This window comes from Citrobacter telavivensis, assembly GCF_041807075.1.
Taxonomy (GTDB): Bacteria; Pseudomonadota; Gammaproteobacteria; order Enterobacterales; family Enterobacteriaceae; genus Citrobacter_A; species Citrobacter_A telavivensis.
The window spans coordinates 57672-114243 of record NZ_JBGUBF010000003.1; the positions used below are offsets into that span (position 1 = coordinate 57672).

56 protein-coding genes, 1 pseudogene and 1 other annotated feature (2 of these 58 only partly in view) are annotated in these 56572 nt (G+C 54.5%); of the genes and pseudogenes, 40 read left to right on the forward strand and 17 right to left on the reverse strand.

Features of this window, described 5'->3' with window-relative positions; all coding sequences use genetic code 11:
• The 6 genes from yidA to ACERJC_RS15035 form a co-directional block, all read left to right on the forward strand.
• A protein-coding gene (yidA, locus tag ACERJC_RS15010) for a sugar-phosphatase (RefSeq protein ID WP_152400806.1) crosses the window boundary here: on the forward strand, positions 1-369 show its end. It extends 444 nt beyond the left edge of the window; the window shows 369 of its 813 coding nt (coding positions 445-813); its start codon lies beyond the left edge, outside the window; it ends in the stop codon at positions 367-369.
• A gap of 248 nt (positions 370-617) precedes the next feature.
• Entirely contained in the window at positions 618-1307 is a 690-nt protein-coding gene (dgoR, locus tag ACERJC_RS15015; protein WP_042323516.1) for a D-galactonate utilization transcriptional regulator DgoR, read from the forward strand.
• Positions 1304-2182, forward strand: coding sequence for a 2-dehydro-3-deoxygalactonokinase (locus ACERJC_RS15020; protein ID WP_373671987.1), 879 nt, complete (start codon positions 1304-1306; stop codon positions 2180-2182). The genes dgoR and ACERJC_RS15020 overlap by 4 nt, the downstream gene beginning before the upstream one ends.
• Complete coding sequence (locus tag ACERJC_RS15025) at positions 2166-2783, forward strand: 2-dehydro-3-deoxy-6-phosphogalactonate aldolase (protein WP_373671988.1); 618 nt, start codon at positions 2166-2168, stop codon at positions 2781-2783. Before ACERJC_RS15020 ends, ACERJC_RS15025 begins: the two co-directional genes overlap by 17 nt.
• A complete protein-coding gene (gene dgoD / locus ACERJC_RS15030) occupies positions 2780-3928 on the forward strand; it encodes a galactonate dehydratase (RefSeq protein ID WP_152400801.1) in 1149 nt (382 codons plus the stop codon). Before ACERJC_RS15025 ends, dgoD begins: the two co-directional genes overlap by 4 nt.
• Before the next feature lie 167 nt (positions 3929-4095).
• Positions 4096-5433, forward strand: a complete 1338-nt coding sequence (locus ACERJC_RS15035) for an MFS transporter (RefSeq protein ID WP_373671989.1) — start codon at positions 4096-4098, stop codon at positions 5431-5433.
• Here ACERJC_RS15035 and cbrA read toward each other — a convergent pair.
• Complete coding sequence (gene cbrA / locus ACERJC_RS15040; RefSeq protein WP_371895448.1) at positions 5430-6536, reverse strand: colicin M resistance lipid reductase CbrA; 1107 nt, start codon at positions 6534-6536, stop codon at positions 5430-5432. The genes ACERJC_RS15035 and cbrA overlap by 4 nt on opposite strands.
• 99 nt (positions 6537-6635) lie before the next feature.
• On the opposite strand from cbrA, the gene ACERJC_RS15045 reads away from it, so the two are divergent.
• On the forward strand, positions 6636-7862 hold the full coding sequence (locus ACERJC_RS15045; protein WP_373671990.1) for a YidR family protein: 1227 nt from the start codon (positions 6636-6638) through the stop codon (positions 7860-7862).
• On the opposite strand, the gene ACERJC_RS15050 is transcribed toward ACERJC_RS15045, so the two are convergent.
• The gene (locus ACERJC_RS15050; protein ID WP_152400793.1) at positions 7863-8195 is read right to left on the reverse strand and encodes a YceK/YidQ family lipoprotein; all 333 of its coding nucleotides are present in this window, start codon (positions 8193-8195) and stop codon (positions 7863-7865) included.
• A 241-nt stretch (positions 8196-8436) separates the two neighbouring features.
• Positions 8437-8511 (forward strand) — a sequence feature (ROSE (Repression Of Heat Shock gene Expression) occurs in the 5'-region of heat shock genes and acts as an RNA thermometer to modulate expression.).
• Here ACERJC_RS15050 and ibpA point away from each other — a divergent pair.
• The 3 genes from ibpA (at position 8505) to ACERJC_RS15065 (ending at position 11382) form a co-directional block, all read left to right on the forward strand.
• Positions 8505-8918, forward strand: coding sequence for a small heat shock chaperone IbpA (gene ibpA, locus ACERJC_RS15055; RefSeq protein ID WP_006687722.1), 414 nt, complete (start codon positions 8505-8507; stop codon positions 8916-8918). Its footprint overlaps the feature before it by 7 nt.
• 110 nt (positions 8919-9028) lie before the next feature.
• Positions 9029-9457, forward strand: a complete 429-nt coding sequence (gene ibpB, locus ACERJC_RS15060; protein ID WP_061075832.1) for a small heat shock chaperone IbpB — start codon at positions 9029-9031, stop codon at positions 9455-9457.
• Positions 9458-9720: 263 nt separating this feature from the next.
• A complete protein-coding gene (locus ACERJC_RS15065) occupies positions 9721-11382 on the forward strand; it encodes a putative transporter (protein ID WP_373671991.1) in 1662 nt (553 codons plus the stop codon).
• A 2-nt stretch (positions 11383-11384) separates the two neighbouring features.
• On the opposite strand, the gene ACERJC_RS15070 is transcribed toward ACERJC_RS15065, so the two are convergent.
• Positions 11385-12101, reverse strand: coding sequence for a GntR family transcriptional regulator (locus ACERJC_RS15070; protein ID WP_152406223.1), 717 nt, complete (start codon positions 12099-12101; stop codon positions 11385-11387).
• A gap of 222 nt (positions 12102-12323) precedes the next feature.
• Here ACERJC_RS15070 and ACERJC_RS15075 point away from each other — a divergent pair, with 222 nt between their 5' ends.
• From ACERJC_RS15075 to ACERJC_RS15095, 5 genes are all read left to right on the forward strand, one after another.
• On the forward strand, positions 12324-13946 hold the full coding sequence (locus tag ACERJC_RS15075) for an alpha-glucoside-specific PTS transporter subunit IIBC (RefSeq protein WP_373671992.1): 1623 nt from the start codon (positions 12324-12326) through the stop codon (positions 13944-13946).
• Positions 13943-15265 carry a 6-phospho-alpha-glucosidase gene (locus ACERJC_RS15080; protein WP_178826130.1) on the forward strand — a complete coding sequence of 441 codons (1323 nt, stop codon included), beginning with the start codon at positions 13943-13945 and terminating at the stop codon, positions 15263-15265. Before ACERJC_RS15075 ends, ACERJC_RS15080 begins: the two co-directional genes overlap by 4 nt.
• A 92-nt stretch (positions 15266-15357) precedes the next feature.
• Positions 15358-15705 (forward strand): YidH family protein, encoded by a 348-nt coding sequence (locus ACERJC_RS15085; RefSeq protein ID WP_152400782.1) that lies wholly within the window; start codon positions 15358-15360, stop codon positions 15703-15705.
• Positions 15695-16057, forward strand: coding sequence for a DUF202 domain-containing protein (locus tag ACERJC_RS15090; protein ID WP_373671993.1), 363 nt, complete (start codon positions 15695-15697; stop codon positions 16055-16057). The genes ACERJC_RS15085 and ACERJC_RS15090 overlap by 11 nt, the downstream gene beginning before the upstream one ends.
• A gap of 14 nt (positions 16058-16071) precedes the next feature.
• A complete protein-coding gene (locus tag ACERJC_RS15095) occupies positions 16072-16632 on the forward strand; it encodes a radical SAM protein (RefSeq protein WP_373671994.1) in 561 nt (186 codons plus the stop codon).
• Here ACERJC_RS15095 and dsdA read toward each other — a convergent pair.
• Both dsdA and dsdX read right to left on the reverse strand, forming a co-directional pair.
• Positions 16629-17951: a D-serine ammonia-lyase gene (gene dsdA, locus ACERJC_RS15100; protein ID WP_371895455.1), complete on the reverse strand. Its 1323-nt coding sequence runs from the start codon at positions 17949-17951 to the stop codon at positions 16629-16631. The two genes, ACERJC_RS15095 and dsdA, sit on opposite strands and share 4 nt — an antisense overlap.
• A 17-nt stretch (positions 17952-17968) precedes the next feature.
• Positions 17969-19306 carry a D-serine transporter DsdX gene (dsdX, locus tag ACERJC_RS15105; protein WP_152400774.1) on the reverse strand — a complete coding sequence of 446 codons (1338 nt, stop codon included), beginning with the start codon at positions 19304-19306 and terminating at the stop codon, positions 17969-17971.
• Positions 19307-19536: 230 nt separating this feature from the next.
• Here dsdX and dsdC point away from each other — a divergent pair, with 230 nt between their 5' ends.
• Both dsdC and ACERJC_RS15115 read left to right on the forward strand, forming a co-directional pair.
• Positions 19537-20493 carry a DNA-binding transcriptional regulator DsdC gene (dsdC, locus tag ACERJC_RS15110; protein ID WP_152400772.1) on the forward strand — a complete coding sequence of 319 codons (957 nt, stop codon included), beginning with the start codon at positions 19537-19539 and terminating at the stop codon, positions 20491-20493.
• 56 nt (positions 20494-20549) lie between these two features.
• Positions 20550-21599: a cellulase family glycosylhydrolase gene (locus tag ACERJC_RS15115; RefSeq protein ID WP_371895456.1), complete on the forward strand. Its 1050-nt coding sequence runs from the start codon at positions 20550-20552 to the stop codon at positions 21597-21599.
• Here ACERJC_RS15115 and emrD read toward each other — a convergent pair.
• The 3 genes from emrD to tisB all read right to left on the reverse strand — a co-directional run bounded on the left by emrD (position 21526) and on the right by tisB (position 23930).
• Complete coding sequence (gene emrD / locus ACERJC_RS15120; RefSeq protein WP_373671995.1) at positions 21526-22710, reverse strand: multidrug efflux MFS transporter EmrD; 1185 nt, start codon at positions 22708-22710, stop codon at positions 21526-21528. The genes ACERJC_RS15115 and emrD overlap by 74 nt on opposite strands.
• Positions 22711-22889: 179 nt before the next feature.
• A complete protein-coding gene (locus ACERJC_RS15125) occupies positions 22890-23723 on the reverse strand; it encodes an EamA family transporter (protein WP_371895457.1) in 834 nt (277 codons plus the stop codon).
• A gap of 117 nt (positions 23724-23840) precedes the next feature.
• Entirely contained in the window at positions 23841-23930 is a 90-nt protein-coding gene (gene tisB, locus ACERJC_RS15130) for a type I toxin-antitoxin system toxin TisB (RefSeq protein ID WP_152400764.1), read from the reverse strand.
• A 524-nt stretch (positions 23931-24454) separates the two neighbouring features.
• Between tisB and ivbL the strand changes: the two genes are divergently transcribed.
• The 3 genes from ivbL (at position 24455) to ilvN (ending at position 26649) form a co-directional block, all read left to right on the forward strand.
• A complete protein-coding gene (ivbL, locus tag ACERJC_RS15135) occupies positions 24455-24553 on the forward strand; it encodes an ilvB operon leader peptide IvbL (protein WP_125369117.1) in 99 nt (32 codons plus the stop codon).
• 107 nt (positions 24554-24660) lie between these two features.
• Positions 24661-26355, forward strand: a complete 1695-nt coding sequence (gene ilvB, locus ACERJC_RS15140; protein ID WP_371895458.1) for an acetolactate synthase large subunit — start codon at positions 24661-24663, stop codon at positions 26353-26355.
• Between the two features lie 3 nt (positions 26356-26358).
• Positions 26359-26649 carry an acetolactate synthase small subunit gene (gene ilvN, locus ACERJC_RS15145; protein ID WP_152400761.1) on the forward strand — a complete coding sequence of 97 codons (291 nt, stop codon included), beginning with the start codon at positions 26359-26361 and terminating at the stop codon, positions 26647-26649.
• 1 nt (position 26650) lies between these two features.
• Here the strand turns inward: ilvN and ACERJC_RS15150 are convergent, their stop codons facing one another.
• Positions 26651-27436 carry a DeoR family transcriptional regulator gene (locus ACERJC_RS15150; protein ID WP_152400758.1) on the reverse strand — a complete coding sequence of 262 codons (786 nt, stop codon included), beginning with the start codon at positions 27434-27436 and terminating at the stop codon, positions 26651-26653.
• A gap of 326 nt (positions 27437-27762) precedes the next feature.
• Here ACERJC_RS15150 and rbsK point away from each other — a divergent pair, with 326 nt between their 5' ends.
• From rbsK to uhpT, 7 genes are all read left to right on the forward strand, one after another.
• Positions 27763-28683 carry a ribokinase gene (rbsK, locus tag ACERJC_RS15155; RefSeq protein WP_178825759.1) on the forward strand — a complete coding sequence of 307 codons (921 nt, stop codon included), beginning with the start codon at positions 27763-27765 and terminating at the stop codon, positions 28681-28683.
• A 27-nt stretch (positions 28684-28710) separates the two neighbouring features.
• The gene (gene fucP, locus ACERJC_RS15160; RefSeq protein ID WP_152400754.1) at positions 28711-30024 is read left to right on the forward strand and encodes an L-fucose:H+ symporter permease; all 1314 of its coding nucleotides are present in this window, start codon (positions 28711-28713) and stop codon (positions 30022-30024) included.
• 11 nt (positions 30025-30035) lie between these two features.
• Positions 30036-31049: an aldose 1-epimerase family protein gene (locus ACERJC_RS15165; protein WP_373671996.1), complete on the forward strand. Its 1014-nt coding sequence runs from the start codon at positions 30036-30038 to the stop codon at positions 31047-31049.
• 153 nt (positions 31050-31202) lie between these two features.
• The gene (uhpA, locus tag ACERJC_RS15170) at positions 31203-31793 is read left to right on the forward strand and encodes a response regulator transcription factor UhpA (RefSeq protein ID WP_152400750.1); all 591 of its coding nucleotides are present in this window, start codon (positions 31203-31205) and stop codon (positions 31791-31793) included.
• Positions 31793-33295 (forward strand): signal transduction histidine-protein kinase/phosphatase UhpB, encoded by a 1503-nt coding sequence (gene uhpB / locus ACERJC_RS15175; RefSeq protein WP_373671997.1) that lies wholly within the window; start codon positions 31793-31795, stop codon positions 33293-33295. The genes uhpA and uhpB overlap by 1 nt, the downstream gene beginning before the upstream one ends.
• A 9-nt stretch (positions 33296-33304) precedes the next feature.
• Complete coding sequence (locus ACERJC_RS15180) at positions 33305-34633, forward strand: MFS transporter (RefSeq protein WP_373671998.1); 1329 nt, start codon at positions 33305-33307, stop codon at positions 34631-34633.
• Between the two features lie 142 nt (positions 34634-34775).
• Entirely contained in the window at positions 34776-36167 is a 1392-nt protein-coding gene (gene uhpT / locus ACERJC_RS15185) for a hexose-6-phosphate:phosphate antiporter UhpT (protein ID WP_192479424.1), read from the forward strand.
• Between the two features lie 77 nt (positions 36168-36244).
• Here the strand turns inward: uhpT and adeD are convergent, their stop codons facing one another.
• The gene (gene adeD, locus ACERJC_RS15190) at positions 36245-38011 is read right to left on the reverse strand and encodes an adenine deaminase (RefSeq protein WP_373671999.1); all 1767 of its coding nucleotides are present in this window, start codon (positions 38009-38011) and stop codon (positions 36245-36247) included.
• Positions 38012-38186: 175 nt separating this feature from the next.
• Here adeD and ACERJC_RS15195 point away from each other — a divergent pair, with 175 nt between their 5' ends.
• Positions 38187-39521 (forward strand): NCS2 family permease, encoded by a 1335-nt coding sequence (locus ACERJC_RS15195; protein ID WP_373672000.1) that lies wholly within the window; start codon positions 38187-38189, stop codon positions 39519-39521.
• A gap of 52 nt (positions 39522-39573) precedes the next feature.
• Positions 39574-40026 (forward strand): DUF1198 domain-containing protein, encoded by a 453-nt coding sequence (locus ACERJC_RS15200; protein ID WP_373672001.1) that lies wholly within the window; start codon positions 39574-39576, stop codon positions 40024-40026.
• A 67-nt stretch (positions 40027-40093) separates the two neighbouring features.
• Here the strand turns inward: ACERJC_RS15200 and ACERJC_RS15205 are convergent.
• Positions 40094-40237: pseudogene (locus ACERJC_RS15205) on the reverse strand (helix-turn-helix domain-containing protein); the annotation flags it as partial.
• A gap of 103 nt (positions 40238-40340) precedes the next feature.
• On the opposite strand from ACERJC_RS15205, the gene nepI reads away from it, so the two are divergent.
• Positions 40341-41534, forward strand: coding sequence for a purine ribonucleoside efflux pump NepI (gene nepI / locus ACERJC_RS15210; RefSeq protein ID WP_373672002.1), 1194 nt, complete (start codon positions 40341-40343; stop codon positions 41532-41534).
• 157 nt (positions 41535-41691) lie between these two features.
• Here nepI and ACERJC_RS15215 read toward each other — a convergent pair whose 3' ends face one another.
• From ACERJC_RS15215 to ACERJC_RS15235, 5 genes are all read right to left on the reverse strand, one after another.
• Positions 41692-43071, reverse strand: a complete 1380-nt coding sequence (locus tag ACERJC_RS15215; protein ID WP_373672003.1) for a carbohydrate porin — start codon at positions 43069-43071, stop codon at positions 41692-41694.
• Positions 43072-43273: 202 nt separating this feature from the next.
• Entirely contained in the window at positions 43274-43576 is a 303-nt protein-coding gene (locus tag ACERJC_RS15220; protein ID WP_046492303.1) for a PTS lactose/cellobiose transporter subunit IIA, read from the reverse strand.
• A gap of 12 nt (positions 43577-43588) precedes the next feature.
• The gene (gene gmuD, locus ACERJC_RS15225; RefSeq protein WP_373672004.1) at positions 43589-44971 is read right to left on the reverse strand and encodes a 6-phospho-beta-glucosidase GmuD; all 1383 of its coding nucleotides are present in this window, start codon (positions 44969-44971) and stop codon (positions 43589-43591) included.
• A 20-nt stretch (positions 44972-44991) separates the two neighbouring features.
• Positions 44992-46323: a PTS sugar transporter subunit IIC gene (locus ACERJC_RS15230; RefSeq protein ID WP_373672005.1), complete on the reverse strand. Its 1332-nt coding sequence runs from the start codon at positions 46321-46323 to the stop codon at positions 44992-44994.
• A gap of 12 nt (positions 46324-46335) precedes the next feature.
• On the reverse strand, positions 46336-46650 hold the full coding sequence (locus ACERJC_RS15235) for a PTS sugar transporter subunit IIB (protein ID WP_042323435.1): 315 nt from the start codon (positions 46648-46650) through the stop codon (positions 46336-46338).
• Positions 46651-46942: 292 nt separating this feature from the next.
• On the opposite strand from ACERJC_RS15235, the gene ACERJC_RS15240 reads away from it, so the two are divergent.
• Positions 46943-47899 carry a LacI family DNA-binding transcriptional regulator gene (locus ACERJC_RS15240; RefSeq protein ID WP_152406222.1) on the forward strand — a complete coding sequence of 319 codons (957 nt, stop codon included), beginning with the start codon at positions 46943-46945 and terminating at the stop codon, positions 47897-47899.
• 35 nt (positions 47900-47934) lie between these two features.
• Here ACERJC_RS15240 and ACERJC_RS15245 read toward each other — a convergent pair whose 3' ends face one another.
• Positions 47935-48228, reverse strand: a complete 294-nt coding sequence (locus ACERJC_RS15245; RefSeq protein ID WP_152400724.1) for a YicS family protein — start codon at positions 48226-48228, stop codon at positions 47935-47937.
• Positions 48229-48357: 129 nt separating this feature from the next.
• Between ACERJC_RS15245 and ACERJC_RS15250 the strand changes: the two genes are divergently transcribed.
• From ACERJC_RS15250 to nlpA, 9 genes are all read left to right on the forward strand, one after another.
• A complete protein-coding gene (locus ACERJC_RS15250) occupies positions 48358-48774 on the forward strand; it encodes a GNAT family N-acetyltransferase (protein WP_373672006.1) in 417 nt (138 codons plus the stop codon).
• A gap of 103 nt (positions 48775-48877) precedes the next feature.
• Complete coding sequence (dagR, locus tag ACERJC_RS15255; RefSeq protein ID WP_046492288.1) at positions 48878-51676, forward strand: transcriptional regulator DagR; 2799 nt, start codon at positions 48878-48880, stop codon at positions 51674-51676.
• 212 nt (positions 51677-51888) lie between these two features.
• Positions 51889-52314: a PTS sugar transporter subunit IIA gene (locus ACERJC_RS15260; protein ID WP_152400716.1), complete on the forward strand. Its 426-nt coding sequence runs from the start codon at positions 51889-51891 to the stop codon at positions 52312-52314.
• A gap of 11 nt (positions 52315-52325) precedes the next feature.
• Positions 52326-52811, forward strand: coding sequence for a PTS sugar transporter subunit IIB (locus tag ACERJC_RS15265; RefSeq protein ID WP_042323421.1), 486 nt, complete (start codon positions 52326-52328; stop codon positions 52809-52811).
• A gap of 23 nt (positions 52812-52834) precedes the next feature.
• Positions 52835-53584, forward strand: a complete 750-nt coding sequence (locus ACERJC_RS15270; RefSeq protein WP_042323417.1) for a PTS mannose/fructose/sorbose/N-acetylgalactosamine transporter subunit IIC — start codon at positions 52835-52837, stop codon at positions 53582-53584.
• Complete coding sequence (locus ACERJC_RS15275; protein WP_161215577.1) at positions 53581-54441, forward strand: PTS system mannose/fructose/sorbose family transporter subunit IID; 861 nt, start codon at positions 53581-53583, stop codon at positions 54439-54441. The genes ACERJC_RS15270 and ACERJC_RS15275 overlap by 4 nt, the downstream gene beginning before the upstream one ends.
• Before the next feature lie 3 nt (positions 54442-54444).
• Positions 54445-55554: a D-glucosaminate-6-phosphate ammonia lyase gene (gene dgaE / locus ACERJC_RS15280; protein ID WP_371895467.1), complete on the forward strand. Its 1110-nt coding sequence runs from the start codon at positions 54445-54447 to the stop codon at positions 55552-55554.
• Positions 55541-56284: a 2-dehydro-3-deoxy-phosphogluconate aldolase gene (gene dagF / locus ACERJC_RS15285; RefSeq protein ID WP_178827468.1), complete on the forward strand. Its 744-nt coding sequence runs from the start codon at positions 55541-55543 to the stop codon at positions 56282-56284. Before dgaE ends, dagF begins: the two co-directional genes overlap by 14 nt.
• Before the next feature lie 168 nt (positions 56285-56452).
• A protein-coding gene (gene nlpA / locus ACERJC_RS15290) for a lipoprotein NlpA (RefSeq protein ID WP_152400710.1) crosses the window boundary here: on the forward strand, positions 56453-56572 show its 5' end (the start). 699 nt of this gene lie beyond the right edge of the window; only the first 120 of its 819 coding nucleotides appear in the window; the start codon lies at positions 56453-56455; its stop codon lies off the right edge, out of view.

Genomic DNA, 56572 nt, shown 5'->3' on the forward strand with positions numbered 1-56572 from the left:
ACGCAGTTCCTGAAAGTGATGATGATTGATGAACCCGCGATCCTCGATCGGGCCATCGCCCGTATTCCGGCGGAAGTGAAAGAGAAGTATACCGTGCTGAAAAGTGCGCCGTACTTCCTCGAAATCCTCGACAAACGCGTCAATAAAGGCACTGGTGTAAAATCGCTGGCGGATGCGCTGGGTATCAAACCGGAGGAGATTATGGCGATTGGCGATCAGGAAAACGACATTGCGATGATCGAGTACGCTGGTCTTGGTGTGGCTATGGATAATGCCATTCCCTCGGTGAAAGAAGTTGCCAACTTTGTCACTAAATCGAATCTGGAAGATGGCGTCGCGTATGCCATTGAGCAGCACGTCCTGAAGTAATTTCTCCCGGTTGATTTGCCATAACCCGCGTTGATCGCGGGTTTTTTTATCCCCGTCGTTTATTCCTCATAACATTTTTATTACCGATTGTCGTTTTTGTGATCTAAATTGTAGTACAACATATTTGTATTGTACTACATTGTGCGCAAGGGAATGGCGAATGACATCACGTTAGTACTACAAAATTGAGGCGAATTTCAGCGATAACGGTAAAGTAGAGGGGACCTTCCAGAGCACAAGGACTCTCCATGACTCTCAATAAAACCGATCGCATTGTCATCACGCTGGGCAAACAGATTGTCAGCGGCAAGTACGTACCGGGTGCGGCGCTCCCTGCGGAAGCGGAGCTGTGTGAGGAGTTTGAAACCTCACGCAACATCATTCGCGAAGTGTTTCGCTCGTTGATGGCGAAGCGGCTGATAGAAATGAAACGTTATCGCGGTGCCTTTGTAACACCGCGGAATCAGTGGAATTACCTCGATACCGACGTACTGCAATGGGTACTGGAAAACGACTACGACCCGCGGTTAATCAGCGCGATGAGCGAAGTCCGAAACCTGGTGGAACCCGCGATTGCTCGCTGGGCAGCGGAACGTGCGACCTCGAGTGATTTGGCTGAAATTGAATCGGCGCTCAATGACATGATCGCCAACAACCAGGACCGGGAGGCCTTTAATGAAGCGGATATCCGCTATCACGAGGCGGTATTGCAGTCGGTGCATAACCCGGTTTTACAACAGCTGAGCGTGGCGATCACCTCGCTTCAGCGAGCAGTATTTGAACGGACCTGGATGGGCGATGAAGCCAACATGCCAAAAACGCTCCAGGAACATAAGGCGCTATTCGATGCGATACGGCATCAGGATAGCAATGCGGCAGAGCAGGCGGCCCTGACCATGATCGCCAGCTCGACACGAAGGTTGAAGGAAATCACATGACATCTCGCTACATCGCTATTGACTGGGGATCGACCAATTTGCGCGCCTGGCTTTACCAGGGCGACAAATGCCTGGAAAGCAGGCATTCAGAAGCGGGCGTTACGCGTCTGAACGGCAGGTCCCCCGAAGCGGTGTTAGCAGATGTCACACAGCACTGGCGCGACAGCGCCACACCGGTGGTGATGGCAGGGATGGTGGGTAGCAACGTCGGCTGGAAGATTGCCCCGTATCTGCCGGTTCCTGCTCATTTCTCTGCCATTGGTGAGCAATTAACCGCCGTTAGCGACAATGTCTGGATCATTCCCGGCTTGTGTGTCTCACGCGATGATAACCACAATGTGATGCGCGGCGAAGAGACACAGCTTCTCGGCGCGCGCACGCTTTCTCCTTCTTCTGTCTATGTGATGCCCGGAACGCACTGTAAATGGGTGCAGGCTGATGCGCAGCAAATCCATGATTTTCGCACCGTGATGACGGGCGAACTACACCATTTGCTGCTGAATCATTCTCTGGTCGGCGCGGGTTTGCCAGAACAGCAAACCTCCTCCGGGGCCTTTGCTTCAGGGCTTGAGCGCGGTCTTGCCTCGCCTGCCGTTCTGCCACAACTTTTTGAAGTTCGCGCTTCGCACGTGCTGGGAACTCTCCCGCGCGAGCTGGTCAGCGAATTTCTCTCCGGCCTGTTGATTGGTGCAGAAGTCGCCAGCATGAGTGAACAATTCGCCGGGTCGCAGTCCATTACTCTCGTCGCAGGTGCAGCGCTGACGTCACGCTACCAGCAGGCGTTCCACGCCATTGGGCGTAACGTCTGTGCTGTGTCCGGCGATACGGCATTTCAGGCAGGTATAAGGAGCATCGCTCATGCAGTGGCAAACTAATCTCCCTCTCATCGCGATTTTGCGCGGTATAACCCCCGAGGAGGCGCTCGCACACGTTGGCGCGGTGATCGAGGCCGGATTTGACGCGGTGGAAATTCCGCTCAACTCGCCGCAGTGGGAAAAAAGCATTCCGGCGGTCGTCGACGCGTATGGCGATAAAGCGCTGATTGGCGCAGGTACGGTCTTAAAGCCAGAGCAGGTTGATAGGCTCGCCAAAATGGGCTGCAAACTGATCGTTACGCCGAACATTCAGCCGGAAGTCATTCGTCGTGCCGTGAGTTACGGCATGACCGTCTGTCCCGGCTGCGCGACGGCCTCGGAGGCCTTTACCGCGCTGGACGCCGGCGCGCAGGCGCTGAAAATTTTCCCGTCATCGGCCTTTGGTCCGGACTACATCAAAGCGCTGAAAGCGGTATTGCCCGCCAGTGTTCCGGTCTTCGCCGTGGGCGGCGTGACGCCAGAAAACCTGGCGCAGTGGATCAATGCCGGGTGTGTGGGCGCGGGACTGGGCAGCGATCTGTATCGCGCAGGGCAGTCAGTAGCGCGCACCGCACAGCAGGCGGCGGCATTTGTTAAGGCATATCGAGAGGCAGTGAAATGAAAATAACCAAACTCACCACGTACCGTTTACCTCCGCGTTGGATGTTCCTGAAAATTGAAACCGACGAAGGCGTCGTCGGCTGGGGCGAGCCGGTGATTGAAGGCCGCGCGCGTACCGTTGAAGCGGCGGTACATGAACTGGGTGATTACCTGATTGGTCAGGACCCGGCGCGTATTAACGATTTGTGGCAGGTGATGTACCGCGCAGGCTTCTATCGCGGTGGCCCGATTATGATGAGCGCCATCGCCGGTATCGACCAGGCGCTGTGGGACATCAAAGGCAAAGTGCTGAATGCTCCGGTCTGGCAGTTGATGGGTGGCCTGGTGCGCGACAAAATCAAAGCCTACAGCTGGGTTGGCGGCGATCGTCCTGCGGAAGTGATCGACGGCATTAAGCAGCTGCGCAATATCGGCTTTGACACCTTTAAGCTCAACGGCTGCGAAGAGATGGGGGTGATTGATAACTCGCGGGCGGTCGATCGTGCGGTGAATACCGTGGCGCAAATCCGTGAGGCTTTTGGCAACGAGATTGAGTTTGGTCTGGATTTCCACGGCCGCGTCAGCGCGCCAATGGCGAAAGTGCTGATTAAGGAGCTGGAGCCCTATCGCCCGCTGTTTATTGAAGAGCCGGTACTGGCGGAACAGGCGGAGTACTACCCGAAACTGGCCGAGCAGACCCATATTCCGATCGCCGCGGGTGAACGCATGTTTTCGCGCTTCGAGTTTAAACGGGTGCTGGAAGCGGGCGGGCTGGCGATTTTGCAGCCGGACCTGTCACATGCTGGCGGTATCACGGAATGCTACAAAATTGCCGCGATGGCGGAAGCCTATGACGTGGCGCTGGCTCCGCACTGCCCGCTGGGTCCTATCGCGCTGGCAGCCTGTCTGCACGTCGACTTTGTTTCGCGCAACGCGGTGTTCCAGGAACAAAGCATGGGCATTCACTATAACAAGGGCGCGGAGCTGCTCGACTTTGTGAAAAACAAAGACGATTTCAACATGGAAGGCGGGTTCTTTAAACCGTTGATGAAGCCGGGACTTGGCGTGGATATTGATGAGGCCAAAGTCATTGAGCTGAGTAAAAATGCGCCGGACTGGCGTAATCCGCTGTGGCGTCATGAAGACGGTTCGGTCGCCGAATGGTGATGTCCGTCATACTTCGCGCCACAGATGCGTTGGCTGCGATTGCGCACCCCAGTCACTTACTGATGTAAGCTCCTGGGGATTTGCAATCTTGCCGCCTTCCTGCGACACGAATTATTTAGGACATCTCTCTTAATAAAAAAAATTACACCCTCTGTAAATGACAGGGCATGGTGAGCGGCTTCGCTATGCCCAAAATCTGGAGACAGATTGCGATGGATATTCCAGTTACTGCTGCAAAAACAGGGCGTCGCCGTTACCTGACGCTGGTTATGATCTTTATTACCGTGGTCATCTGTTATGTCGACCGCGCCAACCTTGCGGTGGCGTCGGCGCATATTCAGGAAGAGTTTGGCATTACGAAAGCAGAAATGGGCTACGTGTTCTCAGCCTTTGCCTGGTTGTATACGCTATGCCAGATCCCGGGGGGCTGGTTCCTTGACCGCGTCGGCTCCCGTCTGACCTATTTTATCGCGATCTTCGGCTGGTCGGTGGCAACCCTCTTCCAGGGGTTCGCTACCGGGTTGATGTCGTTGATTGGTCTGCGTGCGATTACCGGGATATTCGAGGCCCCGGCATTCCCAACGAACAACCGCATGGTGACGAGCTGGTTCCCGGAACAGGAACGCGCTTCCGCCGTGGGTTTCTATACTTCAGGACAGTTTGTCGGCCTGGCGTTCCTGACACCGCTGCTGATCTGGATTCAGGAGATGCTGAGCTGGCACTGGGTGTTCATTGTCACCGGAGGGATCGGCATTATCTGGTCACTTATCTGGTTTAAGGTGTATCAGCCGCCTCGTCTGACCAAAAGCATCACCAAAGCGGAACTGGACTATATTCGTGACGGCGGCGGCCTGGTGGATGGCGATGCGCCCGTTAAGAAAGAGGCGCGTCAGCCGCTGACCAAAGCAGACTGGAAGCTGGTGTTTCACCGTAAGCTGGTGGGTGTTTATCTGGGCCAGTTTGCCGTCACCTCTACGTTATGGTTCTTCCTGACGTGGTTCCCAAACTACCTGACGCAGGAAAAAGGCATTACCGCGCTGAAGGCGGGCTTTATGACCACCGTTCCGTTCCTGGCGGCATTCTTTGGCGTGCTGCTTTCCGGATGGCTGGCGGATAAATTGGTGAAAAAAGGCCTCTCCCTTGGCGTGGCGCGTAAAACGCCGATTATCTGCGGTCTGTTAATCTCTACCTGCATTATGGGCGCAAATTACACCAACGATCCGGTGTGGATTATGACCCTGATGGCGATAGCGTTCTTCGGCAACGGGTTTGCCTCCATCACCTGGTCGCTGGTCTCTTCGCTGGCGCCAATGCGCCTCATTGGCCTGACCGGAGGCGTGTTCAACTTTGTTGGCGGACTGGGGGGGATTACCGTTCCGCTGGTGATTGGCTACCTTGCGCAAGACTACGGATTTGGTCCTGCGCTGGTCTATATCTCTGTCGTTGCTCTGATTGGCGCACTCTCTTACATCCTGCTGGTGGGGGATGTAAAACGCGTGGGTTAATACTCCTTTGCCAGCCCACCAGACGTTGCGGTGGGCTGGTCATCCTGACTGAGCGGGATATGCGCGATACCGCTTCGCATAATCGCGTTTCGCAATATGGGCGCAGTTAAACAGCGACTCTTCAGGATCTTGCCATATAGCTTGCAGCGCAGTTTGCGGGTGGCTTTCCGGTAAGCGCGGTTCATCTCCGGCGCATCTTTTATCAGTACGGACTTGAGGATCTCCGCGCTATCCAGGGCGTAGCTTATCCCTTCCAGTGAACTGGCGCTGATAAATCCGGCCGCCTCGCCAATCAGAAACGCGTTTTCTTCGCCGCAGACGAAATCCGCCCAGCGCGACGGAAAGAGCACGGTACATTTCTCGCTTTTTACCGGTGTGCCGAAGCGGAATTGAAATGCAGTCATTCTCTCTTTCAGCGCTTCGAAGCGCGCCTGGCCATCCTTCATGGGATACGCGCCGCCAAAAATGAAATAACCGTCTTTACTGATACTCCAGGAGTAACAGTCCGTCGCGGCGTTATCGAAAATGCAGGCGTAAAACGGGACCGGATGACGTTCCGCGAACCACTGCTGGATGGCGACATATTTACGAATCTGATGGTCCGGATAAAGATGGCGACGTACCAGAGAATTTGCCCCGTCGGCACCCACCAGATAACGGGCGGTAATCTGCTGCTCCCAACCGTCGGCACGAAAAATCACGTGCCACTTCCCCTCTTCTCGCCAGATTTTTCGACACAGGCTGTCGTGGTACACCTGTACCTCATCCGGGATCAGTGATTTCATCCATAAATCAAAGGCATGACGGTTGATATTGATGTAGCTGCGCTGGTAATTGCGCGTCAACGATGCGTCGGCATCCACCGTTTTAACGCTGAAAATCTGCGGGTTGGCAATGACGTCCACCGGTAGCGTGATCCCATCGCGAATAAACGAACGCTGCGCGTCCGGTGCCAGTAAACCGCCGCAGGGCTTGGTGAACCCCTCGTTGCCGCACTGCCGTTTTTTATCCAGCGCAAGCACGCGCATCCTGCCGCTCAATTTACGCGCCAGCGCTGCGCCGGCCGGGCCGAGACCGATAATCGCTACGTCGAAATGTTCCATCTCTTTGTCCGCAAAAATGAAGATGGCACTACGCTAAAGCCTGAAAGTGAAGTCCTTGTGAAGTATGATTGATGAAATTGTTCTCGACCCGAGCATCTCATGAAGCAAATCACCTTTACGCCGCGTAATCATCAGCTTACCAATACCCGAACCTGGACACCGGACAGCCACTGGCTGGTTTTTGACGTCCGTCCGTCAGGGGCTTCTTTCACCGGCGAAACCATTGAACGGGTGAATGTTCATACCGGTGAGCTGGAGGTGATTTATCGCGCGACGCAAGGGGCGCACGTCGGCGTGGTAACCGTGCATCCACAGACCGAGAAATATGTATTTATTCATGGGCCTGAAAACCCGGACGCGACGTGGCAATACGACTTTCATCATCGTCGCGGCGTGATTGCCGAACAGGGAGAAGTGACAAATCTGGACGCGATGGATATCACTTCGCCCTACACGCCGGGTGCACTGCGCGGCGGCAGTCATGTTCACGTTTTCAGCCCGAATGGCGAGTTCGTCAGCTTTACCTACAACGACCATGTGATGCATGAACGCGATCTGGCGCTGGATTTACGTAACGTTGGCGTCGCAGTGCCTTATGGACCGGTAACGGTATCGGCGCAGCACCCAAGAGAGTACAGCGGCAGTCACTGGTGCGTGCTGGTCAGCCAGACGACGCCCGAACCCACGCCGGGCAGCGATGAGATCTCTCGCGCCTATGAAGAGGGCTGGGTGGGGAATCATGCGCTGGCGTTTATCGGCGACACGCTGTCTGAAAACGGCGAGAAAGTGCCTGAACTGTTTCTGGTAGAACTCCCGCAGGATGAGGCGGGCTGGAAAACGCCCGGAGAGGCTCCCCTGGAAGGCACCGACGCAACCCTGCCAGCCCCGCCACGCGGGGTTGTCCAGCGTCGACTGACGTTTACCCATGCACGCCGCTTCCCCGGGCTGACGACTGTCCCACGCCACTGGGTGCGCTGTAATCCGCAGGCGACGGAGATTGCGTTTCTGATGCGCGATGACGTGGGTATTGTGCAACTGTGGTTGATTTCAACTCAGGGCGGTGAACCCCGCCAGTTGACCCATCACGCTACGGGTATTCAGTCCGCGTTCAACTGGCATCCGACAGGGAAATGGCTGGGATTTGTGCTGGATAATCGCATTGCCTGCTGCGATGCGCACACTGGAGACATTACGTTTTTAACGCAGAACCACGGTACCCCGCCCTCTGTGGATGCCGTGGTTTTCTCGCCTGATGGTCGATTTGTCGCGTGGATGGAAGAGGTAGACGGTTTCCGTCAGTTGTGGATGACAGAAACCGGGCGGTAATCAGGGGGCGGGCATTTTCGCAGGAGGGATTACGGAGTTGGTTATCTGTGTTCTCTCCTCGCTTCTTTCGACACGCGATCTGACCGAATTATCTTTGCGGAACAGATCCCACGGCAACAGGAGTGTGTCCATTACTGCAGTAAAGGGCATGTCCAGTATGGCCAGCGATTTAGTACCCCAATTGGTATCGTCATCCCCTATCATAGCGGCGCTGGCGCGGGTGCCAGGATAAGTTCCCTCTTTACCACCGGTATGTGACATTACGCTGGAGCAACCACTCAGTAAAACCATCCCACTGCACATCATCAGCGTTAACAACACATTTCTTATCATGATTTATTCATCTGTTGATCATCGGTGTTTGCCTGATGAGTTATAGCGATCCCTTGCCAGAAATAACATCCTCATCACGTCGCACTGTGGCGGCTATCGCACTTTAACCTTTAGTGCTCTCCCACCCAGTCTATGCAATAGACAGCAAACTGCAAAAAAAGTCCGCCAGGGATGCTTGAAAAGTTCGCAATCAGACCCATTTTGATGGTGTAGACAAATGAAGAACACGCCTGATGGGTGTTCTGACTACCCGGCCTGTCCATGATGGAAGGTCAATGACATTCTCGCTGATTTCAGGAGCTATTGATTATGCGTAACTTTGATTTATCCCCGCTGTACCGTTCTGCTATTGGTTTCGACCGCCTGTTTAACCTGCTGGAAAACAACCAGAGCCAGAGTAATGGCGGCTACCCTCCGTATAACGTTGAGCTGGTAGACGAAAATCATTACCGCATTGCCATTGCCGTTGCCGGTTTCGCAGAAAGTGAGCTGGAAATTACCGCACAGGACAACCTGCTGGTGGTGAAAGGCGCGCATGCGGACGAGCAAAAAGAACGGACTTACCTTTACCAGGGCATCGCGGAACGCAACTTTGAGCGTAAGTTCCAGTTAGCTGAGAACATCCATGTTCGCGGCGCGAATCTGGTCAATGGTCTGCTGTACATCGATCTCGAGCGCGTAATTCCGGAAGCGAACAAACCGCGCCGTATCGAAATCAATTAATTCTGTCGGGCCGCGCTGCGCGGCCTGTTATCCCAGGCTTGCCGACAGGGAGCCGATGCGAATCTACGGATTTGCAGATATCACTCGCTTCTTAGAAGGAGATTATGATTATGCGTAACTACGATTTATCCCCACTGCTGCGTCAATGGATCGGTTTTGACAAACTGGCCAACGCGTTACAAAACACCGGTGAAAGCCAGAGCTTCCCACCCTATAACATTGAAAAAAGTGACGACAATCACTATCGCATTACGCTTGCGCTGGCTGGTTTTCGTCAGGAAGACCTGGATATTCAGTTGGAAGGTACCCGCCTGACCGTTAAGGGTGCGCCGCAGCAGCCTGAAAAAGAGACCAAATGGTTGCATCAGGGACTGGTCACCCAGTCGTTCAGCCTGAGCTTTACCCTGGCTGAAAACATGGAGGTTTCCGGCGCGACATTTACCAACGGGTTGTTGCATATCGATTTAACCCGTAATGTCCCGGAAACCGTTGCACCGCAACGTATCGCTATCAGCGAACGCCCCGCATTAAATAGCTAATTTAGCTCCTTGCCTTTGCCCCGCCAGAAATGACGGGGCTTTTTTGTGCGCGAAGACAACACCGGATTCGGGTAGTGATGCCATTGCCTGAAGAAAGCATTCAGCAACTTCAGGTTTTGATGAGGAAAAAGGGGGGGGAACGCCCATCAGAAGGGCGCTTTAGCGTCGTTTCAGCATCAGAATGTGCGCCAGCCTGCATATATGCCTGAACGGTTCAGTCATAATCCACTTAAATAGAAATGTTATTCACAGGGAACAAAAAAATGAGTGATATAGCATTGACGGTCAGCGTTCTGGCGTTGGTGGCGGTTGTCGGATTATGGATCGGCAATATCAAGGTGCGGGGTGTCGGCTTTGGCATCGGCGGCGTGTTATTCGGCGGTATCATCGTCGGCCACTTCGTTGATCAGGCTGGGGTGACGCTGAGCGGTGATATGCTGCACTTCATCCAGGAATTTGGCCTGATTCTTTTTGTTTACACCATTGGGATTCAGGTTGGACCGGGGTTCTTTGCCTCGTTGCGGGTTTCTGGCCTGCGTCTCAACCTGTTTGCGATTCTGATTGTCATCATGGGTGGGCTGGTCACCGCAATCCTGCATAAAGTTTTCGCCATTCCGCTGCCGGTGGTGCTGGGGATTTTCTCCGGTGCGGTCACCAATACCCCGGCACTGGGTGCCGGACAACAAATCCTGCGCGATCTGGGCACACCAATGGAACTGGTTGACCAGATGGGGATGAGCTACGCGATGGCGTATCCATTTGGGATTTGCGGTATTTTGCTGACCATGTGGCTGATGCGAATGATATTTCGTGTGAATGTGGAAGCAGAAGCGCGGGAGCATGAATCGACGCTCACTAACGGGCATTCGTTGATTCAGACTATCAATATCCGCGTTGAGAACCCCAACCTGAACAATATGGCGATTCAGGATGTGCCTATCCTCAACAGCGATAAAATTATCTGTTCACGACTGAAGCGCGAAGAGACGCTGATGGTGCCGTCGCCGGGAACCTTGATCCAGATGGGCGACCTTTTGCACCTGGTGGGGCAACCGGGCGATCTGCACAACGCGCAACTGGTGATTGGTCAGGAGGTGGATACGTCACTGTCGACCCGGGGAACCGATTTGCGCGTCGAACGCGTCGTGGTCACCAACGAAAAAGTGCTCGGCAAACGTATCCGCGATTTGCACTTTAAAGAGCGTTACGACGTGGTGATTTCTCGACTGAACCGTGCGGGCGTTGAACTGGTAGCCAGTAGCGATGCCAGTCTGCAGTTTGGTGACATCCTCAATCTGGTGGGACGACCGACCTCGATTGATGCGGTTGCCAATGTTGTGGGTAATGCCCAGCAAAAACTGCAGCAGGTGCAGATGCTGCCAGTGTTCATCGGTATCGGTCTGGGGGTGCTGCTTGGATCCATTCCGCTCTTTGTTCCCGGCTTCCCGGTGGCGTTAAAGCTGGGCCTGGCGGGCGGGCCGCTGATTATGGCATTGATTCTGGGGCGTATTGGCAGCATTGGTAAGCTGTACTGGTTTATGCCGCCGAGCGCGAACCTGGCGTTACGTGAACTGGGAATTGTGCTGTTCCTTGCCGTGGTGGGACTGAAATCGGGTGGTGACTTTATCGATACGCTGACCCGGGGGGATGGTCTGAGCTGGGTGGGCTACGGTATTTTTATTACTGCTATACCGCTTATCACCGTGGGTTTACTGGCTCGTATTTTCGCCAAAATGAACTACCTGACGCTGTGCGGGATGTTGGCCGGTTCGATGACCGATCCGCCGGCGCTGGCATTTGCTAATAACCTGCATGCCACCAGCGGCGCGGCGGCGCTGTCGTATGCGACGGTGTATCCGTTGGTGATGTTCCTGCGCATTATCACCCCGCAGTTGCTGGCGGTGATTTTCTGGGGAATGGGCTAATCTCAGGCTGAGTCCGGGTGGACGCGCCGTAAATGGTAGTCCACCTGATACTCGCTGGCGTTTCTGAACATCACCGAATAATTCAAAAACTCTCCGCTATCGCTGTATGACAGTGACGTAATCCGTAACAGCGGTGTCTGCTCCGGCACATTCATTTGGGTTGAAAGCTGTTTATCCGCAAGTACAGGTGACAGACTTTCATAATTACCGCTGATCGTGATCCCACACTCTTTCTCAATGTAATCGAATTTTGATCCCTCAAGATGGGCAAGCGAAAGATTGCGAAAGAGTTTTACCGGCATATAACTGTCTTCCAGCATTAAGGGCTTACCCTCAACATAGCGTACGCGGCGTGAAAAATAGATGCGTTCGTTTATCTGAATGCGTAGCTGGCTGGCAATCGCCGGTGGCGCAGGCATGACTTCGAAAACCAGCACCTGACTGGTCACCTCTTTCCCCTGTCGCTTCAGTACTTCCGCCAGCCCGGTCAGGTTGGAGGTTTCATGATGGACATCTTTGCGCGCCACGTAGGTTCCGCTACCGTGACGGCGCACGACTAAACCCCACTCCACCAGCACGTCAATCGCTTTACGGATCGTCATTCGCGAGACCGCAAACTCGACGGCGAGCTTTTTTTCACCCGGCAACGGACTTCCGATGTTGTAATCAGAAGAATTTAAGCGAATTCGTAGTCGTTCTGCTATCGATTTATAGATCACCACCAGACCTCTTTTTCCCTTTAAACACCGTAGTCAAAACGCTCAGATGTCTAACTTTTATTAAAAAAGTAGACCTCATTGATGAAATTAAAACCATGAAAGCGATCACGAATCGTCGCGGCATGTCATGTCCTGAGGATCGCAACTTTCTATTCTCGTGTCAGGCCAGCAATCACTACAAAAAAGGCCTCTCCCTACTGGTTGTTATATGAGGATGTGAAAATGCTCAGTCAAATACAACGTTTTGGTGGCGCGATGTTCACCCCGGTACTGCTCTTTCCTTTTGCCGGTATTGTGGTGGGTATTGCAATCATGCTCCGTAACCCACTTTTTGTGGGGGAAGCGCTCACCGATCCCAACAGTCTTTTTGCACAAATCGTCACCATTATTGAAGAAGGCGGATGGGCGGTGTTCCGCAATATGCCGTTGATTTTCGCCGTCGGTTTGCCTATTGGTCTGGCAAAACAGGCCCAGGGACGTGCCTGCCTCGCAGTACTGGTCAGCTTCCTGACATGGAATTACTTTATCAATGCGATGGGGATGACCTGGGGCCATTTTTTTGGTGTCGATTTTAGTGTAGACCCGACAGCGGGTAGCGGTTTGACCATGATGGCCGGGATTAAAACGCTTGATACCAGCATTATTGGCGCCATTGCCATTTCAGGTATTGTCACCGCGCTCCATAACCGTTTTTTTGATAAACCACTGCCTGTATTTCTGGGGATTTTCCAGGGAACCTCATTTGTCGTCATCATTGCTTTTCTGGTGATGATTCCCTGCGCCTGGCTAACTCTGCTGGGGTGGCCAAAAGTACAAATGGGCATCGAATCACTGCAGGCGTTTTTACGTTCTGCCGGAGCCCTTGGTGTATGGGTCTATATTTTCCTCGAACGCATCCTTATCCCAACTGGTTTACACCACTTTGTCTATGGTCCGTTCATTTTTGGTCCGGCAGTGGTGGAAAGCGGCATTCAGGTCTACTGGGCTCAGCATTTGCAGGAATTCAGTCAGAGTACTGAATCGCTGAAAATCCTGTTCCCGGAAGGTGGCTTTGCGCTACACGGTAATTCTAAAGTCTTTGGTTCAGTAGGGATTGCGCTGGCGCTCTACTTTACCGCCGCCCCAGAAAACCGTGTAAAAGTGGCCGGTTTACTTGTCCCTGCGACGCTAACAGCCATGCTGGTGGGGATTACCGAACCACTGGAATTTACCTTCCTGTTTATCTCGCCGTTACTTTTTGCCGTGCACGCGGTGCTGGCAGCCTCGATGGCGACAGTCATGTACATGTGCGGCGTGGTGGGCAACTTTGGTGGTGGTCTGTTGGATCAGTTCCTGCCACAGAACTGGATACCGATGTTCCATAACCATGCGTCAATGATGTTTATCCAGATTGCCGTTGGTATCTGTTTTACGGCCCTCTACTTCGTCATCTTTCGTGCGCTGATCCTGCGTTTCAACCTGAAAACGCCGGGTCGTGAAGAGAGCGAGATCAAACTCTACAGCAAAGCGGATTACCAGGCCGCGCGCGGCAAAACCAGCGCCGCAGCCGCTTCGGATAACCCATTGGGTCAGGCTGCCGGTTTGCTACAGGCGCTCGGTGGCGCAGCCAACATTGAAAGTATTAACAACTGTGCCACCCGGTTACGTATCGCACTGATTGACATGGCAAAAACTCAAAGTGATGACGTCTTCAAAGCGCTCGGCGCACACGGTGTTGTGCGTCGCGGTAACGGTATTCAGGTGATTGTCGGCCTGCATGTTCCTCAGGTTCGTGACCAGCTCGAAACGCTAATGAAATCTTCTTTATCAAACGAACATATCCCCATGACGGAGGCAGTATCATGAAAAAATTCTCGGTGGTAATCGCGGGCGGCGGGAGTACGTTTACGCCAGGTATCGTACTGATGTTGCTGGCAAATCAGGACAGGTTTCCCCTGCGTTCGCTGAAATTCTATGACAATGACGGGGTGCGTCAGGAGGTCATTGCCGAGGCGTGCAAAATCATTCTCAAAGAGCAGGCACCGGAGATCGCGTTTAGTTACACCACCGATCCCGAAGCCGCCTTTACCGATGTGGATTTCGTGATGGCGCACATTCGCGTAGGGAAATACCCGATGCGCGAAAAAGACGAAAAAATCCCGTTGCGTCATGGCGTATTGGGTCAGGAAACGTGTGGGCCCGGAGGGATCGCCTATGGCATGCGTTCAATCGGCGGCGTGCTGGAACTGGTGGACTATATGGAAAAATACTCACCCAATGCCTGGATGCTGAACTACTCCAACCCGGCAGCGATTGTGGCGGAAGCGACCCGTCGCTTGCGACCGAATGCCAAAATTCTCAATATCTGCGATATGCCGATCGGGATTGAAGGGCGCATGGCGCAGATTGTTGGGCTTAAAGATCGTAAACAGATGCGTGTTCGTTACTATGGTCTGAACCATTTTGGCTGGTGGACGTCGATTGAAGATCTGAACGGAAACGATCTGATGCCAAAATTACGTGAATATGTGGCGAAAAATGGCTATGTGCCGCCTTCTGACGATGTACATACCGAAGCAAGCTGGAATGACACGTTTGCCAAAGCCAAAGATGTGCAGGCGCTCGATCCGCAAACGATGCCGAACACGTACCTGAAATATTATCTCTTCCCGGACTATGTGGTGGCGCATTCCAACCCGGAACGCACCCGCGCCAACGAAGTGATGGATCACCGTGAGAAGCATGTCTTCAGCGCCTGTCGGGCGATTATCAATGCCGGTGACTCTTCAGCGGGTGAGTTGGAGATTGATGAACATGCTTCCTACATTGTCGATCTGGCGGCAGCTATCGCTTTTAATACTCAGGAGCGGATGCTACTGATTGTGCCGAACAATGGGGCAATTCATAACTTTGATGAGACGGCAATGGTAGAAATTCCATGCCTGGTGGGACATAACGGCCCGGAACCGTTAACCGTAGGCGATATTCCGCACTTCCAGAAAGGGCTTATGAGTCAGCAGGTGGCGGTTGAAAAACTGGTGGTGGATGCCTGGGAACAACGTTCTTACCAGAAGCTCTGGCAGGCGATCACCTTATCTAAAACGGTACCCAGCGCGTCTGTGGCGAAAGTCATTCTCGATGATTTAATTGAGGCAAATAAAGGCTACTGGCCGGAATTACACTAAACCTCCTGACCGGCATCGGACGATGCCGGTCTCCTCGTTCTTGTCGATTTAGGCTATTCTGGAACCTGCCTGCAGCCCGACAAGGAATATTCATGAAACTTTCTCGCCTCGGAGAATCACCGGATTACCGTTTCTCGCTGGCAAACGAGCGTACCTATCTGGCGTGGATTCGTACTGCGCTGGGTTTTCTGGCCGCAGGCGTCGGGCTTGACCAATTGGCACCGGACTTCGCCACGCCGGTGATCCGCGAACTGTTGGCGCTGCTGCTTTGTCTGTTTGCTGGCGGCCTGGCGATTTACGGTTATCTGCGCTGGTTACGCAATGAAAAGGCGATGCGGCTGAAGGAAGATTTACCTTATACCCGCAGTCTGCTGGTTATCAGTCTAATTTTGACAATGGTGGCGATCGTCGTGATGGCGCTGGTGCTGTATGCCGGATAGCCGTAAGGCCCGTCGCATGACCGATCCGGGGCTGCAACCGGAGCGCACATCGCTGGCATGGTTGCGCACACTGCTGGGCTATGGCGCGCTGATGGCGCTGGCGGTGAAACATCACTGGCATCAGGCGGGATTCCTGTTCTGGGTCTCGATTGTGGTACTGGCCATCGTGGGCCTCATTCTCTGGCGCTATACCCGCAAGCGCAATCTGATGGATGTCTCGCTCCTCGATTTTTCCCAATCTCGCGCGGTTCGTGACAAATTTATGATCTCCCTCGCGGTGTTATCTCTCGCAATACTGTTTGCTGTAACGCACGTTCGCCAACTTATCCTCTTGATCGGAAATTTTGCATGACAGGATGTCAGGTCATGGCCAAACCGGCCAGTTCACGTTGTAACCTGGATTGTCGTCACTGCTTCTACAATGATACCGCTTACCTGTCTGTGACGGTGAATCGTCAGAACAGCCGATGGCCTAAACTGTTGTATCAGCAACTTCGCCAGAGCGGTGCTTCTCTGCTGCAGTTTATTCCACTCATGGAGCGAGATGAACACGGCATACTGACGGTAGAATCGGTGGAGCCACAGGTGTGGGGAACATTTCTCACTACTGTATTTGATATCTGGGTGCGTGAAGATATTGGACGTGTACATGTTCGGCTTTTTGATGTCGTGCTGAATGAGTGGTGTGGGTATTCACGCCATGAGGAAAAAACGGCAGTCAGCACTGATTGTCAGCGCTGTACTGTATTGCGCTTTTGTCATGGCGACTGTCCAAAGCATCGGGATGAGAGTGGGAAAAGCGTGCTGTGCGCAGGATACCGTGCATTTATCGATTATACCGCGCCGCACATGCGCGTGATGCGCGATCTGATCAGGCAGCATCGCTCACCGACAGAGCTGATGGCGATGCTGCGCACAGGACGTTAGTGCCCTTTCGCCAGGTATTGCGCCATTTCTGCTTCTGGCACCATGCCGCCGCCCGTTGCCCAGACCAGGTGCGTGGCATTATTGAGTTGCTCAGCGCTGATGCTCTGCATCTGCTGATAGTCAGCGGATGCGCAGACGCGCTGAGGCCCGGCCATTCCCGCCAGGGCTGACGGTTCCAGACGAATGTTCTCCTCCTGCGCCAGCCAGCCCAGCATGTCGTACATAGACCGATCGCTTAAGGTATACAACCCGTCGAGCAGACGTTCCATCGCTCTACCGACAAAACCCGATGCACGTCCGACGGCTAATCCGTCTGCCGCCGTCAGGTTGTCGATACCGATGTCCTGTACGGCGATCTCATCGTGCAGCCCGGTGTACACACCCAGCAGCATGCACGGAGAATGGGTTGGTTCAGCGAAGAAGCAGTGCACGTTATCGCCAAATGCCAGTTTCAGACCAAACGCTACCCCGCCGGGGCCACCGCCCACGCCGCACGGCAGATAAACAAACAGCGGGTGATCGGCATCCACCACGCGGCCTTGCTGTTCGAATTGCGCTTTCAGACGCTGCCCGGCAACCGCATAACCTAAAAACAGCGTGCGGGAGTTTTCATCGTCGATAAAGAAGCAGTTCGGATCGGACTGCGCAGCCTTGCGGCCTTGCTCAACCGCCACGCCATAATCTTCTTCGTACTCAACAACCGTAACGCCGTGGCTGCGCAGTTTGGCTTTTTTCCACGCACGGGCATCAGCAGACATATGCACCGTGACGTTAAAGCCAATGCGGGCGCTCATAATACCGATAGACAGCCCCAGGTTGCCGGTTGAACCCACAGCGATACTGTACTGGCTAAAAAAGGCTTTGAATTTCGGAGAAAGCAGAACGCTGTAGTCCTCTTCGGGGGTCAGCATACCGGCTTCCCGCGCCAGTTTTTCGGCGTGCGTCAGGACTTCATAAATGCCGCCGCGCGCTTTAATCGAGCCGGAAATCGGCAAATGGCTGTCTTTTTTCAGCAGGATTTCCCCGCTGATTTTCTGTCCGTACTGTTTTTCCAGACGTTGTTGCATGGCCGGAATGGCGACGACCTCAGATTCAATGATCCCACCGGTTGCTGCGGTTTCCGGGAAGGCTTTGGCCAGATACGGTGCGAAGCGCGCCAGACGGGCGTGGGCACCCTTAACGTCTTGTTCCGTCAGCCCCACATAAGGTAAACCTTCCGCCAGAGAGGTGGTTCCCGGGTTGAACCAGGTCGTTTCTCGCAGAGCCACCAGATCCTCCACCAAAGGATACTGGGCGATAAGTTTTTGTATGTTTTCCATAGGACGTCTCTTTGCGCTTAGATGATAAAGGAAAGCAGGAATGTGCAAGCCAGTGCAATAACCGAGGCGATAAATGTCGCGGTCGTATAGTATTTGAACGTCTCATTCAGGGTGGCGCCGCAGTACTGCTTAACCAGCCAGAAGAGGGAGTCGGTAACGATCGTGCAGCCAATGGCACCAGAACCGATGGCAATGGCGATGATCTCCGGACTGACGTTGGGATACATCGGCAGCATCGGCGCGACAATCGCCGTGGCGCCCATCATCGCCACCGTGGCAGAACCGACCGCCGCGTGCAGAATCAGCGCGACCAGCCAGGCCAGCAGGATAGGGTGCATGTCCATGTTGGAGAGGATCACCGCCAGCGTGTCTGCCAGACCGCTGCTCTTGAGGATGGCGTTGAACGCGCCGCCCGCCCCGATAATCAACAGAATATTGGCGATGGAACCAAAACCGTTTTCGGTATGGGTGAGCAGTGCGCTCATGCCAATATGCTGGCGCAGACCGAGAATGTAATACGCCACAAAGACGGCGATAAACATGGCAGTGATCGGGTTGCCGATAAATTCCAGCAGGGTGTACAGCGTGCTGCCTTTGGTCATGTTCAATTCAGCCACGGTTTTCACCAGCATCAAACCAATCGGCAGCAGGACGGTAAACAGCGTTGCACCCAGCGACGGCAGTGTGCTCTCCTCGCGTACTTTGAGGTCTGCAAACTCAGCGGGAACCGGTTTGAACGGCAGGCGATTACCGAGAAATTTCAGGAACAGCGGGCCGCCTATCAGTGAGGCCATCAGGCCAACCAGCAGGCCGTAGACGATCACGGAACCAATATCCGCACCCAGTTTATTGGCAACAAACAGCGCGGCCGGGTGCGGCGGCACGACGCAGTGAACGGCCATTAGCGCGGTACACAGTGGGATAGCCAGTTTCAGCAGTGAGGTGTTGGTTTTTTTCGCGATGGAGAACGCCAGGGGAATCAACAGCACCACGCCAACTTCAACGAACAGCGTAATCCCGCAAATCAACCCCACCAGCACCATAATGACGTCAGCGGAGAGCCAGCGGCAGCGCTGTAGCGTTAAGCCGATGCGTTCCGCCGCGCCGGAAACCTCCATCATTTTACCGAGAATGGTACCCAGACCGATGACTGCGGCGAGGAAGCCGAGCGTACCGCCGATCCCGCTTTCGATGGCATTGACCATGTCCAGCGGCCCCATGCCCATCATGGTCCCGACAAAGAAACTGGCGAGCAGCAGTGCCAGGAACGGGTGGAATTTGAATTTCACGATGGTCAGTACAATTAACACAATGCTAATTAGCAGCGTGCTCACAACCCAGATTTGAGAGTGCATATCTCACCTTGCCCTGTGATTTACCTGCCCCTATTGGACAAAAATTCGGCGTGGGCTGACAAACGATATAAATCCTCGTTCACATGAATCAGATTGAATCAAAGAGGTGATTTGCATCGAACAATCGCGCAATTTTGCGATATGGTTCACTCTCACTCATCTTTTTGCTGATTTTTTCTGCGGTTTTTTTTACACTTCGCCGGACTGAAGCTGAAGTCACCGAGGTACTCATGGAACCCCTTCGCGAAGTCAGAAACCACCTCCTGAACGGCTGGCAATTATCCAAACTGTACACATTTGAAGTGGCGGCCCGGCATCAGTCGTTTGCGATGGCCGCAGACGAGTTATCGCTGAGCCCCAGTGCTATCAGCCACCGCATTAACCAACTGGAAGAGGAGTTGGGGATCCAGCTTTTCGTGCGCTCGCACCGCAAAGTGGAACTCACCCATGAAGGTAAACGGGTGTTCTGGGCGCTGAAATCGTCGCTGGATACGCTGAACCAGGAGATCCTCGATATCAAAAATCAGGAGCTTTCCGGGACGCTGACCGTCTATTCTCGCCCGTCTATCGCGCAGTGCTGGCTGGTGCCTGCGCTGGGTGACTTTACCCGCCGCTATCCGTCGATTTCGCTCACCATATTAACGGGTAACGACAATGTGAACCTGCAGCGCGCTGGGGTCGATCTGGCGCTCTACTTTGACGATGCGCCTTCGGCCCAGCTGGAGCATCACTTCTTAATGGACGAGGCGATTCTTCCCGTCTGTAGTCCGGATTATGCTCAACGCTTTGATTTAATGGGGTCTCTGGTGAATCTGCCACATTGTACGCTGTTGCACGATCGTCAGGCCTGGAGCAATGATTCAGGGACCGACGAGTGGCATAGCTGGGCGCAACATTTTGCAGTGAATCTGCCGACATCGTCGGGAATTGGCTTTGATCGTTCAGATTTAGCGGTGATTGCTGCCATGAACCATATCGGCGTGGCGATGGGACGCAGACGGCTGGTACAAAAGCGACTGGAGAGCGGTGAGCTGGTCGCGCCTTTTGGTGAGATGGCGCTGACCTGTCACCAGCATTACTACATGACGACGTTACCCGGCAGGCAATGGCCGAAAATTGAGGCCTTTATCAACTGGCTGCATGAGCAAGCGAAGTCGTTTTCCAGAAGCGAAACTGCTACACGGTAAATAAAAAAGCGTGCTAAATACGTGATATTGCGCCTGCAAAATTGCTGAGGGTCATCGTGATTAAACCACTTGTCTCGCTCTTTGTGTTTGTCAGTTTCGCCCTTGGGGCAGCACAATCGCCGCTGACGGCGGCACATTATGCGCAGCAACTTGGTGTGGGAATGGACGTCGACTGGGCGCGCACTGAACAAGGTATCCGGGAGTTCGACCCGCTGGTGGTGCGGGACTTCAAGGCGAAAGGGATCGCTCATGTGCGTATTCGGGTAAGCGGAGAACCCACGGAGGCGCGGCTTATTCATCTGCGCAAACTGGTGGAGGCCTGCGAGCAGTACGGCGTGATCCCGATTATCGCTTTTCAGGCGGACGAGTATAAAAATGACCCCAGTGCGAGCAATGAAAAAGAGGTGATCAACTGGTGGGTCGCGGTGGCGCACTATTTTGCCCACAGCGCGCCGCTGCTGGGGTTTGATCTGATTTACGAACCGGCCGGTAAGCTGAATCATAATCTGACGTCCCTGAACCGGGTGTATGACAAAACCATTCGTACTATCCACGCCATCGACCCGCAACGGATGATTTTTGTCGCGCCTCGTCTGCGTGCTGCACCGGAAGATCTGCCCAGTCTCAGGCTGCCACCGCAGAGTCAGAGCTATGTCCTGGCGCAATGGCATATCTTCCCGTGGGGGCCGGTGAAAAATAACGGCAAATACCCCTGGACGTCGGGTACGGCTGCAGAGAAAGCGGCGATTCGCGCGCGCATCAACACTGCTGTGCACTGGCAGCAAAAAAGCGGGCATGTCAGTTGGGTTGGCGGATGGGCCACGGGAGAAACCAGCAAGAATCCTCCGTCCTCTTCACAGCTCGCTTTTGCCACGTTCATGGCATGTGAGTTGAAGAAGGCGAAAATTCCCTACGCGATCAACGCCGATACGCAGTTTTACGATGGGGAGGAAGGCGCGTGGCGGCCCGCGCTCGAGCCGCTGTTAATGGCGATGATTGCGCCGGACTGCGAAACGCCCGGCCATACGGTCATTAAATCGCCTGCCCCTGGTGTGAAAAACGCGCCGCCAGCGGCAACCAGCACAGTAAAATCAGCAGTCCCATAAGCGTCATCAACAGGCCGAGACTGCCCTGCCCGGTCTGCGGCAGCATAGCGGAAAGCCATGCCAGTACGCCGGAACCAATATTTTGCAGACCGCCTACCAGCGCGCCCGCTGTACCGGCGAGGAACGGAAAGGGTTCCATCGCGCCGCTGGTCGCCAGCGGGAACAGCATCCCGGTGCCGAAGAAGAACAGCGCGGCGGGGATCAGCAGCGTCCAGACGTTCATCACGCCGAACCAGCCGGGGATCCACATCATCAGCCCTGCCAGCAGACAGCTCACCACTGACTGCCACATCAGCGTAGAGAAGCGTTTATTCGGGCGACCGGCAAACCATGCACCGAAAAACGCCGCCGGGATCGGCAGGATAAACAGGATACTCACCACCATGCTGCTCAGTCCTAACACCGCACCCATCAGCACGCCGGAACAGGCTTCGAATACAGCGATACCGGCCAGTCCGCCAATCAGCATCAGCAGATAACAGTTAAACGCGCTGTGACCAAACAAGGTTTTATAGCTGGTCATCAGCCGCGTGCGCGGTGCGCCAGTGGGACGTGTTTCCGGCATCCAGCGCGCCATGCTGAAGGTGACGCCCGCACAGAGCACAAGCAGGAAGACGTAACAGGCGCGCCAGTTCCACACCGTATCCAGCAGCCCGCCAATCAGCGGTGCCAGCAGCGGACTGACCAGGATACCCATATTCAGCATGCTGTTGGCGTGGCGCAGCTGCGTGCCTTCGTACAGATCGCGCGGCAAGGTTCGCGCCATCACCCCGCCGACACCGGTCCCCATCCCCTGCAATGCGCTGGCGGCGATCAGCACCGTCAGGCTGTGAGTCGTAATGGCGACCAGCGTGGCGAGCATAAAAATCGACATCCCGACGAGGATCACCGGACGGCGTCCGACGCGGTCGGAAAGCGGGCCATAAAACAGTTGCGATACGCCATAGGTCAGCAGATAGGCTGCCATCACGCTTTGCACGGCCCCTTCGCGAACGTTTAGCTCGCGTGCCATGTCGGCAATGGCTGGGATATAAATGGTTTGTGCCATCTGACCCACAGCCACAAGTAATACCAACATCAACAACAAATTGACGTTTCTCTGCCTTTTCATTTCGCTGAATACTTTTTAAAAAGAGAAAAAATAAGAATAAGGTGCTGCGCATTCCCATAAATGCGAGTGAAATCTACCACACTAAAAAAAGAAGGCCAGATGGCAGGCGGGAATGGAAAAGGGCTGAACGGCAGGATATGTAAACAAAAAGCGGCAACAAATGTTGCCGAGAGTGTGTTCTAGGACAAACGCAGCAGTATCGCGCCTGCCGCAATCCCGCCAGCAGCCACGAGGCGCAATCCTGCGACCCGTTCTTTCAGCAGCAGCCAGGCGATAAGCGCGCCGAACAGGATTGAGGTTTCACGCAGTGCAGCGACCACCGCCAGCGGCGCGAGGGTCATCGCCCAGAGCGCCAGTCCGTAAGAGCCCATTGTGGCAATGCCGCCAAAAATTCCCTTTTTCCAGTGCTGCGTCAGATAGTGCAATGCTTCCCGGCGACGGGCCACCATCGCCCATCCCAGCAGGCAGGAGCCGTTCAAAAAGAAGGTCCAGAGCGTGTATCCCAGCGCGGTTTCCGACAGTCTGACGCCGGTGCCGTCGACCAGTGTATACCCGGCGATAAAACAGGCGTTAATCAGCGCGAGCACAATACCCTGCTGCGAACGGGCCCGACCGTTAAAAGCCATACCGAGGATGGCGGCGCAGATCACTGCAATTCCCGTCCAGGCCAGCGTGGACAGGCTATCGCCAAGAAACAGTACGCTGATGATAGCCACCAGCAGCGGTGCCGTCCCGCGCATCAGCGGATAGGTCTGACTCATATCGGAGACGGTATAGGTTCTGGCGACCAGCACGGTGTAGACCACCTGTAATGCGGTCGAGGCGGCTAAAAACGGGATGCTGGCGGTCGAGGGTTGTGGTGCAAAGGGCAGGCACAGGAGCGCCATGATGGCGGCGGAACCGCTGACGCTGATGGCAGCGTAGAGCTTGTCGTTTCCGGCTTTCACAATGGCGTTCCAGCTGGCGTGCAGCAGCGCGGCAAACAGCAAAATGCAGAAAACGGAAAGGGTCATAGCGTAGGCGTCACCAGGAAATGTCATAAAAATGTAACATATCATCACCGCGCAAGCATCAGTCGATGTAAAAGGGGAGCGGTTGCCCGCTCCCCTTTGGTGCGACTTGACTCTGAATTACTTCAGGTATTTCAGAACAGCATCAAGCAGTTGCATGGCTGCAACGATGAGTTTCAGGATAAGAATAACGATATCCACGAGGCTCATACGCGTCTCCTTTTGGCAAAGGAGCACGGTGCTGACGTACCTTTCCGCCGCCTGTTACCAGCACCTTCGTTGACATAACACAGTGTGCTCACCGGGGGGGTTAAGGCGCTGACGGCACCACCCGTTTCAGCCAGGACTTTGTTGCGCCGGTCTACGATGCGGCCCCACCTAACACATTGCGTACTGAGACATTATAGATAAATACTGTATAAATGAACAGGTATTTATGGACAGTACCGAACTTCTGATCCATACTCAAAAGCGTCAAAATCCGTGCCGAAATTGCGTGTTCTTCGCAGAACGCGTATACTTTTGCTGTTGACATAACACAGTGTGCTTTGCGACTACCAACCGCATAACGCTGAAAAAACCTCGCTCCGGCGGGGTTTTTTGTTTTGGCCGCTTTTTCCTGGTGAAACGTGATCGTCGACGCATTTTTACGCAGATGAAAATTTTTCCGTTGTCAGCTTATGAAAGCTGTGCTTGTATAAATCCTGTTAATCATTAAACAGACAAGGTCCCTAATGAACTCTTCCATGCTGACGTCGACCCTACTAAAAACTGCGCCATCTTGCGCAGCGGTCGTCGTGCGTGTGGTGGTGGTCGTCGGCAATGCGCCGTAGGGTCCGGAACAACACACGATTCCAAAACCCCGCCGGCGCAAACCGGGCGGGGTTTTTCGTTTAAGAGACCTGCCCGGAGCGTTGGCCCAGAACAAAAGGACTGGAGTATGGCAAGTTCGGGCACAACATCAACATCCCAGCGTACGCGTTTTACCGGCGCTGAATTTATCGTTCATTTTCTGGAACGTCAGGGCATTAAGATTGTCACTGGCATTCCGGGTGGATCGATTCTTCCCGTCTATGATGCCTTAAGTCAGAGCACGCAAATCCGCCATATTCTGGCGCGCCACGAGCAGGGTGCGGGGTTCATTGCGCAGGGTATGGCGCGAACCGACGGTAAACCGGCGGTGTGCATGGCCTGTAGCGGGCCAGGCGCAACCAATCTGGTGACCGCCATCGCCGATGCGCGGCTGGATTCTATCCCCATGGTGTGTATTACCGGGCAGGTTCCGGCCTCAATGATCGGCACCGACGCCTTCCAGGAAGTGGACACCTACGGCATCTCTATCCCCATCACTAAACATAACTATCTGGTCAGACATATCGATGAACTCCCGCAGGTGATGAGCGACGCATTTCGTCTCGCTCAATCCGGACGTCCTGGCCCGGTGTGGATAGACATACCTAAGGATATCCAGATGGCGGTTCTCGAGATTGACGAGATGCCAGAGCCGGCACAGAAAATGGCGACGCCGGAATTCAGCGCAGAGAGCATTCGTGAAGCGGCCGAGATGATTAACGCCGCACAGCGTCCGGTGCTGTACCTCGGCGGCGGGGTGATTAATGCGCCGCAGCGGGTGCGTGAGCTGGCGGAAAAGGCGCAGTTGCCGACCACCATGACGCTGATGGCGCTGGGAATGCTGCCGAAGGCGCATCCGCTGTCGTTAGGCATGTTGGGGATGCACGGTGCGCGCAGCACTAACTTCATCCTGCAAGAGGCGGATCTGCTGGTGGTGCTGGGCGCGCGTTTTGATGACCGGGCGATTGGCAAAACCGAGCAGTTCTGCCCGAATGCCAAAATCATCCATGTCGATATCGACCGTGCGGAGCTGGGCAAAATCAAGCAGCCGCATATCGCTATTCAGGCTGATGTGGATGAGGTACTGGCCCAGTTGATTCCGCAAATCGACGCAAACCCGCGCGCTGAGTGGCACCAGTTGGTCAGCGATCTGCAACGTGAATTCCCGTGCGCTATCCCGCAGGAGAGCGACCCGCTGTGCCACTACGGCCTGATCAACGCGGTAGCGGCCTGCGTGGACGATAATGCGATTATCACTACCGACGTGGGTCAGCATCAGATGTGGGCAGCGCAGGCCTATCCGCTGAACCGTCCTCGCCAGTGGCTGACTTCTGGCGGTCTGGGCACCATGGGATTTGGTCTGCCGGCAGCGATTGGCGCAGCGCTGGCGAACCCGGATAAGAAAGTACTGTGTTTCTCCGGCGACGGCAGTCTGATGATGAACATTCAGGAGATGGCGACCGCCAGTGAAAATCAGCTGGATGTGAAAATCATTCTGATGAACAACGAAGCGCTGGGGCTGGTGCATCAGCAGCAGAGCCTGTTCTATAAGCAGGGCGTTTTTGCCGCGACGTATCCGGGGACAATCAACTTTATGCAGATTGCTGCCGGATTCGGTTTGCAAACCTGCGATCTGAATAACGAAGCTGACCCACAGGCGGCATTGCAGGCGATCATCAGCCGACCGGGGCCGGCGCTGATCCATGTCCGCATTGATGCGGAAGAAAAAGTGTATCCAATGGTACCGCCAGGCGCGGCAAATACTGAGATGGTGGGGGAATAAACCATGCAGAAACAATCACATGAGAACGTCATTCTGGAACTCACCGTCCGCAACCACCCAGGCGTGATGACCCACGTTTGCGGGCTATTCGCCCGCCGTGCATTTAACGTCGAGGGGATCCTCTGTCTGCCGATTCAAAGCAGCGACCAGAGCCGTATCTGGCTACTGGTCAACGACGATCAGCGTCTGGAGCAGATGATTAGCCAAATCGATAAGCTGGAAGATGTGGTGAGAGTGGTGCGTAATCAGTCAGACCCCACAATGTTCAACAAAATTGCCGTGTTCTTTGAGTAACTTAATCGCCGTCTGAATCAGGGGTGATCACCTTGACGGAACCGTTCCGGCAGTGGGTGGCATAATCTGCCGGTAGCGGACGATCGCATATCAGGACATCAAAGGTGGAAAGCGGACCAATGCTGGCGGGGGCGACCTCATCGAACAGGGCGTAACGCGTCAGTAAAATTTTACGCAGTCCGCGCTCCATTGCTTTGCGCTTGGTGGCGAGGTCGTCCGGGTTAAACCAACTGACGCCGAAGTGTTCGTGTACGCCGCTGGCGGAGATAAACACTTTTCGCGGATTCAGGGAATCCAGCGGTGAAGGGTTATTCGCATCGTAAAATGCGTCGCTCTTCGCCCGATACGTTCCACCACAGAGGATCGGCGTGGCGTTGGGCTTTTCATTGAGCGCGATAAAAACCTGGTGCGAGTAGCAGATCCCGGTAAAGGCGATCTCGTCCGGGATCATACCGATCACCAACGGCATCTCCGGACCATTATCAAAAAAGATCAGATCGTTTTCGCTCACCAGACCGGCCGCCAGGATAGCGACGGGTAAATCGTCGCGATGATGGGTCTTGTTGGCTGGCTGGGGGACGTTAGCTGGCGCGGTGGGTTTGCTGACCATCACGATATAGCCGCCGAGCAGTGTCAGGGGCAGCGGCTCGTCATCCTGGCTGAGATCCCGGCGAATGGTCATCACGGAAACCTCCAGCATCCGCGCGGCGTCTTTCAGATGGATGCGGTCGGTCTTCTTCAATAGTTCCATCAGACGTCGAATACGTTCTTTTTGTTTGGTTTCCATTCACCTTCTCCGCGATTCATGTTGCGAATGTTCCATGAGTAACATTTTTGTGTCTCTCGGAACATCATCTTGCTGCATTACTATACGTCTGGCTGGCGGGAATTAAAAGCGCGTTTGTTCGCGTTTTTTTGATTGTAACTGGTTTAATTTCAGTTAATTGTAACAGTTTAGATGCTGTTGACAGGTAACAGTGAATCATGAGGTGGGCAATAAATAAACAGGGAAATGATCTTCCAATCGCGATCGTAGTCACAAATGATACGGAAGTAACATGATAATGTTATTTTATTATCATTGTTATGTGATTGTTTCTTAGAGGGTGTAAAATGGATATCGCGGTTATTGGCTCCAACATGGTGGATCTCATCACTTATACCAACCAGATGCCCAAAGAAGGCGAAACCCTGGAAGCGCCGGCGTTTAAAATCGGCTGCGGTGGTAAAGGCGCAAATCAGGCCGTTGCGGCGGCGAAACTCAACTCCAAAGTGCTGATGCTGACCAAAGTCGGCGACGATATCTTTGCGGATAACACCATTCGCAATCTCGAATCCTGGGGCATCAACACCACCTATGTCGAAAAAGTCCCGTGCACCAGTAGCGGCGTGGCACCGATTTTTGTGAATGCGAACTCCAGTAACAGCATTCTTATTATTAAAGGAGCGAACAAGTTTCTCTCCCCGGAAGATATCGATCGCGCTGCGGAAGATTTAAAAAAATGTCAGCTGATTGTCTTGCAACTGGAAGTTCAACTGGAGACGGTTTACCACGCCATTGAGTTCGGCAAAAAGCATGGCATCGAAGTATTATTAAATCCCGCACCGGCATTGCGTGAATTAGATATGTCCTATGCCTGTAAATGTGATTTCTTTGTACCAAACGAAACCGAACTGGAAATATTAACCGGTATGCCAGTGGAGTCGTATGATGATATTTGCACCGCCGCCCGTTCCCTGGTGGATAAAGGGTTAAACAATATTATTGTGACCATGGGTGAAAAAGGTGCGCTTTGGATGACGCGCGATCAGGAAGTGCATGTTCCGGCGTTTCGCGTTAATGCTGTTGATACCAGTGGCGCAGGCGATGCCTTTATCGGTTGCTTTGCCCATTACTACGTTCAGAGCGGAGATGTCGAAGCCGCAATGAAGAAAGCCGTCCTTTTCGCTGCGTTTAGCGTGACCGGGAAAGGCACACAATCCTCTTATCCGAGTATCGAACAATTTAATGAATTTCTTACCCTAAACGAATAATACTTCTGCACTGTAAAAGGTAGCACTATGAACGATAAAAACATCATTCAGATGCCCGATGGGTATCTGAATAAGACCCCTCTGTTCCAGTTTATTTTGTTATCCTGTTTATTCCCGTTATGGGGATGCGCAGCCGCATTAAATGATATTCTGATTACGCAATTTAAAAGTGTATTTTCACTCAGTAACTTTGCCTCAGCATTAGTTCAGAGCGCCTTTTATGGCGGTTATTTTTTAATTGCGATCCCGGCATCTCTGGTGATTAAAAAAACCAGTTATAAAGTGGCGATATTAACCGGCCTGACGCTGTACATTGTCGGCTGTACGCTCTTTTTCCCGGCCTCGCACATGGCGACCTACACCATGTTCCTTGCCGCGATCTTCGCGATTGCGATTGGTCTGAGCTTCCTGGAAACCGCAGCGAACACCTACAGTTCGATGATCGGCCCAAAAGCCTATGCCACCTTACGCCTGAATATCAGCCAGACGTTTTATCCTATTGGCGCGGCGTCCGGCATTTTGCTGGGGAAATATCTGGTCTTTTCCGAAGGCGACAGCCTGGAAAAACAGATGGCGGGAATGAATGCCGAGCAGATCCATAACTTTAAAGTGCTGATGCTGGAAAACACCCTTGAGCCGTATAAGTACATGATTATGGTTCTGGTGGTGGTGATGGTGCTGTTTTTGTTAACCCGCTTCCCGACCTGCAAAGTGGCGCAAACCGCCAACCATAAACGCCCGTCGGCGATGGACACGTTGCGCTATCTGGCCAGCAATGCCCGTTTCCGCCGCGGTATTGTGGCGCAGTTCCTGTATGTGGGGATGCAGGTGGCCGTGTGGTCATTCACTATCCGTCTAGCGCTGGAGTTGGGCGATATCAACGAGCGTGATGCCTCTAACTTCATGGTCTATAGCTTTGCCTGCTTCTTTATCGGTAAGTTTATCGCCAACATCCTGATGACCCGCTTTAACCCGGAAAAAGTGCTGATTCTTTACTCCGTCATCGGCGCGCTGTTCCTTGCCTATGTTTCGCTGGCACCGAGCTTTAGCGCCGTGTACGTCGCAGTGCTGGTGAGCATTCTGTTTGGTCCCTGCTGGGCGACGATTTATGCCGGCACGCTGGATACGGTGGATAACGAACATACCGAAATGGCGGGCGCGGTGATCGTGATGGCCATCGTTGGCGCCGCCGTGGTCCCGGCGATTCAGGGTTATGTGGCGGATATGTTCCACTCGCTGCAACTCTCGTTCCTTGTCTCCATGCTGTGTTTCGTTTACGTGGGGATCTACTTCTGGCGCGAAAGCAAAGTGCGCAGCCTGGCTGAAGCGACCGCTTCCTGAGGAGAACGATTATGACAACACGTATCACGCTGTGGCGGACGCTCTTTAGTGAACATCCGCAAATCCTGCTGGAGAACAGCGATTTCACGGTTACCGCCTTTCGTTATGCCAGCGGTGTGGAAGGGCTGAAGGTGCAGAACAGTCGTGGTCATCTGGTGATTCTGCCCTGGATGGGGCAGATTCTCTGGGACGCGCAGTTTGACGGCCACGATCTGACCATGCGCAACATGTTCCGCCAGCCGAAACCCGCAGCGGAAGTGGTGGCGACCTATGGCTGTTTTGCTTTCCATTCAGGACTGCTGGCCAATGGCTGCCCGTCGCCGGAAGATACTCACCCGTTACACGGTGAAATGGCCTGTGCTGCGATGGACGAGGCCTGGCTGGAACTGGACGGCGACAGCCTGCGCGTGACCGGACGCTACGAGTATGTGATGGGATTCGGTCATCATTATCAGGCGCAGCCTGCGGTGGTGATGCATAAAGCGAGCGCGCTGTTTGATATTCAGATGGCCGTCACTAACCTCGCGTCTGTCGCGATGCCGCTGCAGTACATGTGCCACATGAACTATGCATATGTGCCAGAGGCGACGTTCAGCCAGAATATTCCGGATGAGGCGCTGCGGCTTCGCGAATCGGTCCCGGCGCATGTGAAACCCACCGAACAGTGGCTGGCATTTAATCAACGGATCTTACAAGGCGAAGCGTCGCTGGCGACGCTCAATGAACCCAGCTTCTACGATCCGGAAATCGTCTTCTTTGCCGACCAGTTGGACAGGTATACGGATAAACCCGAATTCCGCATGATCGCCCCGGATGGCACCACGTTTGTTACCCGTTTCGCCAGTTCGGAACTCAACTACGTGACCCGCTGGATCCTGTATAACGGCGATCAGCAGGTCGCGGCATTTGCCCTGCCTGCCACCTGCCGTCCGGAAGGATTTCTTGCCGCCCAGCGAAACGGCACGCTGATTGAGGTTCAACCGCAGCAAACCCGGACATTTACGGTCACCACCGGCATCGCCTGAACGCTCAAGGCTTGAACAGCAACGCGCTTATCGTTAAGGTAAGCGCTTTCGCCGGATGGCGGCGTAAACGCCTTATCCGGCCTACAGCGGTAACTGCCTGTAGGCCGGATAAGCGTAGCGCCATCAGGCCGTTGCACGCGCCAGGACAGAAGCATGATCACCGTTGCCCTTATAGACGACCACCTTATCGTTCGCTCCGGCTTTGCCCAACTGCTGGGGCTGGAGGCGGATTTGCAGGTTGTTGCCGAGTTTGGCTCGGGGCGTGAGGCGCTGGCAGGATTACCGGGACGCGGCGTTCAGGTGTGCATTTGCGACATCTCAATGCCGGACATATCCGGACTGGAGCTATTAAGCCAGTTACCGAAAGGGATGGCGACCATCATGCTTTCTGTTCACGATAGCCCGGCGCTGGTGGAACAGGCATTGAACGCCGGGGCGCGCGGTTTTCTCTCTAAACGCTGTAGTCCTGATGAACTGATCGCGGCGGTGCATACGGTGGCAACCGGAGGTTGTTATCTGACGCCAGAAATTGCCGTCAAACTGGCGGCCGGACGTCAGGATCCGCTGACCCGACGCGAGCGCCAGGTGGCGGAAAAGCTGGCGCAGGGGATGGCGGTGAAAGAGATCGCCGCCGAGCTGGGGCTCTCGCCGAAAACGGTGCACGTCCATCGCGCTAACCTGATGGAAAAACTGGGTGTCAGTAATGACGTTGAGCTGGCGCGGCGCATGTTTGACGGCTGGTAATGAAAACCCTGTTCTCTCGGCTAATCACCGTTCTCGCCTGTTTTTTTATCTTCTCTGCCGCCTGGTTTTGTCTGTGGAGCATTAGCCTGCACCTGGTTGAGCGCCCGGAACTGGCGGTACTGCTGTTCCCGTTTGGTTTGCGTCTGGGGCTGATGCTGCAATGTCCGCGCGGCTACTGGCCGGTTTTGCTGGGCGCGGAATGGCTACTCACCTTCTGGCTGGCGCAGGAAGTGGCGTTGGCGCATCTGCCTCTTTTGATGATCGGCAGTTTGCTGACGCTGCTGCCCGTGGCGCTGATCTCCCGCTATCGCCATCAGCGCGACTGGCGGACGTTGTTGCTTCAGGGGGCGGCGTTGACGGCGGCGGCGCTGTTGCAGTCGCTGCCCTGGCTGGGACAGGGGGAAACGGCGTGGAATGCCCTGCTGCTGACCCTGACCGGCGGATTAACGCTGGCGCCTATCTGCCTGGTGTTCTGGCATTATCTGACCAGTACCACCTGGTTGCCACTGGGCCCGGCGCTGGTGTCGCAACCGGTGAACTGGCGCGGTCGGCACCTGATCTGGTATCTGCTGCTGTTCAGCGTCAGCCTGTGGCTCCAGTTGGGATTGCCCGCCGAGCTTTCGCGGTTTACCCCCTTCTGTCTGGCACTGCCTATTATCGCGCTGGCCTGGCACTATGGCTGGCAGGGGGCACTGATCGCAACGCTGATGAACGCCATTGCGCTAATTGCCAGCCAGACCTGGCACGATCATCCCGTAGATTTACTGCTCTCTCTGCTGGCGCAAAGCCTGACCGGGCTACTGCTTGGCGCAGGCATTCAGCGTCTGCGTGAGTTGAATCAATCACTGCAAAACGAACTGGCGCGTAATCATCGGCTGGCGGAGCGCCTGCTGGAAACCGAAGAGAGTGTGCGCCGCGACGTGGCGCGTGAGTTGCACGATGATATCGGACAGACCATCACCGCCATCCGTACCCAGGCCGGGATTGTACAGCGGCTGGCGGTGGAAAACGGCGGCGTGAAGCAGAGCGGACAACTTATCGAACAGCTGTCGCTTGGCGTTTATGATTCCGTGCGGCGCCTGTTGGGACGCCTGCGTCCGCGCCAGCTGGACGATTTAACGCTGGAACACGCGATCCGCTCGCTGATGCGGGAAATGGAGCTGGAAAGCCGCGGCATCGTCAGCCATCTCGACTGGCGAATCGACGAGATGGCGCTCAGCGAAAGTCAGCGCGTCACCCTGTTTCGCGTCTGCCAGGAAGGGCTGAACAATATTGTGAAACACGCCAATGCCAGCGCGGTGACGCTGCAGGGCTGGCAGCAGGACGAGCGGCTGATGCTGGTAATTGAGGATGACGGTAGCGGTTTGCCGCCGGGCTCCGGCCAGCAGGGGTTTGGCCTGACCGGGATGCGCGAGCGCGTGACGGCGCTCGGCGGTTCACTGACGATTTCCTGCACCCACGGTACGCGAGTCAGCGTCTCGTTGCCCCTGCGTTACGTTTAAGGAGCGGCGATGCTGACCTTCTTCAAAGCACCGGCGAATGCGCCGCAGTTAACGGACAAGCGCGAGATTGACGAACGCTACCGCTACTGGCGTCGTCACATCCTGTTGACCATCTGGCTGGGCTACGCCCTGTTCTACTTCACCCGTAAAAGTTTTAACGCTGCCGTGCCGGACATTCTCGTCAGCGGTGTATTAAGCCGTAGCGATATTGGCCTGCTGGCGACGCTGTTTTACATCACCTATGGCGTGTCGAAATTCGTTTCCGGCATCGTCAGCGATCGTTCCAACGCTCGCTATTTCATGGGGATCGGGCTGATTGCCACCGGTATCGTCAACATTCTGTTTGGTTTCTCCACCTCGCTCTGGGCGTTTGCCCTGCTGTGGGCGCTGAACGCCTTCTTCCAGGGCTGGGGCGCGCCGGTGTGCGCCCGTCTGCTGACGGCGTGGTATTCCCGTAACGAGCGCGGCAGCTGGTGGGCTATCTGGAATACCGCGCACAACGTTGGCGGCGCGCTGATCCCGATCGTCATGGCCGCTGTGGCGCTGCACTATGGCTGGCGTGCCGGGATGATGATGGCCGGAACGCTGGCGATTGTCGTCGGGTTTTTTCTCTGCTGGCGACTACGCGACCGTCCGCAGGCCGTGGGATTACCGCCGGTAGGCGACTGGCAGCACGATGCGCTGGAAATCGCCCAGCAGCAGGAAGGCGCAGGACTGACCCGCAAAGAGATCCTCACCAAATACGTGCTGTTCAATCCTTACATTTGGCTATTGTCGCTCTGTTATGTGCTGGTATACGTGGTGCGTGCGGCCATCAACGACTGGGGCAATCTGTATATGTCCGAGACGCTGGGCGTCGATCTGGTGGCTGCCAATATGGCGGTGACGATGTTTGAACTGGGCGGATTTATCGGCGCACTGGTGGCAGGCTGGGGATCGGATAAACTGTTCAACGGAAACCGTGGGCCGATGAACCTGATTTTTGCCGCCGGGATTTTGCTTTCGGTCGGCTCGCTATGGCTGATGCCGTTTGCCAGTTACGTGATGCAGGCTGCCTGCTTTTTCACTACCGGATTCTTTGTCTTTGGCCCGCAGATGCTGATCGGAATGGCGGCGGCGGAGTGCTCGCACAAAGAGGCGGCGGGCGCGGCGACCGGGTTTGTGGGACTTTTCGCCTATCTCGGCGCCTCGCTTTCCGGTTGGCCGCTGGCGCAGGTGATGGAAACCTGGCACTGGACCGGTTTCTTCGTTGTTATTGCTATCGCCGCCGGCATCTCAGCCCTGTTATTACTGCCGTTCCTCAACGCGCAGGCCCCGCGCGTGGCCAGTGAAGCGTGATGTAGCTCACTTTTTTACCGCGAGTGGGGCAAAACTAAGACATTTTCCCGGTTTCGCCTGGACGCTGTCTCAGGCGTGTCTCCCGACTGATTTTTACAATGCCTGCTATTCGCAGGTATAAAAATGAACTCGGGAGTGTCCTATGCTGGCCTTTCTAAACCAGGTGCGTAAACCCACCCTGGATCTGCCGCTCGATGTGCGGCGCAAGATGTGGTTCAAACCGTTCATGCAGTCTTATCTGGTGGTCTTTATCGGCTATCTGACCATGTACTTGATCCGCAAGAATTTTAACATCGCCCAGAATGACATGATCTCCACCTACGGGTTGAGCATGACGCAACTGGGGATGATTGGCCTGGGGTTCTCCATTACCTACGGCGTGGGTAAAACGTTGGTCTCCTATTACGCTGACGGCAAAAACACCAAGCAGTTCCTGCCGCTTATGCTGATCCTCTCCGCGATTTGTATGCTCGGCTTCAGCGCCAGCATGGGCACCGGCTCGGTGAGCCTGTTCCTGATGATCGCCTTCTATGCCCTGAGCGGTTTCTTTCAGAGTACCGGCGGGTCATGCAGCTATTCCACTATCACAAAATGGACGCCTCGCCGTAAGCGCGGCACCTTTCTCGGCTTCTGGAATATCTCTCATAACCTCGGCGGCGCGGGCGCGGCAGGCGTGGCGCTGTTCGGTGCGAACGTCCTGTTCGACGGGCACGTGATTGGGATGTTTATCTTCCCGTCGATTATCGCTCTGATTGTCGGCTTTATCGGTCTGCGATTCGGTAGCGATTCGCCGGAATCTTACGGTCTCGGCAAAGCTGAAGAGTTATTCGGCGAAGAGATCAGCGAAGAGGATAAAGAGACTGAAGAAAATGACATGACCAAATGGCAGATCTTTGTTGAATATGTGCTGAAAAACAAAGTCATCTGGCTGCTGTGTTTCTCCAACATCTTCCTGTACGTGGTGCGTATCGGTATCGACCAGTGGTCGACGGTGTACGCTTTCCAGGAGCTGAAACTGTCCAAAGAGGTGGCCATTCAGGGCTTTACTCTGTTTGAGGTGGGCGCGCTGGTGGGGACGCTGCTGTGGGGGTGGCTCTCGGATCTGGCGAACGGTCGACGGGCGCTGGTGGCCTGTGTGGCGCTGGCACTGATCATCGCGACGCTTGGCGTCTATCAACATGCCAGCAATCAGTATGTCTATCTCGCGTCACTGTTTGCGCTCGGTTTCCTGGTGTTTGGTCCGCAGTTGCTGATTGGCGTAGCGGCGGTGGGCTTTGTCCCGAAAAAAGCCATTGGCGCAGCGGATGGTATCAAAGGCACCTTTGCCTATCTGATTGGCGATAGCTTTGCCAAGCTAGGCCTGGGGATGATTGCTGACGGTACGCCCGTGTTTGGTCTGACCGGTTGGGCGGGCACCTTTGCTGCTCTGGACGCTGCCGCGATTGGCTGCATCTGCCTGATGGCCATGGTCGCGGTCATGGAAGAACGCAAAATCCGTCGGGAAAGAAAAATTCAGCAGTTAAGAACCGCTTAAGTGTGTCGTGGGTAACATGTTGCCCAGCCTGTGCGCTGGGCTTTTTTATGCCTGTTTCTGGCGACGGCGTTCTGAAATCAGTCAGCAATCTCCGGAGAGATAAAGGTAAACGTTTCACCGTCAAACAGTCCCTGGCTGGTGAGTTTTAGTGCGGGGATCACCGGTAAGGAGAGAAACGCCATCTGGATAAAAGGCTCATCGGGCAGCGTGCCACACTCGCGACCCGCCGTTTTGAGCGCATCGATTTGTCCAGCCAGCGAATCGGCGGTGTCGGTACTCATTAATCCGGCAATCGGCAGCGGCAAATGGCACTGCACCTGACCGTTACGCACGACGCAGAGCCCGCCGCCATCTTCAATCACCTGATTAACCGCCAGCGCCATTTCATCAGCGCTGCAACCGATCACCACAATATTATGGCTGTCATGGCTGACCGTTGCCGCCAGCGCGCCTTCACGCAGGCCGAATCCGCCTAATAAACCGTAGGCCGGGGGCGACTGCTGACCGTAGCGTTCAAGCACGGCGATATAGCAAATATCAGGGCGATCGAAACCCCCGGCGATGCACATGCAGGCACTGGCGCCCGTCACCAGTTCGTTAGGGATAACATCAATCACCCGATAGCGTTTGCCGGGGGTGAAATGCAGCGCAAAGTCATCGGCGCAGACGGGGTGCCGCGCAATGGTATTGCCATAGGGCGGAACGGTTTGCGCCAGCCTTGCCGGTTCCCCGGCTTTCAGGCGTTCGGCATCAATGGGTTCCCCTTTGACAAACACTTGCTGTACCGCCACGTTGCGGGCATCGCTGAGCAGGACGATATCCGCCTGTTTTCCGGGGGCCAGTAAGCCTAAATGGTGCAGGCCAAAATGGCGTGCTGCTGACCAACTGGCGATGCGATAAGCGACGTGTAGCGGGACGTTATGCTGTAAAATCAGTCGGCGAATCAGTGCATCAATATGCCCTTCATGAGCGATTTCCCAGGGATTACGGTCGTCGGTGCAGAGCAGACACTGTGGGCTGTTGAAGGCGTTGATGAGCGGTGCCAGCGCGTCGAGGTTGCGGGCGGCGGACCCTTCGCGGATCATCAGCGCCATCCCAAGTTGCAGTTTGCGGCGCCCCTCCTCCAGGGCGTAACTCTCGTGGCAGTTCTCTATCCCGGCGGCGATGTAGGCGTTGAGCGCCTTACCGCTCAGTCCAGGACAGTGGCCGTCCAGCGTCAGATGGCGGAAGGTATCCATTTTGTCGAGCAACGTATTTTGTCCGGCAATGACGCCAGGATAATCCATCACTTCCGCCAGTCCGGCCACCAGTGGATGATCGCGCCAGGTCAGCATCTGGTCGAGGGAGAAACGCGCGCCATTCACATCACATCCCTCCAGAGCCGGAACGCAGGAACTCACCTGAAGATACTGATTCTGCTTCGCCAGTTCGGCGCAGCGGACAAACCAGGAAAATCCCTTTTCGCCCATCACATTGACGATTTCATGCGGATCGCAAACAACGGTGGTGAGCCCACGCGGCAGCGTTGCGGTTTCAAATGTGACCGGCGTCATCATGCTGGATTCAATGTGCAGGTGTGAGTCGATAAAACCGGGAACGGCCGTTGCGCCGTGGGCATCGATACGCCGTAATGCCGGGGCGTCACGATACTCTGCGCCGATGCCCGCGATATGTCGTCCTTTGGTCACGATGGGCCCAGTCATTTCCCCGCCATTGATAATATCGAGAAGGATGACATTATCAATAATATAATCGGCGACGGCTTCACCGCGCGCAACCGCTAATAATTCCTGCCGTTCCTGACGGCTAATATAATGAAATTTATGAGTTATGGCGTTGTTCATATTTTTCTCATTTTGATTTTATCAATTTGATTATTATTTATCATAAAGAAATGCCGGGTGATTATTTAAAGCTTATCGATTAACGGGCATTGGCATTGTGATTGCAATCACTGAATTAACTATGGGAGATGTTTTAAATGAGACCTGCTTATATCTTCATTAATGGATAAAAAAGATGAATAATGATGTCAGTGATGACGCGAGAAATGATTTAAATCATCTTTCGCGATTATTTAAACTGCGCCAGCATGGCACCGACGTGCGGACAGAAACGATTGCCGGGATGACGACTTTTTTAACGATGGTGTACATTGTGTTCGTGAACCCGCAAATACTCGGGGCCGCACAGATGGATCCCAAAGTGGTGTTTGTCACCACATGCCTGATCGCCGGCATCGGCAGTATCGCGATGGGCCTGGTCGCTAACCTTCCTGTTGCATTAGCCCCGGCGATGGGATTGAACGCGTTTTTTGCCTTTGTGGTGGTGGGGGCGATGGGGGTGAGTTGGCAAACGGGAATGGGGGCCATATTCTGGGGCGCGGTCGGACTCTTTTTACTCACGCTTTTTCGCATTCGTTACTGGATGATTTCCAATATTCCGATTAATTTACGTATCGGCATTACCAGCGGTATCGGCTTATTTATTGCGTTGATGGGGTTAAAAAATGCGGGCGTTATTGTTGCGAATAAAGACACGCTGGTGACCATTGGTGACTTAAGTTCCCACAGTGTATTACTGGGTATTTTAGGTTTCTTTATTATTACCGTGCTGTCATCGCGTCAGTTTCATGCTGCGGTGCTGGTTTCCATTGTTGTCACCTCCTGTTGCGGATTGTTTTTCGGTGATGTCCATTTTAGCGGCATCTATTCTGTGCCTCCCAGTATCAGCGGGGTGCCAGGTGAGGTGGATTTACGCGGTGCATTATCATTTAACCTGGCCGGGATTATCTTTTCATTCATGCTCATCAATTTGTTTGATTCATCAGGAACACTCATTGGTGTGACGGATAAAGCCGGGTTAATCGGTAGCGACGGTAAGTTTCCAGGCATGAGGCGGGCGCTGTATGTCGACAGTGTAAGCTCGGTTGCCGGGGCGTTTATCGGCACCTCTTCCGTGACGGCCTACATTGAGAGCACCTCGGGCGTGGCGGTTGGCGGACGCACCGGTCTGACGGCGGTGGTGGTGGGCGTGCTTTTCCTGCTGGTGATGTTTTTTTCTCCGCTGGTGGGTATGGTTCCCGCTTATGCAACGGCAGGGGCGCTGATTTTTGTCGGCGTGCTGATGACCTCCAGCCTCTCCCGCGTTAACTGGGATGATTTTACCGAGTCGGTGCCTGCGTTTATCACCACGGTGATGATGCCTTTTAGTTTCTCCATTACCGAGGGGATTGCGCTTGGTTTTATGTCCTACTGCATTATGAAAGTGTTTACCGGACGCTGGCGGGAGTTAAACCTCTGCGTCATTACGGTCGCGGTGCTTTTCGCGCTGAAAATCATTCTGGTGGATTAGTATTCGTGGGCCGTTTCCAGATATCATGAGCGCGGATAAAGCAGGAGAACTCATGGTCTGGATAATGCTGGCCACACTGGCGGTGGTGTTTGTTGTCGGGTTTCGGATCCTTACTTCCGGATCCCGGCGGGCGATTCGCCGCTTGAGCGAGCGCCTGAATATTGATGTGGTGGCGGTAGAATCGATGATCGATCAGATGGGAAAAGCGCAGGGAGAGGCATTTTTGCAGTATCTCCACCGCCCCGACGAGTCACATCTGCAAAACGCCGCTCAGGTCCTGTTGATCTGGCAAAGTGTCATTGTGGACGGCAGCGAGCAGAATCTGTTGCAGTGCCATCGCCTGCTGCAAAAGGCCCGGCTGGCCGCGCCGATCACCGACGCGCAGGTGCGTCTGGCACTCGGTTTCTTACGTGAGGCCGATCCGGATATGCAGGACATTAATGCGTTCCAGATGCGTTACAACGCCTTTTTTCAACCCGAAGACGGCGTGCACTGGCTGCACTAAGACAATATGGATGATGAATGTCGTTAACTGAGCCGACGATATTCATCATGAATCACGCCATTCGCGGTTACGCCAGAACTTTTAATCCATGCTTCTGGACAACGCTCAGCAGTTTGAGAGACATCCCACTGGGGCGTTTCGCGCCGCTCTCCCATTTTTGCACGGTGGACACGCTGGTGTTCAGGTAATGTGCGAACACGGGTTGGCTAACAAGCGGCAATGCAAACGAAGAAAGTAGCCAAAACGTTAAATACGTCACATTTAAAATGTTACACTGCGTAGCTTCCCCACAAGAAATCGACGCAGATAGCAAAATGAGTGAATGTATCGAAGAGAAAACCCGCGCTGACGTTGTCGCTCGCCCAAACTGGTCGGCAGTATTTGCCGTGGCGTTCTGTGTGGCTTGCCTGATCACCGTCGAGTTTTTACCCGTCAGTCTGTTGACGCCGATGGCGCAGGACCTGGGCATTTCTGAAGGCGTAGCCGGACAGTCGGTGACCGTGACCGCGTTTGTCGCCATGTTTGCCAGCCTGTTTATCACGCAGATCATTCAGGCCACTGACCGTCGCTACGTAGTGATTCTGTTCTCCGTGTTGCTGACCCTCTCCTGCCTGCTGGTCTCTTTTGCCAATTCCTTCGCGTTACTGCTGGTGGGACGCGCCTGTCTGGGACTGGCGTTGGGCGGATTCTGGGCGATGTCGGCCTCGCTGACCATGCGGCTGGTTCCGCCGCGTACGGTGCCGAAAGCGCTGTCGGTGATTTTCGGATCCGTCTCTATCGCGCTGGTTATTGCCGCGCCGCTGGGGAGTTTCCTGGGGGGGATCATCGGCTGGCGTAATGTCTTTAACGCGGCGGCGGTGATGGGCGTGCTGTGTATTATCTGGTTGGTGAAATCGTTGCCGCCGCTGCCCGGCGAGCCTTCGCATCAGAAGCAAAACATGTTCAGCCTGCTGAATCGTCCGGGCGTGATGGCGGGGATGATTGCCATCTTTATGTCCTTCGCCGGACAGTTTGCGTTCTTCACTTACATCCGCCCGGTGTATATGAATCTGGCGGGTTTTGATGTCGATGGTCTGACGCTGGTGCTGTTGAGTTTTGGTATCGCCAGTTTTGTCGGCACCTCACTATCGTCTGTGATCCTCAAACGCTCAGTCAAACTGGCACTGGCCGGTGCGCCGCTGGTGCTGGCGCTGAGCGCATTGGTGCTGATACTGTGGGGCAGCGACAAGATTGTCGCGGCAAGCATTGCAATTATCTGGGGGCTGGCGTTTGCGCTGGTGCCGGTGGGATGGTCGACGTGGATCACCCGATCGCTCGCCGATCAGGCAGAAAAGGCTGGATCCGTCCAGGTCGCCGTGATCCAGCTTGCCAATACCTGTGGGGCCGCGGTGGGAGGCTATGCACTCGATAACCTTGGCCTGCTGTCGCCCCTGATGCTTTCCGGCAGCCTGATGCTGCTGACGGCGCTTCTGGTGGCAGCGAAAGTTCGCATAAAGGGTATGCAATAATCTCAACCCTCATTGAGGGTTCCTTCACGTAGGCCGGATAAGGCGTTAACGCCGCCATCCGGCATTATGCCCGGTGGCGCGTTGCTTACCGGGCCTACGTGACTGTAGGCCGGATAAGGCATTTATGCCGCCATCAGGCATAACGCGATATTGCCAATCAGAACCACGCTTCCCACATCGCGCCGACGTTGAAATCGTCCAGCGTTTCGTCATCTGTGCCGTTCACGCGGGCGGTGCGGCCGTTATCCACTTTGCCGCCGGTGACATAGAAGCGCAGCATTGGACGGAATTCAGGCCCCATCGCAATCGACATGTTCTGCGACAGCGTCAGCTTCCAGCCTTTGTTATCGCCGCCGTTGTCATAATCGACACGCTGATAGCCCGCTTCCAGCCAGGTGGAGTGCACGTCGTTCCAGAAGTACATGGGACGTACAATGGCACCGTAGTTCTTACGATTTTCACTCTGGTCAGCACTGTTATCGTAGTCATGGAATGCCAGCAGGTATTCAACCTGCGCCTGCTGCGTAAACTTGTGGCTTCCTTCGAAGCTGGCGTAAATCGCGGTCAGGTCGTCGGTTTTGTTGTAGACGCTGTTGTCGGAGTTATCAGAGTAACGGGCGATCACTTTGTTGACGCCGCTGTCATTGGTATGACTCACCACAAACGCGCCCTGCCAGGCCTTCAGGCGATCGTCGGTGTCGACGGCTTTCGAGTCAAAGCCGTAGTTGGCGTAGATTTCCAGATCCAACGGACCGAGTTTCATGCCGTGAATTTTTGAGGTAACGGCGTAGTTCCCTTTATCACCCGTGCCGGAACCGCCGGTACAGGTAATGCGTGACGGGTTAGCTTCATCTTCCATCACTTCCGGGCTGCACGATTCAACGGCAGCTACGGTGGCAACGTCAAACTGAATGCCGCCGATATCGAAGTTCTTCACCCCGGCACCCTGGCCGTCGTGGTTCATCCAGAAGTAGTCGTTGATCCCCTGTTGCGGACGCTGGTGGAAGTCGCGACCGGCCCAGATATAGGCGTTCGGGTTGGATTCCAGAACGTTGGTGACCCCCGCGTAAGCTTTTTTGAGGTTCACCTCGTCGCCCCAGTGGTCGATCATCACGTTGATATCCCAGATCGCGCCGTTGTCGCCTTTGAACGCTTTGGAGAGCTGGAATTCACCGCCGTTGCCTTCGTTACCCAGACGACCAATGGCGGATGCACCGTTATAGGAACCATCAACGCCCACGTATTTCTGATCGCCACTCTGGAACTGCGCGCCATAACGCGCATAGCCACTGAATTTCACACCGAACGGGATGGCCATGTCGGGTGACTGTGCGGCGCTTTGCGGCTCGTTAATGACATCGGTTTGTTTCGCCACAGCAGCGTCCATTTTCGCCTGACGTTCCGCAAGGGCTTTATCTACGGCTTTGGCGACGATGGCGTCGATTTGTTCCTGAGTAAATTCCTGTGCGAGTACAGAAATCGGGCAAAGCGCGGCCACGACCGCCATGGCTAATGGAAGTTTTTTTATCATGTTCATGGTTATCTCATTTACGTTTTATCCTTCAGTTTGCATTAAGCATTCTGAATAGATGTGCGCATTAATTTATTTTAAGATAATAACCATCCCGCCTCGGTGTAATTCGCTATCACCAAAACAAGTTGATCTGTTATTTATAGATAGAGGTACAGATAGTATTTATTTAATCGTAGTGACGTCTCCGTTTATTATTTAATTTAAATTAGCGTTGATAGAGATGAATAATTTCTTCTGACAGTTCGCGGGCTAACAGCGACGTCATTAAGTGATCCTGCGCATGCACCATAATTAACGTCATGGGTTGCCGGGCTTCCCCGGCATCCTGTTCGATCAATTTGGTTTGCATGTGGTGAGCCTGACGAGCGTAGCCGTCAGCCTCCCGAAGCAGGCTTTTCGCCTCGTCAATGTTGCCTGCACGCGCGGCGTGCAGCGCCTCGAAGCACAGACTACGGGACTGTCCGGCATTGACGATAATGTCCATTACTGCTTCTTCTAATGCAATCATTGTCTGTATCTCTTAATCGAATCCGTTGTGTTCGGCGGTATTAGCGAACCACTCGCCGCTCTTTTTCACCGTACGTTTTTGCGTGTCTAAATCTAACTGTACAAAGCCATAGCGGTTTTTATATCCGTTGAGCCATGACCAGTTATCAATAAACGTCCACATATGGTAGCCAAGACACTGACAGCCCTCGCTGATCCCTTTATGTAGCCATTTAAGGTGTTCAGAAACAAACTCAATACGGTAGTTGTCGTTAATTTGCCCATCCTGAATAAAACGCTGTTCGTTTTCTACGCCCATTCCGTTCTCAGAAATAAAGCAGCGCGGGTTGCCGTAATTATCACGCAGGTTCGTAATAATATCGTAAATACCCGGCTCATAAATTTCCCACCCGCGATAAGGGTTCATTTTGCGGCCTGGCATTTCGTAGTAATCAAACAACCACTCCGGCATAAAGGGCGCATTCAGATTGACTGCGGTATCACGGCATTTCACCCGACGCGGCTGGTAGTAGTTAATCCCCAGCAGGTCGATTTTGCCATCGGCAATCAGCTGTGCGTCACCCGGTTGACAGACTGGCAACTGATCGTACTCTTTCAGCAATGCCACCAGATCCGCCGGATATTCCCCTTTCAGCACCGGATCGAGGAAGCTGCGGTTAAACAGCAGATCCGCATAGTGCGCGGCTTTCACATCCGCCGGGTGCTGTGAGCGCGGATAGGAAGGCGTCAGGTTAAGCACCACGCCAATTTCGCCATCGTTGTTGCCCGCGCGATAAGCGCGAACCGCTGTCGAGTGCGCCAGCACGGTGTGATACGCCACGGTCGCTGCGCGCCTGAAATCCACTACGTTCGGGTAATGGAAGTCATACAGATAGCCGCCTTCCACCGGCACAATCGGCTCGTTGAAGGTGAACCAGTGCTTAACGCGGTTGCCGAACAATTTGAAACACGTCTGCGCGTAGCGGCCAAAGGCCTCCACGACGTCACGGTTTTCCCAGCCGCCCTTCTCCTGCATCACCATCGGCATGTCGAAGTGAAACAGCGTGATAAACGGCGTGATGCCCTGCGCCAGCAGTTCGTCAATGACGTTGTTATAGAACGCCACCGCCTCTGGATTCACCTCGCCCGTACCGTCAGGAATCAGGCGTGACCAGCTTAGCGAAGTGCGGAAGCTGTTATGTTTTAACTGCTTCAACAACGCGATGTCCTGTTTCCAGTGCTGATAAAACGTCGAGGTGTTCGCCGGGCCAACCCCCTGATGGAAACGACCTGGCTGGCGGTCGAACCACACATCCCATGTGGTCTGGCTTTTGCCGCCGTTCAGGCTATCCCCTTCGGTTTGCAGCGCTGAGCAGGCACTGCCCCACCAGAAGTTTTCAGGAAAACGGTATCTCATTGTTCTGACTCCTTGATTCATTATGAGTTGCTACGGGCAGCGTTCGCCACGGAGACGGCGTCCTGGGCTTTTTGCTCTTCTGTTTTCATCAGAGAGCGTTCGTAAGCGCGCAGGAACGGGAGGTAAATCAGCGCCGACATCACCATGCAGATCAGGCACATCACCACCGGACTAAAGGCCCAGTTTGCCGCCCACGATGCGCCAATCGGTGCGGGCGTGGTCCACGGCGTCAGTGACACTACCTGATCCAGCCAGCCCAGACGGGTCGCAGCGTATGCCAGTACGGCGTTGATCATGGGCACGAAGACGAACGGGATAAACAGCATCGGGTTCATGATGATCGGCGCACCGAACAGAATAGGCTCATTAATGTTAAAGAAGCTAGGGACGATCCCCATTTTGCCGATCGTCCGCAGATGGGTAACGCGACTGCGCAGCAGCAGGAAGGCCAACGGTAAAGTAGAGCCCACGCCGCCGATCAGCAGGTAGTGATCCCAGAAACCTTGCAGATAAACGTGTGGCAGGGCGACACCCGCCGCGAGAGCAGCCTGGTTTGCCGACAGGTTTGCCATCCAGAACGGGTTCATAATGCCCGTGACGATCAGCGAGCCGTGAATACCGGCAAACCAGAAAATCTGGCACATCAGAACCGAAAGCAGGATCGCCGGCAGGGAGTCAGACGCTGAAACCAGCGGTGCCAGCAGATGCATAATCGCCTGCGGAATAATCATTCCGGTCTGCGCTTCAATAAACAGGTTCAGCGGATGCAGCGTCGCAATGACCACCAGAACCGGAATGAGGATCTCAAACGAACGGGCGACGCCGGTCGGAACCTCTTTCGGCAGACGGATTGTGATGTTGTGCTGCTTCAGCCAGGCATAGACGCGCGTGGAGTAGATGGCGGTGATCAGTGCGGTAAAGATCCCCTGACCGGAAAGGTACTGCGTGGAGATTTTACCGTCGGCATACGGTGCGGCGACCAGTAAAAAGGCCATAAACGCCAGCAGGCCGGACATAATCGGATCGAGAGTAAACTGACGGCCCAGACTGGCGCCAATACCCACGGAGATGAAGAACGTCATAAAACCCATACTGAGGTTAAACGGCAGCATCAGTTGTTCACGATATGTGGCGGAAAAATCGAGCCAGCCACGGGCAAAGCTGTTGGTGGTTTCGGCAGAGAACGGCGGAAAAATAAACACCAGCATGAACGAGCCGATGATCATAAACGGCAGCGCTGCGGTAAAACCATCACGAATCGCAATCACGTATTTCTGCTGGCCCAGTTTACCGGCAAGAGGCGTGATGGATTGTTCTATGACAGCAACCATTGACTGATATAACGAACTCATAATGACACCTTTCTAATGTGCCGCTTCAATCAGCGACAGAGCAAAATCCAGCACCTTGTCACCACGTTGCATTCCGTAATCCTGCATATCAATGGCTTTTACGGGGATGTTTTGGGTGGCAGCCTTCTCTGAGAGCGTGTTAAGCATGTATTTTACCTGGGGGCCAAGTAACACCACCTGGTAGTTTGGAAACTGAATGTCAAATTCGGAAACGCCATATGCATCAATTTGTACTGGCAGCTTCCGCTCTTCTGCGGCTTCGACCATTTTACGAACCAGCAGACTGGTGGACATCCCTGCAGAGCAACACAACATAATCCTGAACATTATTAACCATCCTCAAAATGTAAAAACTTATTGCGAGTCTGATTTGATATCATACGGAAACCGGTTTCCATACGAAGCAAACGGAACTGTGACAACCGTCAAGATCTTATTCTTATAAGGCTAATTATTTGGATTTGGCTCACGGTTTTGTCGCTATTTCACGCTTTTTGAGTGGAAACGGAAAATCGGTTTCCATGAAAAAAGGAAAACGCTATACTGCTGGTGGCGAATATTTAAGCCAATGTTAAATTCAGGATTGAAGGAGCCAGGCAGGCTCTGTCAGGGGAGAATGATGTCTACTATCAACGATGTATCGCGTTTGGCTGGCGTGTCTAAAGCCACGGTGTCGCGCGTGTTGAGCGGATCGCGTGGTGTGAAGGAAGCCAGTCGTCTTGCCGTGTTAAAGGCGGTGGATGAGCTGAACTATCGTCCGAATGTGATTGCCCAGTCGCTGCTCAGTCAGTCCACCGGCTGCATAGGCGTGATTTGCGCGCAGGACAACATCAACCAGACGACGGGCTACCTTTACGCGCTGGAAAAGCACCTGAGTCAGCATCAGAAACATTTGTTGCTTCGTTTCGCCAATACCAAAGCGGAGGTGATGAGCGCCCTCGATGAGTTAAGCTGCGGCTTGTGTGACGATGTGCTGATTATTGGTGCGCGTTTTCCGCTGCATATCACGCAGGAGAACGTCATTCTGGTGGACTGTCTGGAGGCAGGCGACGACGTGACCAGCATTCAGTTTGACCACACCTTTGCCACCGAAACGGCCTGTAACTATCTGATTAGCCAAAATCGTCGGCAGATAGCCCTCATCCATCCTGAAGGCATGGGGTTCTGCGAACAGGTGCTGCTCGGTTACAAACATGCGCTGGAGAAGAACTTCCTGCCGTTTAATCGCAACCTGGTCTTTATGGAAGCGACCTCTTCCTCGGTAGCGTTACAGGAGCTGTTAAATAACGCTTCCACGCTTAACTTTAACGCGCTGCTGGTGGCGGATGAGCAGCAGGCTCAGCGGGTGATCCCGCAATTGCAGGCGTTTAATAAGTCGGTTCCGGAAGACATTATGATCTTTAGCCTCGCCGGCTCGCTGCATCTGCCGGGGATCCCGACCATCCCGGCAATCGAATACTCTATGGATGCGATGGCGGCGCGGATTGTCAGTTGGCTGAACGAAAAAACGCAAAGTATGTTGGGATCGTATGTGCTGCGCGGCGACTTAATCATCCCGGATGTGCGTCAGCGGTAAAGTTTATCATCGGGCGTGAAGTGCGGGCTTCACGCTTACATGTCCGGGCATTCCACCTTGCCGAGCGCTTCCCAGTAGTTGTTCTGATTATTCCTTTCCATCGCCAACGCCGCCTCGCGGATGTGCTGCTGATTGTCTTTATTCGCCATGATCGTTTTTTCCCACGCCTCGTCAGAAGGTGAACCCTGCGGCGTACAGATTTTGCGTAGGTCCTTGAGTATCGTATTTTTTTCGTGCGCGGATTGCAGTGCGCCGTAAGGCGAGTCGGCCTGTGCCAGCGTGGGCAGCAAGAAAAGGGCGGCAATGATCGATAAAACGGCTCGTTTCATGATAATAATCCTTGTAGTCGATGCGCATCATTTCAAGAGTAAGTGTAGACGGTGTACGACTCCCTCAGCAGCCCGTGCTACTGTCGGAAAACGATTCAGCCAAAAGTTGTAGTTTTTCAGGAGGATAGAGTGCAGATACAGATTACAGATACCGTTACCGAAGACGATCAAAACGCGCTGCTTGCTGGACTGCGTGCCTACAATTTCCAGTTTCTGAAAACGAGAAATTTTGGCGATCTGGCGGTTTACTGGCGTGACGATCAGCAGGAAATTCGCGGTGGATTGATTGGCAAAATCAAAGGGGAATGGCTGAGCATTGATTTTTTATGGATGCATGAGTCCCTGCGCAAAGGCGGTTACGGCAGTCAACTGATCCAGGCTGCAGAGCACGCCGCTCGCGAGAGAGGTTGTCTCCATGCGCTGGTCGATACCCTGAGTTTTCAGGCGCTGCCGTTCTATCAGAAGAACGGTTATCAACTGCAATTGACCCTCGATGACTTCCCGGAAAAAGGGGCCGCCCGGCATTATTTATCGAAAACATTTTGATGACCGGACGGGTTCACCATGACGTCTGGACGTCGATTCACTTTCTTGCATAGCAGAATAGTGTATGTTCTGAACAATCATTTAATTCTTAAGCGGTAAAGAGATGAGACGGATTGAGATCGTACTGGGAGAGCTTGAAAGGCTGACGCGTGGGCTGGATCGTGCCGATTTGGCGCAGGAAACGGCGTTCACGGCGGAGGCGATTGGCTTTAACCTGGGGCTGGCGCGCAACTCGGTCAGTAAAGATCTCAATCAGCTGTGGAACGATGGTCTGGCGATTAAAAGCCGGGGACGTCCGGTGTTCTTCCTGCACAGACAGACGCTGGAGACGTTGCTGGGGCGCAAGCTGGAGAGTAGCGAGCGCGAAGTGCGCTCGGTGGCCGACCTGCTTCCGCAAGCGGAAAATACGGGCGGTGACGATCCTTTCACCGGTCTGATTGGCTACGATCGCAGCCTGCGTGACGCCGTAGAAAAAGGCCGTGCCGCCGTGCTCTATCCGCAGGGCCTGCATGTGTTGCTGACCGGGCCGTCCGGCGTAGGGAAAACCTTTTTTGCCGAACTGATGCACCGCTTTGCCTGCGAGCAAGCCGCCGGTTCCCCGCCGCCGCTGGTCTATTTTAACTGCGCCGAGTACGCCCATAACCCGGAACTGCTCTCTTCGCACCTGTTTGGCCATCGTCAGGGGGCCTTCACCGGTGCGAGCGAGAATAAACCCGGTCTGGTCGAGCAGGCGGACGGCGGTTATTTGCTGCTCGATGAAGTGCATCGCCTGCCCTACGAAGGACAGGAGAAACTATTTTCTATTCTCGATAAGGGCGAGTACCGTCCGCTGGGATCCAGCGCCACGGCGCGTCCAATCTCGGTTCGTCTGATTTGCGCGACCACGGAACCGGTGAGTTCATCGCTGTTGCGTACCTTCCAACGACGAATTCAGGTGAGCATCGACTTGCCGGGGATTCGTCAGCGATCGATTGAGGAACAGGTGGAGCTGATCGTCGGTTTTTTGCAGCGTGAAAGTCGCAAAATCGAGCGTACGGTCAGCATCGACAAAACGCTGTTGCTCTGGCTGTTGAACAAACCGCTGGAGGGCAACATTGGTCAGTTGAAGAGCGATATCCAGTTCCTGTGCGCCCAGGCGTGGGCATCGGGGATGACGGAACATAACGACACGCTACAGCTGGATAAACGGCTGGCGGAGATACCGTTCCATGCCACGCCGGAACAACGTCTGCTGGTCGATGCGCTGTTTGAAGGAAAAGAGCGGCTGAACATTGATGCGCGTACGCTGCCGGCGCTGAAAACCTCACTGGCGACCGGGGCGGAAATCGAAGAGAGCGATCTCTTTTACAGCTTCCTGACCCGTGAATATGTCAATCTGCGCAACAGTAATGTCCCGCCGGCGGAAACGCTGGCTATCCTGAAAAACAAGCTCAGTTCAATCTTTGAATATGGCCTCTACAGCCGCGATAGCGTGGCGCATCCGCCGCGCTATGGCGATCAAATTGAAGAACGCGTGACGCTACTGATCGGCTGCGTGGAGCAGGTGTTGGGCTTTACGCTGCCGGAAAATCTGGTGAATCCGCTGCGCAAGCACTTCCTGGCGCTGATTGGCTATGTCCAGCGCGGGCTGATTCCGCAGCTCTACTCTTCCAGCCTGATCCTCGATCGCTGCAAGGATGAATACGATAACGCCACGCTGTTGTGTCGGAAAATCAATGAACTGCTGCATATTCAGTGCCCGGCGACGGAAGTGGTCTGGCTGTGTCTGTTCCTGAAAGAGTGCCGTCACTACCGCCAGCGCATTGATGCCAGCCCGGACTGCGGCGTGATCCTCGTCGCGCACGGCGCAACCACCGCGACCAGCATGGCGCAGTACGTCAACCGTGTACTGGAACGCGATCTGTTCAGCGCGGTCGACATGCCGTTTGAGCAGTCGGTGCATGACACGCTGGAAACGCTGACCCAGATTATTCAGACCCAACGCTATCAGCGGCTGATTCTGATGGTTGATATTGGTTCACTGGTGCATTTCGGCAGTACGATCAGCAAGTTATTTCAGATAGACGTGCTGTTAATGCCCAACATCACGCTGACCAGCCTGCTGGAGATCGGGCTGGATTTAAGCTACGAAACCAGCGACTTGCCCCAGCTTGCGGCGCTCATGCAGAGCAAAAACATCCCCTGTCAGCTGTGTACCCCGCAGCAGGAAAACGGCGGCAAAGTGCTGGTTGTCTCCTGCATTACCGGCATGGGTACGGCGGAAAAGATTAAAAAAGTGCTTGAGGAGAGCTTTGGCGAACTGATGTCGCAGGACACGCGCATGGTTATTCTCGATTACAACGACGTGCGCAGCCTCGAACGCGTCCAGCAGGCGCTGAACGCCAATGAGCGACTGGCGGGAATTGTCGGTACTTTCCAGCCGGGGCTGCCGGATATTCCGTTTATCTCGTTGGAAGAACTGTTCTCTGAGCAGGGGCCAGAACTGGTGTTAAGTCTGCTGACGCCGGATCTCTCCAGCGCCGAACGCCGTCTGGAGATGGAGCGCAGCGCCATGCGCTTTATCAGCGCGCTGACCATGGAGAGCATTATTAACCATATTTCGGTGCTCAATCCGCAGCGCATTCTCAAGGAGATGGAGGGCGTGCTTAACCACCTGACGACCACGCTTTCCCTGAAACCGAGTCGCCAGGTGACACTACGCTTCCTGATCCACTGCTGTTGCATGGTTGAGCGTATCGTGATCAACCGTAAACCGTTACAGATGGCGCTGGAAAACAAACCGAATCTCGATCCCCGCGCGTTTAGTGTCATTAAATCTGCGTTTCTGCCCATTGAAGAGGCCTATGCCATCCGTTTATCGGATGCGGAATATTTTTATATCTACGAACTGCTTTATAGCTGATCCCTTAACGGGCGAGGCGTTGCGCCCTGCCCGCTCTCTTTTCCCCCTCGCGTGACACAAATACTGGCACAACCCTTGCTCTTACTTTGATGAGTTTTGCCGGATGGCGGCATAAATGCCTTATCCGGCCTACAAAAGCATTATCCGTAGGCCTGATAAGCGAAGCGCCATCAGGCATTGCAAATCTCATGTAATCGCGCCAGGAGGCCATTTTGACTACCACTCAACCGTTGCCCGAAATTCTGCTGCTCACGCATGGTGGCTGGGGACAACAGCTCTGTAACAGCCTGCGTATGGTGATGGGCGAAATTAAAGGCGTGACGGAAATTGCACTGATGCCCGTCGATACGCTGGGCGAGTTTTATCAGCGTGTCGAGGACGTGGTGAAAACCATGCCGGACGGCTCGCTTATTCTGACCGATTTTGTTGGCGGCACGACGTCCAATGTGGCAGCGCGGCTGAGCGCGGATTATCCGGTGGCGGTCGTTTCCGGGTTGAACGCGTCGCTACTGCTGGAAGCGCTGGACAGACGTGAACACGGCTCGCTGACCCTCTGCGTCAGTGAACTGGTGGAAGCCGGACGCAGCAGTTGCCTGGACGTTGTCGCTCATGTCCGTCAATTACAACAATCACAATAAGGAAAATCATCATGGCAAACATCGTGTTATGTCGTATCGATAGCCGACTGATCCACGGACAGGTGGTGACGAAGTGGGTCGGGCAGTCCCAGGCTAACCGCATCGCAGTGGTCAGTGACGAACTGGACGCCGATCCGTTTATGAAAAATATCTACCTGATGGCCGCGCCGCCGAACATCAAAGTGGATTGCTACAGCAACCAGAGCTTTGCGGCTTCCTGGAAAGAGAACCAACTGGGCGACGGCAATGTGCTGGTGCTGTTCCCCTCCCTGGCGGCGATTCAACAGGCCGTACAACAGGGGTTTGATGTCACGACCATTCAGGTTGGCGGCCTGGGCGGCGGGCCAAACCGTAAAGCCGTGTTCCAGAACATTACGCTCGATGAAAAAGACGTTGGCATTCTTAACGACCTGAAAAGTCGTGGGATTCAGGTGTTCTTCCAGACTATCCCGGAAGATAAACCGCAGTCGCTGGACGATATCCTGAAAAAATTCTAATTCTCTGATAATGGGATAACACTATGGATACCTTAGTTTTTGCAAGCCTCATGGGGTTGTATTACTGGTTTGCCCGCTTACGCCTTGGCTACACCTTCTCTGCCATGCTGCTTCAGCCGGTGGTGGTGGCCGTCTTTGTCGGGCTGCTGCTTGGCAACATGCAGACGGCGATGATTATCGGCGCGGGGATGCAGCTCGTTTATCTCGGCGTGACCTCAACGCCTGGCGGTAACGTGCCGTCAGATCCGGCGCTGGCAGCCTGTATCTCGATTCCAATCGCAGTGAAAGCCGGGATGGATCCGAACCTGGCGATTGCGCTGGCGATCCCCTTCGGTGTGATCGGCGTTTTCCTCGACCAGTTGCGTCGTACGCTGAACGCGGCCTGGGTACATATGGCCGATAAGCACGCGGAAACGGCGAATATGTCGGGCATCATGCGCTGTGCGTTCCTCTACCCGGCATTGCTCGGACTGGCGCTGCGTTTCCCGGTGGTGTTTGCCGCGAACTACTTCGGTCAGGACGTGGTGGAAAGTTTCCTCAAACTGATGCCGCACTGGCTGACCCACTCCTTTGAAATCATGGGCGGGATCCTGCCGGCGCTGGGCTTCGCCATCACCATTATGGTGATCGGTAAAAAGAGCCTGCTGCCGTGGTTTATCGGCGGATTCTTCGCGGTGCTGTACCTCAAGGTGGACATCATGGCGATGGCGATCTTCGGTACCTGTGTGGCCTTCCTGATTAAAGGTCTGGCGAAAAATGAAGGAGCAGCATGATGAGCAGCGACGTAATGCAGCATGAACTGGTTGAGCGCGCACGGACAACCGGGGCGTTGACCAAAGCGGACATCACCAAAGCGTGGTTTATCTACTGGCTGGGCGCGGAGGTATCCAACTCCTATGAACGTCTGCAGAGCCTGATTTTCTGCGCCTCGATGACGCCGATCATCAAGAAGCTCTACCCACAAAAAGAGGAGCAGGTGGAGGCGCTAAAACGTCACCTGAACTTCTTCAACTCTGAGCAAACTTTTGGCGCGGTGATCCAGGGGATTTCCATTGCCATGGAAGAGCAGAAAACGCGCGGCGAGCCGATCAGCGATGCCTCAATTACCGGGATTAAAACCGGTCTGATGGGCCCGCTGGCTGGGATGGGCGACTCCATTGTTTGGGCCGCCGTCATGCCGCTGCTCATTGCGATTTTCATTCCTTTCGCCGCCAATGGCAGCGCGTTTGGCGGTATTGCACCGCTGATCCTCTATCCGGCAATCACGCTGGCGATAAGTTACGGCCTGATCCACAAAGGCTACACCCTGGGGCGTGATTCTATCGTCGGATTACTGCAAGGGGGGCGAATCAAAGAACTGATCTACGGCGCGAACGTGCTGGGGTTAATCATGATGGGCGCGTTGTCGGCAAGCTACGTCAAGATCACTACGCCGTTGAAAATCAGCGCGCTGAAGGGTTCTGAAGTGGTGGTGCAGCAGATCCTCGACTCCATCGCGCCAGGCCTGCTGCCGCTGGCGGCGGTGTTTGCCATCTATATCTTTCTGGTGAAGAAAGGGCCGCGATACACCACCATTCTGTTGTCGATTGTGGCGCTTAGCGTGGTTTGTTCGCTGCTGGGAGTGTTGTAAGTCATGACACAGAATATCTATCAACAGCTGGGACTAAAACAGGTGATTAACGCCTGCGGCAAGATGACGATTCTTGGCGTCTCCAGCGTCGCGCCCCAGGTGATGCAGGCCACTGCGCGGGCGGCCTCCGCCTTTGTCGAAATCGATGAGCTGGTGGACCGTACCGGTGAGCTGGTTTCCCGCTTTACCGGCGCGCAGGACAGCTATGTGACCTCCTGCGCGTCGGCGGGGATCGCCATTGCCGTTGCCGCCGCTATTACTCGTGGCGACCCGCTCAGGGTGGCGCTCATGCCAGACAGCAGCGGCATGGCCAACGAAGTGGTGATGCTGCGCGGTCATAACGTGGATTATGGCGCTCCCATCACCAGCGCCATTCGTCTGGGCGGCGGGCGCGTCGTGGAGGTCGGGGCGAGCAATCTCGCCGCGCGTTGGCAACTGGAGAGTGCGATTACCGACGAGACCGCCGCGCTGTTGTATGTGAAATCGCACCACTGTGTACAGAAGGGCATGCTCAGCATTGACGACTTTGTACAGGTTGCGCAGATCCATAACCTACCGTTGATTGTCGATGCCGCCGCCGAGGAGGATTTACACGCCTGGGTGGCGAGTGGGGCGGATATGGTTGTCTACAGCGGGGCAAAAGCCTTCAATGCGCCCACCTCCGGGTTTATCACCGGCAAGAAACCGTGGATTGCCGCCTGTAAAGCGCAGCATCACGGCATCGCCAGAGCGATGAAGATCGGCAAAGAGAACATGGTCGGACTGGTGTATGCACTGGAAAATTATCATCAGGGGCAGACTGTGGTGACCGCCGAACAGTTGCAACCGACGGCAGAGGCGATTTCGGCAATCCGTGGGCTGACCGCCGATATTGAGCAAGACGAAGCCGGGCGCGCTATCTGGCGTATTCGTGTACGGGTCGACGCGCAGGCGCTCGGTCTGGACGCGCGTGAAGTCGAAGCTCAACTTCGGGGAGGCGATATCGCTATCTACGCCCGTCGCTATAACCTCCATCAGGGCGTCTTTAGCCTCGACCCACGTACGGTCGCCGAAGGGGAAATGGCACTCATTGTGGCGCGACTCAGGGAGATTGCAGAACATGCAGCAGATTAATTTTTATCGCCAACGTGTGGCGATTAACGTGCTGGCGAAAGATATCGCCAACGCCCGGGAAATCTATGACGCCGCCGAGGGACATGCGGTGATTGGCATCCTGTCCGCGCAGTTTTCGTCAGTTGACGAAGGCGTCCAGGAGGTCAAACGTTGGATGGCCGAAGTCCCCTCGGTTTCAGTGGGCCTGGGGGCAGGCGATCCGGCGCAGTATTACAAAGCGGCGATGATTGCATCACAGGTCCATCCGGCGCACGTCAACCAGACCTTCACCGGCAGTGGTTTTGCGGCGGGGGCGTTGGCGGCGACAGGCGGAGAACAAACGCACATCAACGCGCTGGTCAGCCCGACGGGGACGCCTGGTGAGGTACTGATCTCCACCGGCGTCAGTAGCGGTCAGGGAACGCCAGCGCGCGTCTCCTGCGATGCTGCAATCCGTATGATGCAAGATATGGGCGCGCACGCGGCGAAGTTCTTCCCAATGGGGGGCGAAAAGTCTCTTCCTGAGCTGTATGTGCTGGCAACCACTGCGGCACGTAACGGCATGACGCTGATCGAACCGACGGGTGGCATTGATGTGGAAAACTTTGGCGTCATACTGCAAACCTGCCTGGAGGCAGGCGTGCCGCGCGTAATGCCGCATTTATACACATCGATTATCGACCCACAAACGGGCAACACCCGACCTGAAGATATCGTCCGGTTAATGGAGATCGTGAAAGCGTTGGTCTGAACCGAATGGCGCTGCGTGTGGTTGGCGCAGCGCCATCAGGATTTTTGAATATTCCCTCTTTATGCTTTTTTCTTCTTATTGATGCCTTTTCGTTTTTTAAACCGCAGCAGCCTTCCCGCTATAGTCATTTCATTACTCATCAGGCGGTTATTTCAAAAGGATAAAAACGTGAAATTGACGATACCTCATTTACGGACAGGGGCGGCGGTACTGTTGGCGGGATTGTTGTTGGTCGGTTGCGACCAGCAGAGCAGTGATGCAAAGCACATCAAAGTCGGCGTGATTAAC

Excerpts from the sequence above, each read along its gene's own strand:
- dgoR (WP_042323516.1), top strand. The coding sequence starts at position 618 with ATGACTCTCAATAAAACCGATCGCATTGTCATCACGCTGGGCAAACAG.
- ACERJC_RS15020 (WP_373671987.1), top strand. The coding sequence starts at position 1,304 with ATGACATCTCGCTACATCGCTATTGACTGGGGATCGACCAATTTGCGC.
- ACERJC_RS15025 (WP_373671988.1), top strand. The coding sequence starts at position 2,166 with ATGCAGTGGCAAACTAATCTCCCTCTCATCGCGATTTTGCGCGGTATA.
- dgoD (WP_152400801.1), top strand. The coding sequence starts at position 2,780 with ATGAAAATAACCAAACTCACCACGTACCGTTTACCTCCGCGTTGGATG.
- ACERJC_RS15035 (WP_373671989.1), top strand. The coding sequence starts at position 4,096 with ATGGTGAGCGGCTTCGCTATGCCCAAAATCTGGAGACAGATTGCGATG.
- cbrA (WP_371895448.1), bottom strand. The coding sequence starts at position 6,536 with ATGGAACATTTCGACGTAGCGATTATCGGTCTCGGCCCGGCCGGCGCA.
- ACERJC_RS15045 (WP_373671990.1), top strand. The coding sequence starts at position 6,636 with ATGAAGCAAATCACCTTTACGCCGCGTAATCATCAGCTTACCAATACC.
- ACERJC_RS15050 (WP_152400793.1), bottom strand. The coding sequence starts at position 8,195 with ATGATAAGAAATGTGTTGTTAACGCTGATGATGTGCAGTGGGATGGTT.
- ibpA (WP_006687722.1), top strand. The coding sequence starts at position 8,505 with ATGCGTAACTTTGATTTATCCCCGCTGTACCGTTCTGCTATTGGTTTC.
- ibpB (WP_061075832.1), top strand. The coding sequence starts at position 9,029 with ATGCGTAACTACGATTTATCCCCACTGCTGCGTCAATGGATCGGTTTT.
- ACERJC_RS15065 (WP_373671991.1), top strand. The coding sequence starts at position 9,721 with ATGAGTGATATAGCATTGACGGTCAGCGTTCTGGCGTTGGTGGCGGTT.
- ACERJC_RS15075 (WP_373671992.1), top strand. The coding sequence starts at position 12,324 with ATGCTCAGTCAAATACAACGTTTTGGTGGCGCGATGTTCACCCCGGTA.
- ACERJC_RS15080 (WP_178826130.1), top strand. The coding sequence starts at position 13,943 with ATGAAAAAATTCTCGGTGGTAATCGCGGGCGGCGGGAGTACGTTTACG.
- ACERJC_RS15085 (WP_152400782.1), top strand. The coding sequence starts at position 15,358 with ATGAAACTTTCTCGCCTCGGAGAATCACCGGATTACCGTTTCTCGCTG.
- ACERJC_RS15090 (WP_373671993.1), top strand. The coding sequence starts at position 15,695 with ATGCCGGATAGCCGTAAGGCCCGTCGCATGACCGATCCGGGGCTGCAA.
- ACERJC_RS15095 (WP_373671994.1), top strand. The coding sequence starts at position 16,072 with ATGGCCAAACCGGCCAGTTCACGTTGTAACCTGGATTGTCGTCACTGC.
- dsdA (WP_371895455.1), bottom strand. The coding sequence starts at position 17,951 with ATGGAAAACATACAAAAACTTATCGCCCAGTATCCTTTGGTGGAGGAT.
- dsdX (WP_152400774.1), bottom strand. The coding sequence starts at position 19,306 with ATGCACTCTCAAATCTGGGTTGTGAGCACGCTGCTAATTAGCATTGTG.
- dsdC (WP_152400772.1), top strand. The coding sequence starts at position 19,537 with ATGGAACCCCTTCGCGAAGTCAGAAACCACCTCCTGAACGGCTGGCAA.
- emrD (WP_373671995.1), bottom strand. The coding sequence starts at position 22,710 with ATGAAAAGGCAGAGAAACGTCAATTTGTTGTTGATGTTGGTATTACTT.
- ACERJC_RS15125 (WP_371895457.1), bottom strand. The coding sequence starts at position 23,723 with ATGACCCTTTCCGTTTTCTGCATTTTGCTGTTTGCCGCGCTGCTGCAC.
- tisB (WP_152400764.1), bottom strand. The coding sequence starts at position 23,930 with ATGAGCCTCGTGGATATCGTTATTCTTATCCTGAAACTCATCGTTGCA.
- ivbL (WP_125369117.1), top strand. The coding sequence starts at position 24,455 with ATGAACTCTTCCATGCTGACGTCGACCCTACTAAAAACTGCGCCATCT.
- ilvB (WP_371895458.1), top strand. The coding sequence starts at position 24,661 with ATGGCAAGTTCGGGCACAACATCAACATCCCAGCGTACGCGTTTTACC.
- ilvN (WP_152400761.1), top strand. The coding sequence starts at position 26,359 with ATGCAGAAACAATCACATGAGAACGTCATTCTGGAACTCACCGTCCGC.
- ACERJC_RS15150 (WP_152400758.1), bottom strand. The coding sequence starts at position 27,436 with ATGGAAACCAAACAAAAAGAACGTATTCGACGTCTGATGGAACTATTG.
- rbsK (WP_178825759.1), top strand. The coding sequence starts at position 27,763 with ATGGATATCGCGGTTATTGGCTCCAACATGGTGGATCTCATCACTTAT.
- fucP (WP_152400754.1), top strand. The coding sequence starts at position 28,711 with ATGAACGATAAAAACATCATTCAGATGCCCGATGGGTATCTGAATAAG.
- ACERJC_RS15165 (WP_373671996.1), top strand. The coding sequence starts at position 30,036 with ATGACAACACGTATCACGCTGTGGCGGACGCTCTTTAGTGAACATCCG.
- uhpA (WP_152400750.1), top strand. The coding sequence starts at position 31,203 with ATGATCACCGTTGCCCTTATAGACGACCACCTTATCGTTCGCTCCGGC.
- uhpB (WP_373671997.1), top strand. The coding sequence starts at position 31,793 with ATGAAAACCCTGTTCTCTCGGCTAATCACCGTTCTCGCCTGTTTTTTT.
- ACERJC_RS15180 (WP_373671998.1), top strand. The coding sequence starts at position 33,305 with ATGCTGACCTTCTTCAAAGCACCGGCGAATGCGCCGCAGTTAACGGAC.
- uhpT (WP_192479424.1), top strand. The coding sequence starts at position 34,776 with ATGCTGGCCTTTCTAAACCAGGTGCGTAAACCCACCCTGGATCTGCCG.
- adeD (WP_373671999.1), bottom strand. The coding sequence starts at position 38,011 with ATGAACAACGCCATAACTCATAAATTTCATTATATTAGCCGTCAGGAA.
- ACERJC_RS15195 (WP_373672000.1), top strand. The coding sequence starts at position 38,187 with ATGAATAATGATGTCAGTGATGACGCGAGAAATGATTTAAATCATCTT.
- ACERJC_RS15200 (WP_373672001.1), top strand. The coding sequence starts at position 39,574 with ATGGTCTGGATAATGCTGGCCACACTGGCGGTGGTGTTTGTTGTCGGG.
- nepI (WP_373672002.1), top strand. The coding sequence starts at position 40,341 with ATGAGTGAATGTATCGAAGAGAAAACCCGCGCTGACGTTGTCGCTCGC.
- ACERJC_RS15215 (WP_373672003.1), bottom strand. The coding sequence starts at position 43,071 with ATGAACATGATAAAAAAACTTCCATTAGCCATGGCGGTCGTGGCCGCG.
- ACERJC_RS15220 (WP_046492303.1), bottom strand. The coding sequence starts at position 43,576 with ATGATTGCATTAGAAGAAGCAGTAATGGACATTATCGTCAATGCCGGA.
- gmuD (WP_373672004.1), bottom strand. The coding sequence starts at position 44,971 with ATGAGATACCGTTTTCCTGAAAACTTCTGGTGGGGCAGTGCCTGCTCA.
- ACERJC_RS15230 (WP_373672005.1), bottom strand. The coding sequence starts at position 46,323 with ATGAGTTCGTTATATCAGTCAATGGTTGCTGTCATAGAACAATCCATC.
- ACERJC_RS15235 (WP_042323435.1), bottom strand. The coding sequence starts at position 46,650 with ATGTTCAGGATTATGTTGTGTTGCTCTGCAGGGATGTCCACCAGTCTG.
- ACERJC_RS15240 (WP_152406222.1), top strand. The coding sequence starts at position 46,943 with ATGTCTACTATCAACGATGTATCGCGTTTGGCTGGCGTGTCTAAAGCC.
- ACERJC_RS15245 (WP_152400724.1), bottom strand. The coding sequence starts at position 48,228 with ATGAAACGAGCCGTTTTATCGATCATTGCCGCCCTTTTCTTGCTGCCC.
- dagR (WP_046492288.1), top strand. The coding sequence starts at position 48,878 with ATGAGACGGATTGAGATCGTACTGGGAGAGCTTGAAAGGCTGACGCGT.
- ACERJC_RS15265 (WP_042323421.1), top strand. The coding sequence starts at position 52,326 with ATGGCAAACATCGTGTTATGTCGTATCGATAGCCGACTGATCCACGGA.
- ACERJC_RS15270 (WP_042323417.1), top strand. The coding sequence starts at position 52,835 with ATGGATACCTTAGTTTTTGCAAGCCTCATGGGGTTGTATTACTGGTTT.
- ACERJC_RS15275 (WP_161215577.1), top strand. The coding sequence starts at position 53,581 with ATGATGAGCAGCGACGTAATGCAGCATGAACTGGTTGAGCGCGCACGG.
- dgaE (WP_371895467.1), top strand. The coding sequence starts at position 54,445 with ATGACACAGAATATCTATCAACAGCTGGGACTAAAACAGGTGATTAAC.
- dagF (WP_178827468.1), top strand. The coding sequence starts at position 55,541 with ATGCAGCAGATTAATTTTTATCGCCAACGTGTGGCGATTAACGTGCTG.